The 57,671-nt window shown below is 38.8% G+C and carries 49 protein-coding genes and 1 other RNA gene (2 of these 50 cut by a window edge); 38 read left to right on the plus strand and 12 right to left on the minus strand.

All coding sequences use genetic code 11. The annotated features are described in order from the left end of the window. A protein-coding gene (locus MKY76_RS07885) for a copper amine oxidase N-terminal domain-containing protein (RefSeq protein WP_342557626.1) crosses the window boundary here: on the minus strand, nt 1–2,458 show its 5' portion. It extends 641 nt beyond the left edge of the window; only the first 2,458 of its 3,099 coding nucleotides appear in the window; the start codon lies at nt 2,456–2,458; its stop codon lies beyond the left edge, outside the window. A 371-nt stretch (nt 2,459–2,829) separates the two neighbouring features. Here MKY76_RS07885 and MKY76_RS07890 point away from each other — a divergent pair, with 371 nt between their 5' ends. Beyond that, nucleotides 2,830–3,054: a transcriptional regulator SplA domain-containing protein gene (locus MKY76_RS07890; protein ID WP_004232790.1), complete on the plus strand. Its 225-nt coding sequence runs from the start codon at nt 2,830–2,832 to the stop codon at nt 3,052–3,054. Nucleotides 3,055–3,066: 12 nt separating this feature from the next. Beyond that, on the plus strand, nt 3,067–4,095 hold the full coding sequence (gene splB, locus MKY76_RS07895; RefSeq protein WP_112117699.1) for a spore photoproduct lyase: 1,029 nt from the start codon (nt 3,067–3,069) through the stop codon (nt 4,093–4,095). A 30-nt stretch (nt 4,096–4,125) separates the two neighbouring features. Here splB and MKY76_RS07900 read toward each other — a convergent pair whose 3' ends face one another. After that, nucleotides 4,126–4,569, minus strand: a complete 444-nt coding sequence (locus MKY76_RS07900; RefSeq protein ID WP_342557627.1) for an NUDIX hydrolase — start codon at nt 4,567–4,569, stop codon at nt 4,126–4,128. 123 nt (nt 4,570–4,692) lie between these two features. Between MKY76_RS07900 and MKY76_RS07905 the strand changes: the two genes are divergently transcribed. Both MKY76_RS07905 and MKY76_RS07910 read left to right on the plus strand, forming a co-directional pair. Continuing rightward, the gene (locus MKY76_RS07905) at nt 4,693–5,628 is read left to right on the plus strand and encodes an arginine deiminase family protein (protein WP_048389934.1); all 936 of its coding nucleotides are present in this window, start codon (nt 4,693–4,695) and stop codon (nt 5,626–5,628) included. Between the two features lie 17 nt (nt 5,629–5,645). Then, the gene (locus MKY76_RS07910; protein WP_328012012.1) at nt 5,646–6,959 is read left to right on the plus strand and encodes an amino acid permease; all 1,314 of its coding nucleotides are present in this window, start codon (nt 5,646–5,648) and stop codon (nt 6,957–6,959) included. Here MKY76_RS07910 and MKY76_RS07915 read toward each other — a convergent pair. Both MKY76_RS07915 and MKY76_RS07920 read right to left on the minus strand, forming a co-directional pair. Continuing rightward, entirely contained in the window at nt 6,906–7,709 is an 804-nt protein-coding gene (locus tag MKY76_RS07915) for a YqcI/YcgG family protein (RefSeq protein ID WP_342557628.1), read from the minus strand. The two genes, MKY76_RS07910 and MKY76_RS07915, sit on opposite strands and share 54 nt — an antisense overlap. Before the next feature lie 523 nt (nt 7,710–8,232). Further along, entirely contained in the window at nt 8,233–8,670 is a 438-nt protein-coding gene (locus MKY76_RS07920; protein WP_115673420.1) for a MarR family transcriptional regulator, read from the minus strand. Nucleotides 8,671–8,791: 121 nt separating this feature from the next. On the opposite strand from MKY76_RS07920, the gene MKY76_RS07925 reads away from it, so the two are divergent. Then, nucleotides 8,792–9,379: an NAD(P)H-dependent oxidoreductase gene (locus MKY76_RS07925; protein ID WP_054550751.1), complete on the plus strand. Its 588-nt coding sequence runs from the start codon at nt 8,792–8,794 to the stop codon at nt 9,377–9,379. 24 nt (nt 9,380–9,403) lie between these two features. Here MKY76_RS07925 and MKY76_RS07930 read toward each other — a convergent pair whose 3' ends face one another. From MKY76_RS07930 to MKY76_RS07945, 4 genes are all read right to left on the minus strand, one after another. Continuing rightward, a complete protein-coding gene (locus tag MKY76_RS07930) occupies nt 9,404–10,477 on the minus strand; it encodes a HAMP domain-containing sensor histidine kinase (RefSeq protein WP_208644728.1) in 1,074 nt (357 codons plus the stop codon). Beyond that, a complete protein-coding gene (locus tag MKY76_RS07935; protein WP_257961392.1) occupies nt 10,474–11,151 on the minus strand; it encodes a response regulator transcription factor in 678 nt (225 codons plus the stop codon). The genes MKY76_RS07930 and MKY76_RS07935 overlap by 4 nt, the downstream gene beginning before the upstream one ends. A gap of 14 nt (nt 11,152–11,165) precedes the next feature. Then, on the minus strand, nt 11,166–12,923 hold the full coding sequence (locus tag MKY76_RS07940) for an ABC transporter ATP-binding protein (protein ID WP_342557629.1): 1,758 nt from the start codon (nt 12,921–12,923) through the stop codon (nt 11,166–11,168). A gap of 132 nt (nt 12,924–13,055) precedes the next feature. Further along, the gene (locus MKY76_RS07945) at nt 13,056–14,774 is read right to left on the minus strand and encodes a PucR family transcriptional regulator ligand-binding domain-containing protein (protein WP_342557630.1); all 1,719 of its coding nucleotides are present in this window, start codon (nt 14,772–14,774) and stop codon (nt 13,056–13,058) included. Nucleotides 14,775–14,988: 214 nt separating this feature from the next. Between MKY76_RS07945 and MKY76_RS07950 the strand changes: the two genes are divergently transcribed. From MKY76_RS07950 to MKY76_RS07985, 8 genes are all read left to right on the plus strand, one after another. After that, entirely contained in the window at nt 14,989–15,597 is a 609-nt protein-coding gene (locus tag MKY76_RS07950) for an ankyrin repeat domain-containing protein (protein ID WP_081011059.1), read from the plus strand. Between the two features lie 32 nt (nt 15,598–15,629). After that, nucleotides 15,630–16,505 carry a DUF2877 domain-containing protein gene (locus MKY76_RS07955; RefSeq protein WP_112117707.1) on the plus strand — a complete coding sequence of 292 codons (876 nt, stop codon included), beginning with the start codon at nt 15,630–15,632 and terminating at the stop codon, nt 16,503–16,505. Between the two features lie 2 nt (nt 16,506–16,507). Further along, complete coding sequence (fdrA, locus tag MKY76_RS07960) at nt 16,508–18,061, plus strand: acyl-CoA synthetase FdrA (protein WP_066037660.1); 1,554 nt, start codon at nt 16,508–16,510, stop codon at nt 18,059–18,061. Next, nucleotides 18,054–19,481 carry a DUF1116 domain-containing protein gene (locus MKY76_RS07965; RefSeq protein ID WP_112117709.1) on the plus strand — a complete coding sequence of 476 codons (1,428 nt, stop codon included), beginning with the start codon at nt 18,054–18,056 and terminating at the stop codon, nt 19,479–19,481. Before fdrA ends, MKY76_RS07965 begins: the two co-directional genes overlap by 8 nt. Nucleotides 19,482–19,512: 31 nt before the next feature. Continuing rightward, complete coding sequence (locus MKY76_RS07970) at nt 19,513–20,991, plus strand: cytosine permease (RefSeq protein ID WP_112117710.1); 1,479 nt, start codon at nt 19,513–19,515, stop codon at nt 20,989–20,991. A 2-nt stretch (nt 20,992–20,993) separates the two neighbouring features. Continuing rightward, nucleotides 20,994–21,944: a carbamate kinase gene (gene arcC / locus MKY76_RS07975; protein WP_048389956.1), complete on the plus strand. Its 951-nt coding sequence runs from the start codon at nt 20,994–20,996 to the stop codon at nt 21,942–21,944. A gap of 13 nt (nt 21,945–21,957) precedes the next feature. Beyond that, complete coding sequence (locus tag MKY76_RS07980; RefSeq protein ID WP_054550759.1) at nt 21,958–22,416, plus strand: nucleoside deaminase; 459 nt, start codon at nt 21,958–21,960, stop codon at nt 22,414–22,416. 169 nt (nt 22,417–22,585) lie between these two features. Next, a complete protein-coding gene (locus MKY76_RS07985) occupies nt 22,586–23,821 on the plus strand; it encodes a Zn-dependent hydrolase (protein ID WP_054550760.1) in 1,236 nt (411 codons plus the stop codon). A gap of 108 nt (nt 23,822–23,929) precedes the next feature. On the opposite strand, the gene MKY76_RS07990 is transcribed toward MKY76_RS07985, so the two are convergent. Beyond that, the gene (locus MKY76_RS07990) at nt 23,930–25,132 is read right to left on the minus strand and encodes an MFS transporter (protein WP_342557631.1); all 1,203 of its coding nucleotides are present in this window, start codon (nt 25,130–25,132) and stop codon (nt 23,930–23,932) included. A gap of 129 nt (nt 25,133–25,261) precedes the next feature. On the opposite strand from MKY76_RS07990, the gene MKY76_RS07995 reads away from it, so the two are divergent. Next, nucleotides 25,262–26,143: a LysR family transcriptional regulator gene (locus MKY76_RS07995; RefSeq protein WP_048389964.1), complete on the plus strand. Its 882-nt coding sequence runs from the start codon at nt 25,262–25,264 to the stop codon at nt 26,141–26,143. 178 nt (nt 26,144–26,321) lie between these two features. Further along, nucleotides 26,322–27,572, plus strand: coding sequence for an MFS transporter (locus MKY76_RS08000; RefSeq protein WP_054550762.1), 1,251 nt, complete (start codon nt 26,322–26,324; stop codon nt 27,570–27,572). Between the two features lie 60 nt (nt 27,573–27,632). Here the strand turns inward: MKY76_RS08000 and MKY76_RS08005 are convergent, their stop codons facing one another. Continuing rightward, nucleotides 27,633–29,480 carry a multicopper oxidase gene (locus tag MKY76_RS08005; RefSeq protein ID WP_313872308.1) on the minus strand — a complete coding sequence of 616 codons (1,848 nt, stop codon included), beginning with the start codon at nt 29,478–29,480 and terminating at the stop codon, nt 27,633–27,635. Between the two features lie 322 nt (nt 29,481–29,802). Here MKY76_RS08005 and MKY76_RS08010 point away from each other — a divergent pair, with 322 nt between their 5' ends. From MKY76_RS08010 to MKY76_RS08040, 7 genes are all read left to right on the plus strand, one after another. Beyond that, complete coding sequence (locus MKY76_RS08010) at nt 29,803–31,227, plus strand: tetratricopeptide repeat-containing diguanylate cyclase (protein WP_066037664.1); 1,425 nt, start codon at nt 29,803–29,805, stop codon at nt 31,225–31,227. Nucleotides 31,228–31,545: 318 nt separating this feature from the next. After that, nucleotides 31,546–32,028 carry a DUF5590 domain-containing protein gene (locus MKY76_RS08015; protein WP_016994292.1) on the plus strand — a complete coding sequence of 161 codons (483 nt, stop codon included), beginning with the start codon at nt 31,546–31,548 and terminating at the stop codon, nt 32,026–32,028. A gap of 16 nt (nt 32,029–32,044) precedes the next feature. After that, nucleotides 32,045–33,238, plus strand: coding sequence for a pyridoxal phosphate-dependent aminotransferase (locus MKY76_RS08020; RefSeq protein WP_048389971.1), 1,194 nt, complete (start codon nt 32,045–32,047; stop codon nt 33,236–33,238). Nucleotides 33,239–33,266: 28 nt separating this feature from the next. Beyond that, entirely contained in the window at nt 33,267–34,562 is a 1,296-nt protein-coding gene (gene asnS, locus MKY76_RS08025) for an asparagine--tRNA ligase (protein WP_004232833.1), read from the plus strand. Nucleotides 34,563–34,639: 77 nt separating this feature from the next. Then, complete coding sequence (locus tag MKY76_RS08030) at nt 34,640–35,368, plus strand: DnaD domain-containing protein (RefSeq protein ID WP_342557632.1); 729 nt, start codon at nt 34,640–34,642, stop codon at nt 35,366–35,368. A 12-nt stretch (nt 35,369–35,380) separates the two neighbouring features. Further along, complete coding sequence (gene nth, locus MKY76_RS08035) at nt 35,381–36,043, plus strand: endonuclease III (RefSeq protein WP_257961388.1); 663 nt, start codon at nt 35,381–35,383, stop codon at nt 36,041–36,043. Next, nucleotides 36,040–36,354 carry a YpoC family protein gene (locus tag MKY76_RS08040; protein WP_112117716.1) on the plus strand — a complete coding sequence of 105 codons (315 nt, stop codon included), beginning with the start codon at nt 36,040–36,042 and terminating at the stop codon, nt 36,352–36,354. Before nth ends, MKY76_RS08040 begins: the two co-directional genes overlap by 4 nt. Nucleotides 36,355–36,537: 183 nt before the next feature. Here MKY76_RS08040 and MKY76_RS08045 read toward each other — a convergent pair whose 3' ends face one another. Both MKY76_RS08045 and recU read right to left on the minus strand, forming a co-directional pair. Beyond that, complete coding sequence (locus MKY76_RS08045; protein WP_342557633.1) at nt 36,538–39,204, minus strand: PBP1A family penicillin-binding protein; 2,667 nt, start codon at nt 39,202–39,204, stop codon at nt 36,538–36,540. A gap of 2 nt (nt 39,205–39,206) precedes the next feature. Next, nucleotides 39,207–39,851: a Holliday junction resolvase RecU gene (recU, locus tag MKY76_RS08050; RefSeq protein ID WP_342557634.1), complete on the minus strand. Its 645-nt coding sequence runs from the start codon at nt 39,849–39,851 to the stop codon at nt 39,207–39,209. 380 nt (nt 39,852–40,231) lie between these two features. Between recU and MKY76_RS08055 the strand changes: the two genes are divergently transcribed. From MKY76_RS08055 to MKY76_RS08130, 16 genes are all read left to right on the plus strand, one after another. Beyond that, entirely contained in the window at nt 40,232–40,429 is a 198-nt protein-coding gene (locus MKY76_RS08055) for a hypothetical protein (RefSeq protein ID WP_004225568.1), read from the plus strand. A 207-nt stretch (nt 40,430–40,636) separates the two neighbouring features. Beyond that, on the plus strand, nt 40,637–41,020 hold the full coding sequence (locus MKY76_RS08060) for a YppE family protein (protein WP_054550767.1): 384 nt from the start codon (nt 40,637–40,639) through the stop codon (nt 41,018–41,020). After that, the gene (locus MKY76_RS08065) at nt 40,995–43,262 is read left to right on the plus strand and encodes a DEAD/DEAH box helicase (protein ID WP_257961385.1); all 2,268 of its coding nucleotides are present in this window, start codon (nt 40,995–40,997) and stop codon (nt 43,260–43,262) included. The genes MKY76_RS08060 and MKY76_RS08065 overlap by 26 nt, the downstream gene beginning before the upstream one ends. A 158-nt stretch (nt 43,263–43,420) precedes the next feature. Next, nucleotides 43,421–44,668, plus strand: a complete 1,248-nt coding sequence (locus MKY76_RS08070) for a ribonuclease H-like domain-containing protein (protein ID WP_115673410.1) — start codon at nt 43,421–43,423, stop codon at nt 44,666–44,668. A gap of 121 nt (nt 44,669–44,789) precedes the next feature. Next, nucleotides 44,790–45,086, plus strand: coding sequence for a cell division regulator GpsB (gene gpsB / locus MKY76_RS08075; protein ID WP_004269307.1), 297 nt, complete (start codon nt 44,790–44,792; stop codon nt 45,084–45,086). 60 nt (nt 45,087–45,146) lie between these two features. Next, an RNA gene (rnpB, locus tag MKY76_RS08080) (RNase P RNA component class B) lies at nt 45,147–45,527 on the plus strand. A 483-nt stretch (nt 45,528–46,010) separates the two neighbouring features. After that, nucleotides 46,011–47,756 (plus strand): GGDEF domain-containing phosphodiesterase, encoded by a 1,746-nt coding sequence (locus tag MKY76_RS08085; RefSeq protein ID WP_054550770.1) that lies wholly within the window; start codon nt 46,011–46,013, stop codon nt 47,754–47,756. 3 nt (nt 47,757–47,759) lie between these two features. Beyond that, nucleotides 47,760–48,896: a class I SAM-dependent RNA methyltransferase gene (locus MKY76_RS08090; RefSeq protein WP_048389991.1), complete on the plus strand. Its 1,137-nt coding sequence runs from the start codon at nt 47,760–47,762 to the stop codon at nt 48,894–48,896. Nucleotides 48,897–48,981: 85 nt separating this feature from the next. Then, entirely contained in the window at nt 48,982–50,889 is a 1,908-nt protein-coding gene (locus MKY76_RS08095) for an ATP-dependent DNA helicase (RefSeq protein ID WP_066037672.1), read from the plus strand. A 226-nt stretch (nt 50,890–51,115) separates the two neighbouring features. Next, nucleotides 51,116–52,576, plus strand: coding sequence for a sensor histidine kinase (locus MKY76_RS08100; RefSeq protein ID WP_257961383.1), 1,461 nt, complete (start codon nt 51,116–51,118; stop codon nt 52,574–52,576). After that, nucleotides 52,569–53,147, plus strand: a complete 579-nt coding sequence (locus tag MKY76_RS08105; RefSeq protein WP_004269312.1) for a response regulator — start codon at nt 52,569–52,571, stop codon at nt 53,145–53,147. The genes MKY76_RS08100 and MKY76_RS08105 overlap by 8 nt, the downstream gene beginning before the upstream one ends. Nucleotides 53,148–53,230: 83 nt before the next feature. Then, nucleotides 53,231–54,475: an ethanolamine utilization protein EutH gene (eutH, locus tag MKY76_RS08110; RefSeq protein ID WP_016991938.1), complete on the plus strand. Its 1,245-nt coding sequence runs from the start codon at nt 53,231–53,233 to the stop codon at nt 54,473–54,475. 26 nt (nt 54,476–54,501) lie between these two features. After that, nucleotides 54,502–54,843: a BMC domain-containing protein gene (locus MKY76_RS08115; protein WP_004269314.1), complete on the plus strand. Its 342-nt coding sequence runs from the start codon at nt 54,502–54,504 to the stop codon at nt 54,841–54,843. A 10-nt stretch (nt 54,844–54,853) separates the two neighbouring features. Continuing rightward, complete coding sequence (locus MKY76_RS08120) at nt 54,854–55,354, plus strand: EutP/PduV family microcompartment system protein (protein ID WP_048389997.1); 501 nt, start codon at nt 54,854–54,856, stop codon at nt 55,352–55,354. Nucleotides 55,355–55,371: 17 nt separating this feature from the next. Beyond that, nucleotides 55,372–56,793 (plus strand): ethanolamine ammonia-lyase reactivating factor EutA, encoded by a 1,422-nt coding sequence (locus MKY76_RS08125; RefSeq protein WP_112117723.1) that lies wholly within the window; start codon nt 55,372–55,374, stop codon nt 56,791–56,793. A gap of 5 nt (nt 56,794–56,798) precedes the next feature. Then, nucleotides 56,799–57,671, plus strand: partial view of an ethanolamine ammonia-lyase subunit EutB gene (locus MKY76_RS08130; protein WP_008176446.1) — the 5' portion only. Its footprint extends 498 nt past the window's final position; only the first 873 of its 1,371 coding nucleotides appear in the window; its start codon is at nt 56,799–56,801; its stop codon lies beyond the right edge, outside the window.

The raw sequence follows: 57,671 nt of genomic DNA on the forward strand, positions 1-57,671 counted from the left end.
TTGATGCGGGCACAACTAGAATACGGTAACTATCTATATTTGATTCATCAGAAGGTTTTGTAAACGAAATCTGTAGATCTCGACCATCTCCATAATCACCAACATCGCTAACATTAATATTGCTTACTGCCTGAACAGCTTTGCTTTTACTAATTGTAATCACAGGTGAAGGAGAGGATAGAGCGTAGGCATTTAAAGAGTTACCATTTGCAACAGTCAGTACATAGACGCGATAGCTAGTTCCTTCTGTAATAAAATTACCTCGTACATCCCTAATCCCATCCAATGTTCTATTTGCTGCTAAATTTCCACCTTTGCTTTCTGTGATGTAATAAGAGCTACTATTGGCTTGTGAAAGATTAAAGCTACTGTAATATGCAGTTGGTACCATTAAAATCCGATAATGATTAACATTCGATTCATCTGTAGGCTTCGTGAATGTTACTTGCACATCACGGCCATCCCCTTTATCATCGATATCTGCAACATTCAAATTAGTTACAGCTTGCACAGTGAAGTTCTTAGTTAGTGTAACTGTAGACGTTGCGGCAGTTAGCGCATTGTTTCCTAATGTATTTCCATTGGCAACAGTCAGTACATAGATACGGTAGTTCGTACCTTCTTTAATAGTATTTCCGCGCACATCCCGAGTATTTTCAGATAACGCTTGCTCATATGTGTATTTCCCAGATTTATTAACAGTTGTGTAATTGCTGCTGGATACGCTATTAGCATCCGTCAGACTAAAATTATTGTAATTTGCTGTTGGTACCACCATAATTCGATAGTGATTAATAGGTGCCTCATCAACAGCTTTATTGAATGACACAAAGAGGTCACGACCGTTACCATAATCGCTCACATCGCTGGCAATGATATTCGACACTGCACCCACATTGTTGCTAAGCAGCGAAATCATATTGGAGGCTGAAGAAAGCACATTATTTGCAGAGTTATTAGTTACTGCCATAATAAATACACGATAGCTAACGCCATTTTGAATGGCATAACCGTCAGTATCTTTTGCCCCTGCAGAGAGCACCTGAGTAATATTGCTGCCTGTTTTGTTCACTTGTGTGTAATAAGTGCTAGGTAAACTGTTGGCTTTTGTCAATGTAAAGTTCGTATAGTTGTTAGCTCTTACAACAAAAATTCGGTAAGAGTTAACATTAGATTCGTCAGACACTTTGTTGAAGCTAACTCTCAAATCGCGTCCATCGCCAAAATCATTAACATCATCTACTTGTGTAATAGTTGGAGTAGATACAGTAAGCGTTACTGCTAATGAAGCAGGCGAGAGTTTATTCATGCCAGAATTCGTATTACTTACAGACATAACGAACGCTGTGTAGGATTCGTTATTCTTTATAAAGTCACCTGAAGTATCTCGTGTTGAGGAAGACAGAGTTGCTATCAACGTACTGCCGTTGCTTCCTGATTTGTCCACTGTTGTATAATAATTGCTGGATAAATTATTCGCAGTGGTAAGACTAAAATTGTTAGCATCCTTGGTCTTTACTATAAACACACGGTAATTGGAAGTATTGCTATCATTTTGTGGACGAGTAAAGCTAACTGAGACATCACGTCCATCGCCAAAATCGTTAATATCGCTAATCTTCACATTTGTTACTGCGGTAACAGTAGACATGTTTGTTAGAGTAATCTTCGGAGAAGAAGTTGATAATACGCTAGAATAAGAACCTTTACCAATGGCAAGTATATAAACCACATAAGACTGATCATTTTTTATGTAGTCTCCGTCCACATCTCGCGAGTTTTGCGATAAAGTTACGGCACGATTCGCATTTGAAGTCGATACCACCGAATAATTAGAAGAGGAGACTTTAAGAGCTGATGACAAATTAAAACTTTTAGAAGCCTTCACAACCATAACCCGATAATGATCTACATATGATTCTGTAGACGATTTAGAGAAGCTAACCTCAAGATCACGCCCATCTCCCTGATCATTCACATCTCGAACTGACACATTGCTCGCTGGAGCAATACTGATATTACTTGGAGTGTCAGATTTAATAGATACTTGCTGTTTTTCCGAGTTCCAATCAACATCCTGCCCAAGTGCTTCACTGACGAAGCGTACTGGTACCATTGTTCTACCTTTTAATACCTGTGCTGGTACATCAAGCGTTACTGTCTGGTTATTAATAGTAGCTGTCTTCGATTTAATCTTGAGAACTACCGTTGTATCACCTTTTATCCCTGTGACTGTTTGAGTCTTTTGGTCCCAGTTTACGCTTGCATTCAATGCTTCAAAGATCGCTCTAAGTGGTAGCATAACACGTCCTTGAATCATCGCTGGTGGCTGATCGGTTTTTAATTGCACCCCATCCACATTAATTGTGATGGCTTTTGCCGCTTGTGCGGTTGCCGGCTGCAATACTAACGGTACAATAAGTATCACAGCAAAAAGTAAAGTCCATATTTTTTTCATAAATTCCACCCTTCTTCATGCCATTTGAATGACTTAGCATGACATCTAATTTAACGTATGAGCATCCTAAAAGTTTCACCCTTTTACCTTTTGAAGAAAATTTAACCATCATGCAGTTTTGATACTTATTCTGGCTTACTTTCCTTACAAGATGATTGAAAAGAGTAAGGGAATTTTGAGTGGATAACCTCACACTATTCGACGTAGGAGAATTGAATAAAGCAGGTTAAATTGAAGTGTTACAATTTACGGGAAGTGCAATTTTCTTAAAATAACTGCACGACTGTATGTATATTACCAACTAAATTTTTTATGACATATTTTTTGTACACTTTCACCAAACTAATGGAAAGGCAGAGGAAGGTGAAGAGATGCAACAACCATTTGATGTGGGTGATATTGTTTATATTTTTTACCGCAATCCACATATTCAAGATGTAACGAATATACAGGAAGCGGCAGTCGTTTATCATCCAGAAAAACCAGAGGAGCTAGCTCTATTTTTATTTGAAACCTATTATCCAATCACGAATGACATGGTAATTTTTGCAAGCGAGATGGCGGCTGAACAGGCCTATCACCAGTATTTTCATTAAGGGAGGACTCACATGATAAAGCCATTTACCCCTCAGCTTGTTTATTTTGAGCCAGATGCCCTCCAGTATCCATTAGGTCAGGAGCTAAAAGAGAAGTTTGAGCAGATGGGAATTGAAATTCGCTATACAACTTCCCATAATCAAGTGAGAAACCTTCCTGGAGACAATGATTTTCAAAAGTATCGGGTAGCAAAATCGACCTTAGTAGTGGGTATTCGAAAAACATTAAAGTTTGATACATCTAAGCCCTCAGCGGAATATGCCATCCCATTTGCGACTGGCTGTATGGGACATTGTCATTATTGCTATTTACAAACAACTATGGGCAGCAAACCTTATATTCGGACGTATGTCAATGTCGATGAAATCCTAGAACAGGCCGATCACTATATGGCTGAACGAGCACCTGACATCACTCGCTTTGAGGCATCCTGTACTTCTGATATTGTAGGAATTGATCATCTTACGCATACCTTAAAGCGAGCCATTGAGCATTTTGGACAAAGTGAGCTAGGTCAGTTACGATTTGTAACGAAATTCCATCATGTGGATCATTTATTAGATGCCAAGCATAATGGTCGTACAAGGTTTCGTTTTAGTGTCAATGCTGATTATGTGATTAAGCACTTTGAGCCAGGTACATCACCATTGGAAAAGCGCATTGAGGCAGCGGGGAAAGTGGCAAGAGCTGGATACCCACTCGGATTTATTGTTGCGCCAATCTATCTTCATGATGGCTGGCAGGAGGGCTATTATCATATGTTTGAGCGATTGGACGCTGAATTGCCAAAGGATGTGCGCGATGACATCACCTTTGAATTTATTCAACATCGCTTTACAAAGCCTGCAAAACGAGTGATTGAAAAAAATTATCCAATGACAAAGCTAGAACTCGACGAGACGGTAAGACGATATAAATGGGGCAAATATGGCATTGGTAAATATATTTATCAAAAAGAGGAAGAGGAAGACATTAAGGAACATTTGTATGGCTATATGCAGAAATTTTTCCCTCAAGCAAAATTAGAATATTTTACATGATAATTAGAGAGAGAACGGCTTGTTTTCTCTCTAAATTAATTGTGCGATATAAAGTTCAATATATCGACGATCTTTTAAATCGTTTGGTAAATGGTAAAGAGAGAAAAATTGCACTGTCTCTGATTCATTGTAATCAATCACTAAATTACCAAGCACATTTCTTGTATAGAAGACTGCTGTAACGGCGTATAATTCGTCCCCATTCGAAACTTTAAGGTAACAATCCGGACCAGAAAAAACACCTAGTAACTGTAAATCTGTGATGGCTAGTCCTGTCTCTTCTTGTACCTCTCTTTTGGCAGTATCCTCTAAGCTCTCTCCTAATTCCATTAAGCCTCCAGGGAGCCCCCAACCGCCATCATATCTTTTTTGTAGTAATATTTCGTTTTCAGTATTAAGAATGAGAACCACCGAACCAGGTAAAATAATTGGTTGGTGTCCTACATACTGTCTTAAAAATTTATAGTATTCCATAATGACACCTCTTTCTCTAAATAATTATAATTGGTAAATTCTTCTTAATTATGGTCTTTGTATAATCTGAAAGTCAATGGTAACGCTAACATAGATTGTTGTGAAGAAGGAGAGAATACTTGAATGGATTCATTTCAACTAAATTGTTGGTCAGAACATGGAGAACTGAAAGTAGTGATGCTTTGTGCACCTTCACTCGTAGATGTAACGGATTTAACAATAGCAGAGCAGGTTGGTTGGAGTGATACGGTCAACCATCAGAAGGCGATGGATAATTTCATGGCATTAAAGACAACATTCGAAAACGCAGGGGTACATGTACTTGATTATGCAAGAGAACTAGCCCACGATCAGCAGCTATTAAGTGAGCAGCTCCTCAATCGTTATTTTGTGCGTGACCTAGCCTGTGTCATTGGGAATCGGCTTTTACTTGGAAATGCTGGAACCTCACTTAGAAAACCAGAGTACCCTCTTGCACATTCACTATTAGAAAAATGGTTTCCACAACAATGGAAAGCTAATTTGCAGCCGCTTCATTCCTTCGAATGTGGAGATTTGTTAATTTTAAATAAAGATGCTGTACTTATTAATCTTGGAATGAGAACTTCGATAGAAGCTATCGAAAGCTTAAAGGAAGGCATTTTTCAAGAGGGGTTTTCTGAAATTGCCATAATTGATTTACCGAAAAGCAATGATACGCTGCATTTAGATATGAATTGTAATGTTGTAAATGCGAATCTGGTTGTTGCTAAAAGCTTTGTACGCCATTTTCCTATTCAGGTGTTAACAGCTCAAAGCAGTCGTTTTGATATGGTAGAGTCATTTTTAAAGCGTCATGGTTTGGATGTTTACTGGCTGAACTCGTATAAGACCATTCCAGACATCAACTTTATTAACCTGAATCCAGAAACATTGTTGATAAGCAAGCAGGCAACACAACAACAATTATTAGCGCATCCACTGCTGAAGAATAAAAACTTGCTTGAAGTTGATGTCACTGAGCTTGAAAAAGGCGGTGGTGGCATTCGATGTATGACATTGCCATTGGTAAGAACGTAACGAAGGGTTGAGAACAAATGACTTCAAAATCAGCTAAAGGAAGTATGGCCTGGTGGCAGCTTTCGCTTCTTGGTATCGGTTGTACTTTGGGCACTGGCTTTTTTCTTGGGACAAGTATGGCCATTCATAAAAGTGGGCCTGCGGTATTAATACCTTTTTTATTAGCGGCCATTTGTACGTATATCGTGTATGATGCACTTGTTAAAATGTCTGTGGAAAATCCAGATAAAGGCTCTTTTCGTACCTATGCCAAGCAAGCCTTTGGACGCTGGGCAGGATTTAGCAATGGCTGGGTGTACTTGATTTCTGAGCTATTAATCATGGGAAGCCAGTTGATGGCGCTCGGCATTTTTACGAAATTTTGGTTTCCGGCACTGCCCCTGTGGATTGCTGCATCGATTTATGCTGCTATTGGTTTAGTCGTTATTCTCACAGGCATGAAGGGCTTTGAAAATTTCCAAAATATCTTCGGTGCCTTAAAGGCAGCTGCCATCATTATGTTCATTATTGTAGCAGTGGTCATCATCATGAAAGGTACACCATCTACTACAATGGCTTCACTTCAAGCTAATTATGAAGCATTTTTTTCACAAGGACTAAAAGGTATTTGGCTCGGATTACTTTATGCCTTTTATGCCTACGGAGGAATTGAAGTGATGGGTTTAATGGTCATCGATTTGAAAAATCCAAAAGAGGCGCCAAAAGCGGGGAGAATTATGCTGATCGTGATTACCGTTATTTTTATCATGGCCATCGCCCTTGCATTAGTACTCGTTTCGTGGAAAGACTTTTCGATTGATGAAAGTCCTTTTATTACAGCGCTTCAAGGACACCATATCCCTTTTGTGGCAGATATCTTTAATGGTGTGCTAATCATTGCTGGTTTTTCAACAATGGTGGCCTCGCTTTACGCGGTGATCACCATTCTCACTACACTTGCAGAGGATCATGATGCACCGGCAGTCCTTGCAAAGAAAGGAAAAATGAAAGTTCCTTTTCCAGCCTTTTTATTTTTAACGAGTGGGCTAGTAATTACGATTGTAATTGGTTTTTTGATGCCAGAAAAAATCTTCGAATATTTGATTACAGCGGCGGGTTTAATGTTGATCTATAATTGGCTTTTTATTTTAGTAACCTACTGGAAGCTTATGGAGTTAACTAAGTGGGGGCATGTAAAGAATGCTATGGGGATGTTGCTCATTGCTGTGACGGTATCTGGAACTTTAGGTGAAAAAACAAGCAGACTCGGTTTTTATGTGAGCCTGCTCTTTATAGCCTTAATCAGTGTGGCGACCTGGATTGTTGTGAAAAGGCAAAAAAACATTACGTAATGAACCGTTTTCCTGAGACATCCTTAAAAAAGGACATTTGGATGGACTATTGTTATCATCACTTAAGAAGTACTGCTTCCATTCATAACTATCTTCTTGCCCATACCATTTTAAATCTGGATGTCCTGGAACTGTGTCGTAGTCTGCAATCCGCTGACGAATGAGCTTTTTGATTTTTCGCCCAAAGGCTGTGGTGTCGTTTATATCATCGAATATCCAACGGGGTTGAATGGCCATTAATAAAGTGGAAAAATGACGACTCTTTCGCAATTTATGGGCTGGTGTTGCACAAGAGATAAAATAGGGTTCACCATGAAAGCAAAACTCCCATTCATGGTGAGTAGGCTCCATTGGTATTCCTTCAGGCCAATTCATCTCATCCAATTTGGTTAAATTATTTAATATGGACCAAAATAACTGCTGATAATCTGCTACCTCAAAGCTATCTTGCATATCGTGAGGGGTATGAAAGAACACAGTAAGAGTTGTATACTTCCCGAAAGTTCGTGATGCTTTCGTATAGTCCTTTAAGCATTGTGCTAACATTTTAATCGATTGCTCTTCCCGTGGATCCCCGACAAAACTATAGCGCAAATGGTTTGATAAAAAGCCCATTCTTGCTGGTATACACGGAAACGTATTTGCTTCATCCGCAATCGTGGCAGCAAAATCTGTATAGGCTGACCGTTGCCATAATGGAAGTGTATCAAACTGTTCTTCAATCCACTCCCGATCAAACACTACTTCCACTTGAGACTCCTCCTTCTATTCACCTTTATACTATTAAAGAAAAGACAAAGTGGTTACGAATCTGTGGTGCGTGACACTAAAGATTTTTAATGATTCAAGTCAAATTATGGCTAACCTTTTTGCGTGTAAGATGAATAATTCCTTAAAGAAGAATGAGCAGTTTTGGTTTAGAAGTGATCACTCTGAGCAAGGAGATGAGCAATTTGAAGTAAAAGAGAGCGCTTCGAACCAAGAAAAGAACGGCTTTGCATGAAAAGAGAGTGCTTCAAGCCAATAAAAGAGCGGCTTTGAATCAGAAGCGAGCACTTTAAACCAAAGAAAGAGCGGTAGCGATTGAAAAGGGATCACTTAGAGCAAAGGAAAGAGCGGTTTTGAACAAAAAATAATCACTTCGAGCAAAGAAAAGATCGGTTTTGAAAAAATGAACACTTCAAACCAAAGCAAGAGCAATTTCAGTCAAAAAAGATCTCGCCTCCAGCTTCTCCAATAGTAGCGATCACCACACCCGAAAAGCAGCATGGTCTTAGCCGTTTTGCTGTAAAACCTTTTCCTCTAAAATGGTTAGAGCATGTTGGATGTCCTTTAGATCATCCTGTGTTGCGTGTTGAATAAGCTGTAAAAAGCGTTCTTCGATACAGGCAAATGCCTCCTCCATCATTTTTTCACCCTCTTTGGATAAACGGACATACTGCTTTCTGCGGTCGGCTGTGTCGTTAAATTTTTCGATTAGCTGCCGTTCCAGCAATTTCCGAAGTTCACGGCTTGTGTTGGGTAGGGACATATGCTGACATTCACTGATTTCTGTTGGTGTGACAGGTTGGCTTACTTTAATATATTCAAGAATTTTATATTGTAGCGGTGTAATATTCGCAGTGTTAACATTTTGTGTGAGATCATGTGTCACTTGATGGATTGTGGCTGTAAATGCTACAAACTGATGAAATAAAGCGCTTTTATTCAATGGGATCACCTCTTACTGTCAAGATAACAAATAACTTGTCCTAAAACAATTATCATTTGACAACTAAAATGAAATGAATTATTATTTTGTTATCAAATGATAAGTAACGAGGAGGCGCACAATGAAAACGTTAATTGTTTATACATATCCCAACCATAAAAGTTTAAATTATGCTTTTTTACAAGAAGTGATAAAGGGGTGTCGAGAGAATCCTACCATCGAGGAGATTCAGATACTAGATTTATATGAAGAAGAGTTCGATCCACGCTTAATTTTCCATGAACATAAACGACGTCGTGATATGTATCGGGATCCGAAAATGGAAAAATACCGCCAACAGCTCTCTTGGGCAGATCAAATTGTATTTGTTTATCCGATCTGGTGGGGGAGACCGCCAGCCATGCTGTTAGGATATATCGACCAATTATTTGCAGCAAATTTTGCTTATCGAGATACAAAGGGTTTATTTCCAGAGGGTCTTTTAAAAGGGAAATCTGTAGTCTGTGTGTCCACGATGAAGGGGCCAACCAATTATCCATTTTTATGGTTGAACAATGCACATAAAATTTTAATGAAAAGGGCGTTGTTTAAATTTGTTGGAATGAAAAAAGTGAAGTTTTTTGAGTTTGGTAATATGGAAAGTAAAAAGGGGAAGCAACAGCAAAAACTAAATAAAGTATATCGATACTTTAGTAAAGTAGCATACTAGAAAAAATAACTCATGCAGACGGGGTTAGTCGTTTGCATGAGTTGGCGTACTGTCGATGGGGACAGTAATCAAAAATCTTGTATATTCTGCTATTTTACTTTCTACAGCAATGGTTCCATGATGCATCTCAATTATTTTTTTGACAATGGCTAGCCCTAATCCGCTACCGCCATTTCCAGCAGTTCGCGATTGATCGGCCTTATAAAACCTTTCGAAAATATGCTTTTGTTGTTCTTCGGTTAAGCCTATGCCAGTATCTTGAACCTGAACGGTTATCGTGTCGAACTGCTTTTTCATAGATAATGAGATGGTTCCATTGGTAGGTGTAAACTTAATACTGTTTGTCAGCAAATTCATCCAGACTTGATTCATCAAATCCTCATCTGCAGTGATGCTCAGGTTATCAAGATCGAGATCAAAGTCAATCTGTTTGGCTAACCAATTCGGTTCTAGTGCCAGCACAACATTGCGTAGTTGTTTATCGAGTCGATAAGTTATAGGCTCAAATGGATGATGCTGCGATTCTAAGGAAGTTAGCTTGAGTAAATTGTCGCTAATTTTTGATAGACGATTACTTTCTAATTCAATTATAGCTAGATAATGCTGACGTTTTTCTTCAGGTAGGTTAATATTTTTCAAAGCCTTGGCAAAGCCATTAATAGATGTTAAAGGTGATTGAATTTCATGGGAGACATTGGAAATGAACTCCTGACGCATTCTTTCCAGTTCACCTAACTCAACAGCCATATGATTAATACCATGAATCAATTGCCCAAATTGATCCTCCTCATCTGCTCTCAAATCCAGCTGAACATCAAAATCACCTTTTGCCATGCGGCTTAATGCATCTACAATCGTATCCCAATAGTTACGTTGTCGATTTAGTCCGATTAAAAAGATAATGGCAGCTGAACAGGCAAAGAGTGCAAACACCCCAATCACTGTTGCTAGTTGTAGCCAAAATCCATGAGGCTCAGTTCCTAACCGTCCATACAGCCATGAAGTTACATGATAGGAAATAAAAGCGAAAACGGTGTTTGCAATCAGAAACAGGCAAAAGACCAGCGCTAATCTTAACAAGAATCTTCGTTTTCTCATGTGTCTAGTTCCAGGCGGTAACCAAGACCACGAATGGTGCGAATGACAAAGCCACTCGTCTCCTGTGGAAAGCGTTCTCGTATTCTTTTGATATGGACATCAACTGTTCGTTCATCTCCCTCATAGTCGTAGCCCCAGATTTCTTCGATCAACTGTTCACGGGAAAAGGTTTTGCCAACATAGCTTGCAAGTGTAAATAATAGCTCGAACTCCTTCAAACGAAGGAGAATCGTCTCGCCGTTCATTTCCACTTCATGTGTATGGCGATTTAATTTGACATTTCCAGCCTCTACAACTTGAGAAAGGGAGATACGATATCTTTTTAAAATAGACTTAACACGTACGATTAGCTCGGCAGGCTCGAATGGCTTCACAAGATAATCATCTGTCCCTAAATGAAAGCCCTTGATTTTTTGAGAGGTTTCTCCTTTAGCTGTAAGCATAAGGATTGGTAGATCTGTATTGAATGAACGTATTTCCTCACATAATGCCCAGCCATCCATATTGGGCATCATAATGTCCATCACGACCATATCGACTTTTTCAGTGTCTAATTTAGTCAGTGCATCAACACCATCGATAGCCTCTATCACCTCTAAGCCCTCATTTTGCAGAAACACTTTTACCAATTCTCGAATATGTGCATCATCATCCACGACTAATAGTTTTGTCATCTCAACAAACCCCTTTATTCAACGTCTTTAATGCGTAATTGCTGCATGGCAAACTCACGATACATAGCATGTGTTTCAAAGAGAGTTTCGTGTGTACCACAGCCTGTAATATGCCCTTTCTCGATAAACAATATTTGATCGGCATCTACCACTGTCGATAAACGGTGCGCAATGACTAGTGTTGTGCGCCCTTGCATTAAGTTGTCTAATGCCTTTTGTACATAAATTTCTGATTTACTATCTAAGCTTGATGTTGCTTCATCCAGCATTAATATTTGCGGATTACGTAAGAGCGCTCTTGCGATAGAGATACGTTGACGTTGTCCTCCTGACAGCTTGATGCCTCGTTCTCCAACTTCAGTGTCAAACTTGTCTGGAAGCTCGTTAATAAATTGATCTGCATAGGCCATTTTTGCCACTTTTTCTAGCTCATCATCTTGCACTTCACGGTCTATACCATAGCAAATATTTTCTCGAATTGTTCCTGATAGCAGGGCACTTTCCTGCGCCACATAGCCGATTTGACTGCGCCAAGAGTGGAGTGAGAATGTTTCGATTGGTGTATCTCCTAGTGTGATACTGCCGTTCGTTGGCCGATAATATCGTTCTAGCAGTGAAAATGTGGTTGTTTTACCGCCGCCGCTTGGTCCAACGATGGCTGTTACTTTGCCTGGCTCAATTGTGAAGTTAATATCGGATAAAATGGGTTCCTCACCATAAGAAAAATCAACATTTTTAAGATAAATGGGTTGATCTACTTTTTCTACTGTTAAGCCTTCTTCAATATGTTCTTCCTCGTATTCAAGCAATGCACTAATTCGTTCTGTAGCACCCATGGCTTTTTGGAGCTGGGTAAAGAACATCGTTAATTGCGTCATTGGCATAATGATTTGGATTAAATATAAAATAAATGCCACCATATCGCCAGCCGTCAGCTCTCCAGAGGAAACACGGACACCACCATAGCCAATAATAGCTACAAGCACAGACATCAGAACGAATGAAATCAGCGGGGAAATCAGTGCATGAATTTTTGCTTCTTTTAAGCCAAATGTAAAGAGATTGGTAATGCCCTTTTTTCCACGCTCATATTCAATTTGCTCAGCATTTGAAGCCTTGACTAGGCGCGTTTCAGGTAAAACTTGATTTAATACAGACGTAAATTTTGCTGTTTCATCTTGCATCCCTTTTGAAATCACAAACATGCGTCGTCCTAACAACATTAAGATCACCATAGCCAGTGGTACGGCAATCAGCATGACTAATGTCATTTTCCAATCTAAAAATAGAAGAATGATGATAGAACCTATAATGGAAATAACGCCAGATAAACAGTTTGCTAAATGCTCTGTTATAAGCTCTTTCACAACCCCTGTGTCATTCGTAACACGGCTCAATGTTTCGCCTGTATTATGTTCATCATAATAGGAGATTGGTAAATGCAACAGCTTTCGCCATAGCTGGTCGCGTAATTTTGCCACAACATGATGTCCAACTCGATTTAAATAATAGATGGATAATCCACTGGCAATAGCCTGTGCGATAAAGGCAATACCCAATACAATAATTTGCCAATAATTAAGCGATTCTAACGAAAAGCCATCCACTAATTGTTTTGTAAATAATGGAACAATAAACCCTACACCTGTTGTTGCTAAACTCATCACTAAAGCGATGACAAGTAGCCATATCGGTGGTTCGGCACGTTTTACTAACTGTATAAAACGGCGCCAATCTTTTTGTTTAGACATATCATTTGATGTTTCTTGCAAAGAAATAAGCCTCCTTCATTGTCTGAAAACAATGTATTTCGTTTCTATGGCTTTACTATAGCATGCGTTTATGAACTGAATATGAAATGAATGGTCATCAAAAAAAGGTGATGCGATCACCACCTTTTGATACTAGTCTGCAAATTCATCGTGGTATAAAGACTTACCAAGCAAGCGATAGATTCTTAAGGCTAGCTGGATTTGTAACAGCTCCTCATAGCTTTTTAAATCGGTTTTTAAAATTTCTTTAATCTTTTCAATCCGATAAATTAACGTATTGCGATGGATAAACATTTCCTTGGCTGTTTCACTTATATTCATATGATTGATAAAGTAATTTTCTAATGTAAGTAGATAGCTTGTCCCATGTAATAGATCATGCTCAAAGACAGAACCCAAGCTTTCTAAGAAAAAGTCCTTTAGCTGCACTTCATTAATATTGGAATCTAAAAAATGATAAATGGAGTGATCCGCATAATGAGCCACTGCCCCACGCTCTTCGAAGCGGTGCATAAGACGGAGAGCTTCATGTGCCTCTGCAAAGCTTTTATGGACAAAACGTATATGTTTATATTCTTTGCCAATTCCCATTAAGAAAGAGCTTTGCGTATGTTGCTGTACTAATAATTGGAGAATGTTTTCTGCGTATTGCTTTGTTTCATTGATCGTGAAATCTTGTTTGCTGTCTTGCTGTCCAACTAATATAATGATTTGATTGTTGCGATAAAGGCATGTAATTTCTCCATTAATTGTGCTAGAGTGCTCATAAATTAAATTCATACATTTTTTTGCAATATTATCAGTTTCGTATTTTCTAGAAATTAAATCATGCTGGTTTTGCAAATTTTCATGGCTAATAGAGATGACGATGCAATAATATTTATGGTTGATCTTTAAGCCGTGGAGATCGCATAGTGATTGTAGTGTTTCAAGCGAAGTGATTTTTCCAGTCAATAAATCATCAAAAAACTCTTGTTTAATCTTTAGACGTACACCCTCAATTTCTTTCTGTTTTATCCTTTCTAGTGCCACAATCGTGGAGGCTTGCTCTAAAACGATGAAATCAAACTCATTCAGATCCCGTACAGTTTGCCAAATGACAATATAGCCATAAATATAGTTGGCTACTGCAACAGGAAGAATTCTACATTTTACGGCTAGATCTTCTAATTGATAGATTCGTGTAATGGATTTTTGCATTTCATTGAGATCATTCGGAATGGTATTTATAAAATCCTTTGAAAATGTTGGACGATTCTTCTTTAAATTAATGCCATAGGCAAGGGGCACAGGATTCGTATCAAGATCTGTATAATGCAGTAAATTCCAGTCATTATCTAAAAAAATAATCGGGTTATTAATTGTTTCAGCTAACTTAGAGGAAATAGATTCGATGCCTCCTCCTTCAAGCGCCACCTTAAATAGCGTATTGTGCATGTCCAAAGATTTTCTATTTAATAGATCATAACGGCCAGATGCCTTTTCATTGATAATCGAGATGACCTTGGAAAGGGTGTAATTATAAGGTAACTCTAATAACGGCAATCCATGCTGATTGGCAATATCAATCATGTTTTGAGGCGTCTTTTGTAAATAGCGTCTCATTTTAATAACAAGGCCTGCACAATTGATTTTAGAGATTTCTTGGATAATTTTATTTTGTAAGGCTTCGTCATCTTGGAAGATGTAACCAGTCGTTAACAGTAATTCATTCGGTGTCAGCCAATCAAATGCATCGGGATTTTCGATAATGTTCACAAGTGCAATTTCATTGTGAATTCCTTGCTCTCCAGCAACAATTTTAATTCCTTCAAGTGCCTTTATCTCTAATATATCTTTAATTGTTAGCAAATGATTTCACTCCTTCGCCATAATCTTATCACAAAACATTGTACATATTGCCTAAATGATCTACATTCTTTTTGGTTTTGCTAAACAATGATATCTACGGCATAAGAGAATAAAATAAAGCTTGTAAGACGGAAATGTGAAAGTAGTAACATTCTCGCGGTTTATTTCTTTTTAGTTGAAATGAACAATAGGTCAGAGAAATGGAGGAATGAAATTGGTAGATATGAATGTGGTCTCAGAATTTTTAACTGCAGCTGAAGCAGGTGATAATAACGCTCTGAAAGGTTATTTACAACAAGGTGTGGATATTAATTCTCAAAATAAGCGCAAACGTACAGCAATTTTACTTGCTGCGATGAATGATCAATTAGAAACAGTAAAATTTTTAATTCAGGAAGGGGCAGATATTGACCTTCAAGATCAAATTTGTTTAAACCCATTTTTGTATGGATGTATAAATGGAAAGTTAGAGCTTGTGAAAATAATGCTACAAGCAAACACAGATTTAGAGCGTTTAACACGCTTTGGCGGTGTAGGGATTCATCCAGCAAGTGAGAAGGGCTTTGTTGAGGTAGTTCGTGAACTTGTAACGACTACAGACATCAATGTCAACCATACAAATATTTGTGGATGGACACCATTGATTGAAGCCATTCTCCTCAATGATGGGGGAGAAAAGCAACAAGAAATAGTTCGTCTATTAGTAGAACATGGAGCAGATACACAATTAGTGGATCAATATGGTGTGACACCATTAACAATGGCTAAAGAAAAAGGATTTACTGAAATTGAAAAAATTCTACTAGAAGCAGGAGCGAAATAGTAGTACTCCTACGACATAAAGAGGGTGTACATATGATACATGCCAAATTGGGTGATGATTATTTCCTGCAGCAAATAGTGGCGACGTTTACGGGAACGGTTCACAGCGTGTTTAAACATGCCTTAAATATACGGAGTGATGGTAATGATGAAATTTTTACACTTGCTACGAAGGCAATGGATCGGGCACCCAATACACTTGTCATTGGTCTTGATACATTGGATCACCTGGGCATTCAGCAACATGATAGGGTATCGGTTCGCCATAATCAACTATTAATAGAAGAAAAATTAATAATAGCGATCCCAACCGCCTCTCGTTGGCAATGTCAGCTACCTATTTATCCAGCAAATTGTACACGCTTAAAAATGAATATGATTCGTGTTAAACAATTCATTGATTTACATGGGAAAGGCGGCGGCATAAAACGTAATGATTCTCCCGTCAGTGAATTTGAAGCGGAGACATCGAGATTATTACAGCAGCGCACAACTTTACTTTATGAAGAAATATTGAATCAACGTTTGGATCGTTTTCAGGCATATGCAGCTGATTTAGTAGGCTTGGGGCCAGGGCTAACACCATCAGGGGATGATTTTTTAGTAGGCTTATTTGCTATCATTCACTTACAAAATAGCCCGTGTTCTATGTATAAACCTTTGTGTGAAAGCGTCATCAAAGTGATTCAGCCTTTGACCAATGAGATTAGCTTTACAACATTGAAGAAGGCAGCATATGGACAAGTAAGGGAGTCCATATGTTCATTCATACACGCCATTTTATATGGCACAGAAGTGGAATCCATTGAGGCTCTGAGAAAGGTGCTTGCTATTGGCTCCTCCTCAGGAACAGATATTGCCTTAGGGCTGATAAGTGGCTTAGAAGCCAATATAAAATTAGGAGGATAATGATGAGTATTAAAGTCGTAATTAAGCGCAACACATATTTTGATTCAGTGTCATTGATGTCACTATCTACAAAAGCGAATCAAATTGAAGGCGTCGAGCAAGCAATTATTGGTATGGGTACGGAGATGAACAAAGGAGTCATTCGTAACGTTGGTTTGATGACGCCAGAAGTGGAGGAAGCAACAGCAGGGGACTTAATGATTATTGTTAAAACTGCTAATGCGGATCAAACAGAAAGCGCTTACCTAGCAGTGGAAGAATTACTAACAAATAAAGATAAAGCACAAGCAAAAAGTGATATTAAATATGCAACGATTGATTCGGCTGCACAAGGAATTCCTGATGCAAACTTTGCGGTCATTTCTGTCAATGGGGCATTTGCCGTTCGCGAAGCACGCAAAGCACTTGAAAATGATCTACACGTGATGCTGTTCAGTGATAATGTGAGCGTTGAAGACGAAGTAGAATTAAAAACTTTAGCACATGAAAAAGGCTTATTAATGATGGGACCAGACTGTGGTACCGCTATTATTGGTAATACAGGACTTTGCTTTGCAAACGCTGTAAGAAAAGGCAATATCGGTATCGTAGCGGCATCTGGTACAGGTAGCCAAGAAGTAAGTGTTCGCATTCATGACTTCGGTGGTGGTATCACACAACTGATCGGTACTGGCGGAAGAGATTTAAGTAAAGAAGTGGGCGGTATGATGATGCTTGATGGTATCAAAGCACTAGATGCCGATGAAGCCACTAAAGTGATTGTACTTGTATCGAAGCCACCTGAAGCAAGTGTTGAGAAAAAAGTACTCGCACAAATTAAAGAATGCAGCAAACCGGTAGTGGTTTATTTTATAGGTGGTAATGAAGAGGCTGTAGTGGCAGCTGGTGGACAATTTGCTAAAACATCGAAAGAAGCAGCCTTAAAGGCAGTCTTACTAGCAGGTATTGATGAAGCTGGTATTAACAAACGTGCGCTTAACATTCCATTAGTTGAAGAGGTTCGTGCAAAATTAGCGCCAGAGCAAAAATACATTCGTGGGTTATTCTGTGGCGGTACGCTTTGTGATGAATCTATGTATCTAGCTATGGAAAAATTAGATAATATTTACAGTAACATCCAAAAGAATCCTGATTTCTTATTGAAAGATATCAATGTGAGTCAGGAACATACATTCATTGACTTCGGTGATGATGATTTTACAAATGGTAAACCACATCCAATGATCGATCCGTCTTCTCGCATTGAGCGCTTCTTACAAGAAGCAAAAGATCCGACAGTTGGTGTCATTGTGATGGACTTCGTATTAGGCTTTGGCTCTCACGAAGACCCAGTGGGTGTTATGCTTCCAGCCATCATTGAAGCTAAACAATTTGCTGAAAAAGAAGGTAGACATTTAGAGATCATTGGGTATGTCCTTGGAACAGACTTAGATACGCCAAACATAGATGAGCAAGTGGAAAAATTAGTCGATGCAGGTGTTACACATGCAAGCAGTAGTACAAATGCAGGATTACTTGCTAGAGAAATGGTGTTGAAAGGAGAAAATCATGAGTAAGATCAATGAACTTTTCACAAGTAAAATTAACGTAATTAACGTAGGTATTGAACTTTTTAAGGATGATATATTAGCACAAAATGCAAGTGCTACACACCTAGAGTGGTCACCACCGGGTGGAGGTAAGCCAGAAATTATTGCAGCACTAAACAAAATCGATAAAGCAGAACTTGCTGAAAAAATCGAAGCAGCAAATCGTCTTGCAGTGGAAAAAATTGTGAACTCTCAACCCGTGTTGATTGGTTTCGATCAAGCCATCAATGTTGTACCTGGCATGACGAAAAAAACAATTTTACACGCAGGACCACCCATTACTTGGGAAGATATGAATGGCCCAATGAAGGGCGCTGTGATGGGTGCTCTTGTATTCGAAGGATTAGCGAAAGATTTGGAAGAAGCAGCAAAGGTAGCGGCTTCTGGAGATATTACATTCTCACCTTGCCATGAGCATAATGCAGTTGGTTCAATGGCTGGGGTAACATCTGCTTCGATGTTTATGCACATCGTTGAAAATAAAACGTATGGCAATATCGCCTATACAAATTTAAGTGAGCAAATGGCAAAAATCTTACGTATGGGTGCCAACGATGACAGCGTTGTCGAGCGATTAATATGGATGCGTGATGTGTTAGGGCCAATTTTACGTGATGCAATGAAATTAAATAAAGACGGCATCGATCTACGATTGATGCTTGCACAAGCGCTCCACATGGGTGACGAATGTCATAACCGTAATAATGCAGGTACAAGCTTATTAATTCAAGCATTGACACCATATATCTTAGAAACAGATTATCCTGTTGAACAGAAGCGAGCAGTATTTGATTTCGTGGCAAGTAGTGATTATTTCTCAGGTCCTACATGGATGGCATGCTGTAAATGTGCATTAGATGCTGCACATGGAATCGAATATAGTACTGTCGTGACAACAATGGCACGTAACGGTGTAGAATTTGGTGTTCGTATTAGTGGCATGCCAGGTAATACATGGTTTACTGGCCCAGCACAAAAAGTAATCGGACCGATGTTTGCTGGCTACAAACCAGAGGATTCAGGTCTTGATATAGGGGATAGTGCTATTACAGAAACTTACGGTATTGGTGGTTTCGCAATGGCTACTGCACCAGCAATCGTTGCTTTAGTAGGTGGAACAGTGGATGAAGCAATTGGTTATTCTCGTAAAATGAAAGAAATTACGACGACAGAAAACCAAAATATTACCATTCCATTATTAAACTTCATGGGAATTCCTACTGGTATTGATATTCGCAAAGTCATCCAATCAGGTATTCTTCCAATTATTAATACAGCTATCGCACATAAAGAGGCTGGAATCGGTATGATTGGTGCTGGTATTACAAATCCTCCAATGGAAGCTTTTGAAAAAGCATTAATTACAATTAGTGAGAAGTGGGCTTAAGCCCACTTCCTATAAGTAGGAGGAGCTTTCTATGGAACACGCAAAAATTGAACAGTCCAATCAAGATTATAGAGCACTTGGCTATTCGGAAGAACTTTTACCAAAAGGACCTCAGGAAAGAGACTGGGGAATCTTTAACTACATTACCGTGTGGATGGGCGCAGTTCACAATATTATGTCTTATATGACGGTTGCAGGGTTTTTTGTCTTAGGATTATCAGTTAATCAAGTTTTCTTAGCCATTATGCTTTCAGCAGTAATCGTCTCAGCAGGCTATTGCTTAAATGGATATTCCGCCTCTAAATATGGCATTCCGTTTGCTATATTACTAAGAGATTCATTTGGAGTAAAAGGCTCTATTATTCCGGCGTTATGTCGAGGGTTGATTGCTGGGGTTGTATTCTTTGGTACGACGACCGTTGTGGGCGCTCAATCCCTTAATGTATTATTTGCAAGATTCATTCCGAACTATATGTCTATTGGTGGAGACTTCACTATTTTTGGCTTAGATGTTCCGACTATGATTTCTTATATTATTTTATGGGTAATTACAGTTTTACTTTTTTTAGGTGGCATGGATATGCTAACAGTCTTCGGTAAATACTCATCACCGATTGTTTATATTTTCATTATTGGCGCAGCGATTTGGGCAATTAATATTGCTGGAGGAATTGGACCAATTTTAGAATATAAGCCTTCTACAACGATGGAAAGTCCATTGGTCTTTATTGCATGTGTTAGCGCATTGGTGTCTAACTGGGCTGGTCCAATTGTAAATATTGCAGATTTTACGCAAAGAGCTAAATCGCCAAAAGCAATGATCTATGGCTTATCCATCGGTATGATCGGCTCGTATCTATTATTTGCGATTACTTGTATTAGTTTAATAGCAGGGACAGAAATTGCTTTTGGGCAACCAATTTTTAATATTGTAGATGCTATTGATAAAATTCAAAATCCCTTTTCAGTAATTGTATTAATTTTAGCTTTAAATGTAGGCGCAACAGCTTTTGTAGTTTTTGGTAATTTATTACCATCTGGATTGCAAATGACAACTTTATTCCCTAAAGTATTTACGGTCAAAACAGCAGGTATTTTAACAGCGATTATTGGCACAGTCATTTTGCCTTGGAAACTAGTATCGAGTACAGAAACGTTATTTTTCTTTTATAGTTTTATAGGCTCTATGTTTGGACCGATTGCAGGTATTATGTTGTCTAGCTTCTTTATCGAGCGTAAAAGGCGTTTAGATTTATCTATGATTTATGTGGAAGAAGGTCATAATGGAGCTTATAAATCTGGCTATAACATCGTAGCATGTATCGTTCTATTAATAAGCTTCCTCTTACCAATGTCAGGTGCTTTCCTGAAAAGTGTGCCGTTTTTAGTACAGCTAAATAACTTTGCTTTCTTTAGCGGACTGATCGTGTCATTCATTTTATATACGCTGTTATATAAATTTAATCAGCAAAATGTTCAAAATAGTGTAGAAAAAGAAGTAGGGGTGTAGTTGTGAATAAATTAGTAATTGTAGCAATCGGCGGTAACTCGTTGGTAAAAGATAGTGGAAGTGAATCTATTCAAAGTCAGCAAGAGGCAGTTGCTCAAACTGTCGAGCATATCGCGGATATGATTCAGGAAGGTTATAAAGTGGTTGTCACACACGGCAATGGTCCACAAGTTGGTTTCACTTTACAAAGAAGTGAAATTGCTAATGAAGTATCAGGCATGCCAGCAATTCCGTTAGTAAACTGTGTGGCTGACACACAAGGTGGAATTGGCTATTTAATTCAACAAGCATTAATTAACGAACTGACTAAACGTCAAATTAATAAAAAGGTAGTCAGTGTGATTACACAAGTTGAAATCAATGAACATGATCCCAACTTTATTAACCCTACAAAGCCAGTTGGTTCATTCTTTACAAAGGAGCAAGCGGAGGCGATGCTAGTAGAGCATCCAGATTGGAAAATGGTAGAGGATTCTGGCCGTGGCTACCGTCGCGTTGTGCCTTCACCAAAACCAATCGATATCGTGGAAAAAGAGGCGATTAAATCATTAATTGATAATGATTATGTCGTGATCGCTGTAGGCGGTGGTGGAATTCCAGTTGTGAAAAAAGAAAACAATGTCTATGAGGGTGTAGATGCAGTCATTGACAAAGACTTTGCAACAAGTCTATTAGCGGCACAAGTAAATGCGGATTCATTAATTATTACAACGGGTGTTCCGCGTGTGTTTATTAACTTTGGAAAACCTGAACAACAAGCACTTGAAGAAATTACTGTTGAGGAAACAAAGCAGCATGTTCAAGATAATCAGTTCCCGCCAGGAAGTATGCTACCAAAAATCGAAGCAAGCTTAAGCTTCTTAGAAAATGGTGGTCATCGAGTAATTATTACAAACCCTGAAAGTCTGAAAGAAGCGATCAATAATCAGGCTGGTACTCATATTATTAACTAGGAGGAATCACGGTATGGATTATATTCAACTAGCTGTTGACAAAACAAAAGAAGGCATCGATCAAAATATTGGTGGACCATTTGGTGCAACCATTGTAAGAGGTGATGAAATCATCGCTGTTGTTGGCAATACAATGATGCGTGATACAGACATCACTGCACATGCAGAAATAGTAGCCATTCGTGAAGCCTCTAAAAAGCTTGGCACAATGGATTTATCCGATTGCGTCATCTACGCTACTTGCGAACCATGTCCAATGTGTGTGGGCGCTATTATTTGGTCGGGTATTAAAGAAGTTCATTATTGTAATACAGCAGAAGATGCTCATGTACATGGCTTCTCTGATATGCATCTACGTGATTACTTAACGGGTAAAGATAAAAGTGTCCTGAACATGCAAAAAATTGAAACGACTGAAGAATGTGATGCTTTGTTCCATCATTTCAATGACAAAATGGCTAATAGTAAATAGATTAGAGCAGTCATATACTGCTTAAGTCTTTCCAGTGAATTAGAGTAGGGATCTCGTTATGGAGAATCCCTTTTCTAATTTTCAACCAAAAAGGTGTAAAATAGATACTATACAAGCGTACATTTGGTCTGATTTTCATCTTCGTAATTCTTCAAAAGGAGCTGTTTACATGATCTATAAAGAACGTTATCAACAATTACTAGATAAAATGAATCAATATAATTCAGGCGAAAAAGGGATTACGAGAGTTGCCTATACGAATGAAGAACAGGCTTGTTTACATGCCTTTATTCGTTTATGTAAAGATGAAAATCTTCAAATTCATATTGACCATTGTGGAAATCTTATTGCTCGAAGAGAAGGCAGTGTGCCAGGATTGCAGCCTGTTGTCATGGGATCCCATTTAGATACTGTCTATCAAGGCGGTAAATATGATGGCGTTGTAGGGGTAACCGCTGCCCTAGAGGTCATCAAGCGATTAAACGAGCGATCTATTGTGACAGAGCATCCAATTGAAATTATCGCCTTTGCCTGTGAGGAGTCTTCAAGATTTGGTGTGTCAACAGTAGGCAGTAAAGCAATGGCAGGATTAATTGATAAAGAAAAATATCGCCATTTAGTCGATCGAGATGGTATTACGATGGAGCAGGCTTTTGCTCATTGTGGACTTGATTTTAGTAGTGTTGATCAAGCGACAAGAGTAAAGGAAGGATTCCATGCCTTTTTCGAATTGCATATTGAACAGGGACCACTGCTAATTAACTATGAAAAGAAAATTGGTATTGTCACAGGGGTAGCAGCACCAGTTCGCTTATTAATGAAGTTAAATGGAAAAGCGTCCCATTCAGGCACGACTCCAATGAATATGAGAAAGGACGCTCTTTTAGGAGCATCCGAATTGGCATTAGAATTAGAAAAAGCGGCGATAGCAGAGCAGGAGTTTGGCACTGTGGCAACTGTTGGAATACTAGAGGTTGTGGCAGGCTCGATGAACGTAGTTCCAGGTGAAGTGGAGTTAACTGTAGATATCCGATCATCCTCTGTGGAATCGAGAGAACGTGTGCTTCAGCATTTTTATACGGTTATTGCAAACGTTCAACAAAAGAGGCAGCTTGCGATTGAATACAATGTCATTAGCTCAGAGGATCCTGTCCTGCTTTCTCCAAAGCTAATGCAAGATTTAGAAACAATTTGTGTAGAGAAGAAACTATCCTATCAATATATGCAAAGTGGAGCAGGTCACGATTCTATGAATATGACAAGGCTCGGACCAGTTGGCCTTATTTTTATTCCTTCAGTGGATGGTTTAAGTCACCATCCAGATGAACATACGGAGCTTGAAGATATATTAATAGGAATCGATGTTTTAGAGGCAGTTGTGCTAAGATATGCTTCAGTCAGCTAATTAGCAATCATCAGTTGAAGACGCTACATGTATGGCCAGTGTCATCCCGTGAAGGCAATACAACAAAGGCACAAAATCGATTCCATCATTAAAAGACGACCTTCCTTGTTAGAAAGTCGTCTTTTTCATGTGAATATGATGCATTTGCGGTTGCTTTTGGTTTCCAATTTTTAGTTGAATCAGAATCATCACAAGGACGATGATGATCATGCCAATAATAGCAGTTGTAAAATTGCCTGTGAAATCTCGAACAAGACCGACAAAGAAGGGGCCCAATGCAGCAAATACAAAGCCAACTGATTGTGTCATAGCAGCTAAGAAGCTAGCCTCGTGAATATCTTTGGCCTCATCAATTGGTAATGTTAGCCCTAATGAGAAAAGCCCACCTGCACCAAGGCCAATCAGAATACTGCTCAGCCAAGGATTATAAGAAAACAGTAGCATCAATAAACCAATTAACTCTAATGATGAACTACCTACTAGCCATACGGCTCGATGCTGAAAACGGTTATTTAATATAGGCACTAAAAATGTAGCTGGCATTTGGGCAATTGTTAATAGTGTCAGCATCATTCCAGCGTCGTGTTTGCTATAGCCTAAATTTTCTGCGATGGGAGGTAACCAAGCCATGATGGTATAAAACATGAAGGCCATTAAACCAAAAAAGCCTGTTAAAAGCCAAGCCTTTTGATTCATTAACATTTGCTTCACACTGTTGCTCTTACTAGGTGAATTTGTGACTGATGCAGTAACTGCTTTTTGTTCAATTGGCTTCCACCAAAAGAATAAAGCGATTAAAGCAAGAATAGCCCAGGAGGCAGAAGAAACTTGCCATGAATGAAAAAAATTGCTTAGTGGAATAGAAAGCCCAGAGCCAAGTGCAGCTCCTACTACAAGTGCTAGCGAGTAAATCCCCACTACACGGGAAGGGTTCGCAAATTTCTCCTTAATATAGCCCGATAACAGTGGACCTACGATGGCAATGCCAATGCCTGATAACAAGGCTGTTACTAGCATGACCCAGGCAGTATTAGCAAAATATCTGGTAGCTGTTGCTAGTCCAATAAGAATAAGAGCGTAAGCGATAGTTCGCTCGATGCTCCAACGATTAGCTAGTTTGATTGCGAAAGGTGCAAAAAAGCCCATACATAGCACAGCTAAAGAAGTTAGCAAACTAGCAGTAGCTGCGCTCATATGTAAAGTCTGGCGAATAGTTCCTAATAAGGGGGACACCGAAGTAATGACAGGCCGTAAATTAAAAGAAGCTAAAATGATGGCAATAATTGGTATAATTTTGTGTTTTATATTCATTGTCTTTCCTCTCCGTCCTATCAAATAAATAGTAAGCCTAAATTGAAGTCTATCTGAATTAGAATGATTGAACAATACTATTATTACTATTACAATGATAGTTAGAAACTATGATAGGGCGTGGTCTATGTGGAAATACGGCATCTGCATTATTTTATGGCAGTCTATGAGGAGCTACATTTTACAAAAGCTGCTGAGAAACTTGGCATCTCTCAGCCAACGTTAAGCCAGCAAATACGTGTGCTGGAGGATGAGCTAGGAATGCCATTGTTCGATCGTATTGGCAAAAAAATTGTTGTGACTGAGGCAGGCTCTCTTTTGTTTAGCTATACAACAGAGGTATTTAATACATTACAAAATGTCAAAGATTCGATTAAAGATTTACAGGGGCTACAAGGGGGACAAATAAGTATTGGCATCATGCCATCTGATCTTGATTATCGGATTACACAGCTTGTTATTGATTTCCATCAAAAATTTCCAAAGGTAAAATTAAAGATACTTGCTTCCATCGATATTATGCGGCAGGTTCTCGAAAATGAAGTGGATATCGGTATTGGGACGAATGTAGAATCAGATGATCGATTGGTCATTATTCCTTTATGTAGAGAGGAATATGTACTGACCGTTTCAAAGGAGCATCCATTGGCACAGCAAACAGTGATCCCAATTGCTGAATTAGAAGGACTTCCTATGGTGATGTATCCAGAAGGTTTTCTTGGTAGAGAGATAGTTGAAGAGGCTGTAAAAAAGCATGGTTTTCACATTCATTCTATTCTTGAAACAAGCTCTGTCACGTCCATTATGAATCTCGTTCGAGCCAATATTGGTGTAACGGTGCAACCCTATCCTTTGCTCCAACAAATGAATGATCCTAGTTTGTGTAGTATACGAATTTCAAATGGTGCTCCAAGCCGAAGCCTATCCATTATTTTCCGCGTAGATCGCTATGTTAGTCAGGCAACTACTGCTATGATTGAGCAAATTAAACATTACTTTAAAAGCAAATAGGGTTAACAAAAAGGAAGATATAAAAATATGTTCCTTTTTTTGGAGAGTTCACATATACTATTTATAAACCGACAGTCAGTCTAATTTGTAGGGCAAGTCCTAGAAGCTTGTGCCTACAATTTTTTAACATATTAAATGACCGACTGTCGGTCTAAAAATAATAAGGGGTGTTTTTTATATGGAAATGCTAGTCAAAGAAAAAGGCTTTTCGAAAGATTTTATCATTATGGTAGCTGGGCAGATTATTTCTATTTTAGGCTCTGCGCTTTTAAGATTTGCTCTTTCACTTTTTGTTTTAGATATAACAGGACGGGCAGATCTTTTTGCTGTGCTTTTCGCTATTTCAAGCCTTCCTGTTTTACTTACACCATTTGGTGGCGCTATAGCAGATCGTTTTAATCGGCGAAATTTAATGGTCCTATTTGATTTTATCAGTAGTGGCATTGTATTGATTTTTTTTATTGTATTACTAACAGACAATCATTCTGTGCTATGGATTGGGTTGGTTATGGTGCTTCTTTCATTCATTAGTGCAATGTACACGCCAGCTGTAATGGCTAGTATTCCGCTATTAGTTAGCGAACAAAAGCTTGAGCAGGCTAATGGAATCGTCAATGGGGTCCAGGCATTAGCAGGAGTGACAGCACCTGTGCTAGGGGGGATACTATATGGAATGCTTGGCCTCAAACTTCTCGTCATAGTAAGTGGTTTATTATTTTTCTTTACGGCTATTGTAGAAATGTTTATGACAATCCCATTTGTGAAACGTAGCTATGATGGTCATTTGATGCCGACCTTAATCAAAGACATGAAAGAAGGCTTTACTTATGTGGTGAAGCAAACTTTTATTTTAAAATGTACGCTACTTGCTGCTTTATTGAATTTACTATTGACTCCACTTTTTATCGTTGGTGTGCCTATTATTCTTCGTGTCACGATGAAAAGTAGTGATACATTGTATGGAATAGGAATGGGGATTATTGATTTTGCGACGATTTTAGGCGCGTTAACGATGGGGTACTTTGCAAAAAAGCTGCGTATTCACACCCTCTATATTTGGGTATTGATGTCAGCCTTTTTGGTAATTCCCATGGCTATGTCTGTGCTCCCTCGCGCCCTTCAAATTGGCTATTATCCATCGTATAGCTTATTTATTGGTTGTGCTCTTATCATTGCGATGATGATGACGATTATCTCCATTTACGTAATGACCCTTGTGCAAAAAGAAACACCAAATGAACAATTAGGGAAAGTCATGGCAATTATGATGGCTGTATCACAGTGTATGGCACCACTTGGGCAGATGGGGTATGGGTTGCTATTTGAGTTCTTTCAAGCCAACATCTATATACCAGTCTTTATAATCTCTGTGTGTGTATTATTATTAGCTTTCGTAACGAAAAGAATATGGCGATTGGAGGTCAAATAAATTGCTAGAACAAAGAAAACCACCTTTTCATTGGTAGTTTTCTTTGTAAAGCGTACTTTGCTAAAATCTTCGGGTTCTTTGACGAGGCCTATGCCTGCTCGTAGGAGTATTGGTAGGATGGGTTGGAAACAGTAGCGTTGGCATATGTTGTGTATTATCTCCTATATGAATAGTAATGGATTCTTCTTCTTGAGGTGAGACTACCTTTTCTTCCTCAAGTTGTGAGTGTTCTACCTCATTTAATAGTGGTGCTGAAGATTCACTATGATGGGTAGTACTTGTAGGATTTGAAGGATTTGTGGGAGCTGTTGATTCTTGATGTGTTACAGGATGTTCTACTGCTGCATGAGGCTGCTGAACAGCATGGACGTCTTTCATAACGAGAATGGGTCGCATCATATCATGATCCTCATGCTCAAGGAAATGACAATGCCACATATAATTCCCGACATGATCTTTCCAATGCATAATAATTTTTGTCACCTTTCCAGCGTCAGCCTTCACAGTGTCTTTCCAACCTCGCTCATAGTCTCTTGGTTCTTCAGGCGGCCCTGTAAATTGTACGATGCCTTCATTTTGATAGATTTCTAAATCAAACGGCCTTCGTTCCAGAATTTTAAATTGAATGAGGTGCAGGTGAATAGGATGGATAAAGGGTGTAGCATTAATAAAGCTCCAGATTTCCACACTATCTAAAGAAGGTTTTTCCGTTGCTGGATCATGGTACATACGATCATTTAACAGCAACATAGGTCGACCAAACTCATCGGTAGTCGCCGTCAATGGTAGCTGTCTTTCAATATGGGCATGGTGTGGATGTAGATCCATAGAAACGGCAAGTCTTTCTGGAATCTCACTTGTATCTTCACATTTCAAAGGTAAAGTTACTCGAAACTGCATAATCACGTTTGTATGTTCATCACTGAAATCGGTATCAGTATTAAGTAAGGTAATCTCCTGTCCAGCACAGCTTGAAAAATCGATAATGACATCCGTGCGTTCAGCTGGCAGCAACTCGACAGATTGGATAAGTTGTGGTGCTGATAAGAAACCGCCATCTGTACCAATTTGAAACATTGGTTGATCATTGGAAAGACTGATGACATAGCCTCGTCGATTAGAGCCATTTAGTAAACGAAATCTATATTTACGTGGCTCAACATCTAAAAAAGGCCATAGTTTTCCGTTAACCACTATCGTATTACCAACAAAGCCTGGTGTGATAGAGGGATGAACAGGCACGGGAAAGGGTGGTTCGTCAGGATAAAACAATGAGCCATCCTCATTAAACGTTTTATCTTGAATTAAAATCGGATATTCATAGTCTCCACATGGTAAATTAGAGCGTTCCTCAAGGGCATCCCTCAGTAAATAAAAGCCTGCTAATCCTGCATATACATTTAAACGTGTTAAAGCCATGGCATGGTCATGATACCACATGGTAGTGCCAGGTTGATGATTCGTATATTCATGTATTTCCTTATTAAATTTTGGACCAGTATGCCGATAGTCTCTTGTGTACCATGCTTCAGGATGGCCATCACTCTGCCAATCCACATTGGCACCATGTAAGTGAGTAACTGTTCTTACTTCTTGTGAATCGTTTGCAGCATGAAGCGTAAAATCTACTGGTAAAAAGTGCTGTAAGGGCAGCTGGTTTTTGTATTTCACATAGATAGTTTTATCTTTAGAAGCTTCTATGGTTGGCCCTGGGTAAAGCCCATTGTAGCCCCAAATTAATGAGTTTGGAAAATGCTTATGAAAACGATGCTGGCCCTCCATCATGACCAATTCGTAATAATCATTCTTCTGTTGCCCTCTGCTGTATTTTGGTTTAGCAATCATTGGTTTTGGAAGTTCATCTACAAATTTTGGAATCGTTGCTGGATCAGAAGGGTTAATTTGCATACTCACAACATCACGTCCCTTTTCGATACTAAAAAAGCTAATTAACTCATCATATGGGTAAAAACAACAGGTAACGAGGACAAAAATGGAGAAAAATGTGTAAAGACATAAAAAAATTACCTACATATTATGATGAGATAAGATGATTCACTTTCAAGCAAACAGATGTAAGATTTTAAAACAATCATCAAAAAAGATTTTTGCGTTGTAGGTAATAGTTGGTATCATACGAAAAATGCGGACTAAGTGAATACATATGTCTTATAATTGAGAAAGCACAAAGTAAACTGGATGATATGGGGTATGGAGAAGTGGTGAAACGGTGGAATTAACATTAGAAGAATTAAATAAAACGATAATGGAGATGCGCACAAAGGGGTATTTAACGAAAGCACTAAAGCTTGCTGATCAAGGTCTTTTAGTCGCATTAGAGAGTAATAACTATCCATATGTCATGGATTTGTACTATCAAAAAATATTAGTTCATCATTCTTTAGGTGACACATTAAGCATGGTTAATCTTATTCATGATTATGAGGCCATTTGCCAAAATTATGGTACGACAAAAGATTTAATGCATTATCATTTAGTAATGTCATTAATCTATGATTTAGTTGGCATCCGTGAAAAAACGGTGGAGATGACGAAAAAATCTATCGCCTATGCGCAGGAGCTACAAGATCCTGTCATGCTTGTTCGCTGTCATAATAATCTGTGCTATTTAGAGGTAGAGAAGGGCTGTACAAAGGAAGCACTTCAAGCAGGGCTATTAGCTAGAGAATATAATAAATCTCTTGCTAGAACAATGCCTGATCTAGCAAAATTACATGATATTCGTATTAATAATAATTTAGCAGATGTGTATATTTTAGAAGGGGATTTTAAAAAGGGGAAGGCATTGCTGGACAGTACGTTATCCTCTACTATTATTCATCATCATAAACGAGAAAAAGTAGCGGCATTGTTTGGCTACGGTTTTTTATTTGAAAAACAGCAAAAGCTTGAAGAAGCTGTATTTTATTATAAACAAGCTATAGATCTTGCCCGATCTTATGGAGATAAGCCAATTACAAAAAAAGTGATGCGCTTACTGTTAAATGTATTGTATCAATTAGATTGGCGAGATGAAATTTTTGATGTACAGCGTGAATATATTGATCTCTCGGAAAAAATGAGTGTTGCAAATTTATTACAACAAGTAATGAACTTAGAATTTAAGCGTCAAAAGGAAAAGCTTGAGAAAAAAGCACATTATGATCCATTAACAGGCGTTTTAAATCGACATTTTTTAGACTATGAGCTACAGGAATGGCTCAATGCAGCCGAAATAACGCAATCCTATGTATGTATTACGGTTTTGGATGTCGATTATTTTAAACTATTTAACGACACGCATGGTCATTTATTTGGAGATATGATTTTACAGCTTTTAGCTAACAGCTTGAAGGATTTTTTACAGGATGAAGATGTGGAAATTATTCGTTATGGCGGAGATGAATTCATCCTTTGTTTGAGGCATTCTCAGAAGGACTATATCAAAACATTGGTCCATAACACACATGCCTATTTGCTCTCACTAAAGCTCGAACAGGAACAGCAAAGTTATCCCTTAAGGGTCAGTATGGGTGCTTGTGTGAATAATCAGAAAAACTACCAATACAAGGAGCTATTTGAGCAAGCAGATAGCTGTTTATACCAAGCAAAGGCGAATGGCCGTGCTAGCTGTGTGCTATACGAATTATCATAATGACAGGTTCCTATTTACATAGTTAAATAGGAATTTTTCTTGTGATAGGACCATGTTTTTTATGCCCAAAACGAGGCTTCTATGAGGTGAAATGAAATTTACTGTAGTCATCATTTGAAAACGTTGTTCTAGCAACGTACAATATATGAAATTAAGAAACACGACAGCACAAAATTGTTGTATAATGTTGTGGTATGAGGAAAGAAAGCAGGTTGACAAAATGGAAAGCAAAATGAATGGTTACACAGTTATAGACACACACATGCATCAGCTATGTGTTATGCCAAAACAGCTCGATGTGAAACATAAGGTGAATAGATGAAAAACTGGTTAATTTTCATTTCTGTCTTTATTGTTTCGTTGTCACTTGTCATTAGTATTTTAGTACTCTGGAAAGCCGAGGCTCCGTTCCGTTCAATTGAAGAGCAGGCTGAACAGTTGGCACTCGATGCCAAAGCCCTCGCAATTGTATCGGAGTCCTACACATATAATGGCAAACATTCGTATGTTACTGTGTTCGGGGTAGACGAATACGGTGATAAAAAAGCTGTCTTTGTTCCGACGAATCTAGACGAGGATTCCATTCAGGAAGTGTTATTAGAAGATGGTATTACGGAAAAGCAAGCATTATCGGTTTTTAAAAATGAAGGAAATGTACAAAAAGTCCTCCACATGAAATTAGGCTATGAGGAGCCTGGCGCAGTTTGGGAAATTACATATCTGAACGACCACGACCAGCTCAACTATGTCTATATTCTGTTTAAGGATGGCGACTGGTGGAAGCGCATTACGAATTTATAAGAGGAGTAGATCCCGAATGAAAAATTTATTAGCAACACGTGTAAAAACTTTAACACCATCTTCAACATTAGCGATTACTGCAAAAGCAAAAGCATTGAAAGAGCAAGGTATTGATGTGATTGGTCTTGGAGCTGGTGAACCAGACTTTAATACACCTCAGAATATTTTAAATGCTGCCATTGATTCAATGGAGAAAGGGTATACAAAATATACACCTGCTGGCGGACTTCCAGTTCTGAAAAAAGCCATTATTGATAAGCTTCAACGCGACAATAACCTTACGTATCAGCCAAATGAAATCATTGTTGGTGTAGGAGCAAAGCATATTTTATACACGCTATTCCAAGTGATTTTAAATGAAGGCGACGAGGTTATTATTCCAATCCCTTATTGGGTGTCTTATCCAGAACAAGTGAAATTAGCTGGCGGCGTACCAGTATATGTTGAAGGTACACGTGAACAAAGCTATAAAATTACAGCGGATCAACTGAGAGCAGCTGTGACAGACAAGACAAAAGCAGTGATTATCAATTCTCCTAGCAACCCATCAGGCATGATTTATTCTCGTGAAGAGCTAGCAGAACTTGCTGCTGTTGCAGAAGAAAAAGATATTTTAATCGTGTCAGATGAAATTTATGAGAAGCTTGTATACAATGGTATTGAGCATTTTTCAATTGCACAACTTTCTGATGCAGTGAAAGCACGTACAATCGTCGTTAATGGTGTGGCAAAATCTCACTCTATGACAGGCTGGCGTATTGGATATGCTGCAGGTGACACAGACATTATTAAAGCAATGACTGACCTTGCATCACACTCAACATCTAATGCGACAACAACAGCACAATATGCAACTGTGGAGGCGTATAATGGCTCTCAGGATGCGGTAGAGGAAATGCGTCAGGCATTTGAATCTCGTCTTGAAAAAATTTACCCACAGTTAAGTGCTATTCCTGGCTTCCATGTATTAAAGCCACAGGGTGCATTCTACCTATTACCAGACGTAGCAGAAGCTATGGCTCACACTGGCTATGATTCAGTAGATGCATTTGCTGCGGATATTTTAACAGAAGCAAACGTAGCAGTGATTCCAGGCTCTGGCTTCGGTACACCAACTACTATGCGATTATCTTATGCTACATCTTTAGACTTATTAGAAGAGGCAGTCCGTCGTATTGATACATTCGTAAAATCAAAATGGCAAGACTAATCCTTCTAGTCAACTTTGGAGGATTTCTATGAAAAAAATTATGATTAAAGATATGCCACAGCATATCGGTGAAACAGTCAAAATTGGCGCTTGGTTAGCCAATAAACGTTCAAGCGGAAAAATCGCGTTCTTACAGCTACGTGATGGCTCTGGCTTTGTACAGGGCGTTGTAGTGAAAGAAGAAGTAGGCGAAGAAATTTTTGCTACGGCAAAAGGGATGACGCAAGAAACTTCTATGTATGTGATTGGTGAGGTGAAAGCTGACGAACGTTCAAGCTTTGGCTGTGAGCTTGCTATCACTGGTATCGAGGTACTACATGCAGCAACAGATTTCCCAATCACACCAAAAGAACATGGTCCAGAATTTTTAATGGATAACCGTCATTTATGGCTGCGCTCTCGTAAACAACATGCCATTATGAAAATTCGTAATGAAATTATTCGCGCTACATACGAATTTTTCAACAACAACGGTTTTACAAAAATGGACCCACCAATTTTAACAGGTTCTGCGCCTGAAGGTACTTCAGAGCTGTTCCATACAAAATATTTCGATGAAGATGCTTATCTATCTCAATCTGGTCAGCTTTACATGGAAGCTGCTGCGATGGCTTTAGGAAAAGTATTCTCATTCGGTCCAACTTTCCGTGCTGAAAAATCTAAGACTCGTCGTCATTTAATCGAGTTTTGGATGATTGAGCCTGAAATGGCATTCGTAGAATTTGAAGAAAATTTAGAAGTACAAGAGCAATATGTAGCGCACATCGTACAATCTGTACTTGCAAACTGCAAATTAGATCTTGAGCGACTTGGCCGTGATACATCAACACTTGAAAACATTAAAGCGCCATTCCCTCGCATTTCTTATGATGATGCGATTAAGCTTTTACACGAACAAGGCTTCGACGATATTGAGTGGGGCGATGATTTTGGTGCGCCACATGAAACAGCGATTGCGAATTCATTTGACAAACCAGTATTTATTACTTGTTACCCAGTAGGCATTAAACCGTTCTATATGCAACCACACCCAGATCGTGATGATGTTGTATTATGTGCAGATTTAATTGCACCAGAGGGTTACGGAGAAATTATTGGTGGTTCAGAGCGAATCCATGACTACGATTTATTAAAATCACGTCTGGAAGAGCATAACCTATCATTAGATGCCTATGCTTGGTATTTAGAGCTTCGTAAACATGGCTCTGTCCCACATTCAGGTTTTGGTCTAGGGTTAGAGCGAACTGTAGCATGGATTTCAGGCACAGAGCATATCCGTGAAACAATTCCATTCCCACGTTTACTAAACCGCTTATATCCATAAGCTAATCAATTTAAAAGTCGCGTAGTGAACTATCTACGCGGCTTTTCTACTTACTTAAAGAAGGAGTCTGGAGAATAATGAACGTAAATAATCATCGACTCCGTACATGGACTGAGCAGAGAATGATTCCCATTCCACAGCTTTTTTTTCAGTTTTATAAGGAGTTAAACATGGAGGATGAAGAAGCACTGATTGTCATGCACTTATTGGCCTTTCATATGGAGGAGAATGACTTCCCAACACCTAATGATCTAAAAAATCGTCTCACAATGTCTGATAATGACATCACATCCCGTTTACAGCGATTAATGCAGAAGGGTTTTCTTGAAATTACACGAGATGTCGACGCGGGTGGCAAGCTATATGAAAAGTATTCCGTATACCCGCTATGGGAGCGCATTTTACAGATGATTGATATGAAAGAGCAGCAACAAACGGCAGTGACACTTCAGCAAGAAGAAGGGGAGATATTCCGTCTTTTTGAAGAGGAAATGGGGCGTCTTTTATCTCCTTTAGAACTTGAAAAAATTGGATGCTGGCTTGATGAGGACAAGCATAGTCCTGCACTCATCAAAGAGGCGCTAAAGGAGGCTGTCTTTGCTGGGAAATTGAGTATTCGCTATATTGATCGCATTTTATTAGAATGGAAAAAGAAAAATATTACGACACCACAAGCCGCACAAAAGCAAAGTGAACAGTTCCGTGAGAAACAGACATTTAACAGAGCACCAGTTCGAACAGTTCAACAAGAAACGCAGTCAACGGGTAGAGTTCCTTTTTATAATTGGTTGGAAGAAAGAGAATAGGGGGCATCCAGTTTGTTAACGAAAAAACAGTGGGAGCATTGTCTAGAAGAAATGGATCGAATGTTTCCCGACGCACATTGTGAGCTCGTCCATGACAATGCTTTTGAGCTAACGATTGCTACATTATTATCTGCACAATGTACAGATGTACTAGTCAATAAAGTAACGAAAACCTTATTTCAAAAATATAAAACACCAGAAGATTATTTAGCTGTTTCTATAGAGGAATTGCAACAGGATATTCGCTCTATTGGCCTTTATCGCAATAAGGCGAAAAACATTCAGGCTCTATGTCAACGTTTACTAGATGAGTACGGTGGCGAAATCCCTGCAACACGTGAAGCATTGGTGACATTACCAGGTGTAGGACGAAAAACGGCCAATGTTGTGCTTTCAGTAGCCTTCGATATTCCAGCACTTGCAGTGGATACCCATGTGGAGCGAGTATCCAAACGCCTAGGGCTCTGTCGATGGAAAGATTCGGTGCTTGAAGTGGAAGAGACGATTATGAAGAAAACGCCAATGGACAAATGGTCAAAAACGCATCACCAATTAATTTTCTTTGGACGTTATCATTGTAAGGCCCAAAATCCTGGATGCAGTACTTGCCCTTTACTCGACGATTGTCGTGAAGGGCAAAAGCGTTTAAAGAAAGGCATGGTGAAGGAAGCATGAATAGCGAAGCCATTGCAAAAGAAAAAGTAGATGCATGGTTTGCCCAATGGACTTCACTACAAGCCGCTATCCATACAGCACATGATGCAAGAAATGGACTGGCAAAAGGGCTAATGGAAGATGCCATCGAGCTATTTGAACAACTTGTGCAAGCTGCAGGAGATGAAGTGCTACCGATTAATGGGATTGAGCGATTAGCCTTTATTAAAGCTAAGCCAGGTCAATATGCATGCTATCGTCAACTAGATGAGCTATTTAAAGAAACGAAAAAGCGCACAGCACGACTGCGGATTCAAGCTAGTAAAAGTTAGAGTGGATGGATAGAGTATAAAAAGTGGATAGGACAGGTAAAGTGAAGGATAGGACGCGAAAAGTGGCGGATAGACCTTGTAGAGTGAAGGATAGACCGTCAAAACTGACGGATAGCCTCCTCAGAGCCTTCGTCAATAAAAAAACCGAGAAGCAGTGAATGAACTGCTTCTCGGTTTTTTTCTTTATTCTGAGCTTTGGTCTTCTTCATTTGGGTTGGTAGGCTCGGTAGGAGGTGTTGGCTGCTGATTTCCATCATTATTGCCATTGTTTCCACCATTGCCATTGCCGTTATTTCCATGCCCGTTATTACCATTATTATTGTTGTTATTACCGTTGTCGCCATTACCATTATTGTTATTACCTTGATCATTATCCTCTTGACCAGGATCAATCGGTAAATCAATATCTGGTTCATCTGGATCTTCCGTTTCCAAATCTTCCTCAGGGGTAGTTGTGATCTGGAAGGTAGTTGTCCCAGGCTCACTTCGTGTGCCATCTACAATGGCTACGACAGAGATTGTATAGTTACCATCTTCAAGCGTGTTAGCAACAGTTAAGCCTTTCGTGTCTGCTGTGCCAAGGACAACCGTTTCTCCACCTTCACGTGTGGCAGAAACTTCAAATGAAGTTGGTAATGGTTCATCGGTTTCTGGATTTAGGATGGCATCATGTTCCCAAGAAATATTGATCGACTGTGCTCCTAAATCTAAGTTTGCTGAAACATTATAAGGTGTAGATAGCTCTGGCGCCTCATAGACCTCAGAAACCTCTGTTGGTTCAGTCCCGCGAACGAATAACTCTGTTTGACGTAGTTCGCTAGGTGTATAGTCACTTGCCAATCTTAAAGGATTAGAGCCTACTTCCACCGTTGCTTCTACAACAGTACTTGGCTTTTTAAAGCTAGCTGTCTCAACATTCGCTGAAATTTCTTGCATAATCGTCTTAAATAAGTTTTGTGGTAATCGACGTTCTTCCCACGTTGTAATTGGATCAAAGTGTTTTTCATAGCCACTCCATATAGCGATGGAATAGTTAGTTGTGTAACCAGCAAACCATGAATCTGGCACACTTGTATTCGGTAAATTATATTTGTTAAAGTCTTCTGCTGAATAGTTAGTTGTACCTGTTTTACCTGCGATATCTAAGCCAGGCACATTGGCTGCAGTTCCTGAGGCATCAGGCTTATTGCCGACTACATCACGTAGCATGTCTGTTACCATGTAAGCCGTATAATCATTCATAGCCACTTTAGACTCAGGTGTATAGTTTTTAGACGTTTTACCATCACGATAAACAATTTTTGTAATCGAATGTGGATCTGTATAGACCCCGTTATTACCGAAAGCAGCATAGGAAGCTGCCATTTGAATAGGAGAGATAGTAATAGCACCACCGCCAATTGCATCGGACTCATAGAGGTTTTCTGTTTCAATTCCTAAACGTCCAACAAATTCCTTGGCTTTTTCTGTGCCAACCTCCTGTAATGCTTTGACAGCTGGAACGTTCCGTGAAGCATATAATGCTTTACGTGCAGTCATGGCACCCATATATCTGCCATCCCAGTTTGTGATTGTTTGCTTTGTACCTGTATAGTTCATTGGTTCGTCGACAAGTGTTTGACCTGTAGACCATTTTAAATATTCAATTGCTGGCCCATAGTCGACTAACGGTTTCATTGTGGAACCTGGTTGATTATTTGTTAAGTCCTCGGCATAATTCCAGCCACGTTCTGCACCATATTTACGACCGCCACCAACGGCTTGAATGGCACCTGTTTTTGTATCAACGACCGCCACACCTGACTGAATATCTTCAGTTGGGAAATTACTATCATCATTCATCACATTTTCTACAACTTGTTGAGCATTTGGATCAAGCGTCGTATAGACTTTGATTCCTTCTGCCATTGCCGAACCGTCACCATTATTTTCTAATTCATTAATAACAATATCCAGGAAGGCATCATATTTGGAACCTGCAAATGATTGACGTGTTGCATCATCCGCTAAACCTGATTGAACTTCTGCTTTTTTGGCTTCTTCCATTTCGGCTTTAGAAATTTTTCCGTGTTGATACATTAATCCTAAAACGGTATTACGTCGTTTTTTTGCAAGCTCAGGGTTTTTTAATGGATTATACGCATTTGGTCGTTGCACTAACCCTGCTAATAGTGCTTCTTCATCTAATGTTAAATCTTTTAATTCTTTACCATAGAAGTATTGTGCGGCTGTGCCGAAGCCATAGATACGACCTGACATAAGCATTTTGTTGAAATACATTTCAAAAATTTCTTCTTTTGTATACTTACGTTCTAATTGGAAGGCAAGCCATGCTTCCTGTGCTTTACGCTTTAATTTCTTCTCGTTTTGTAAAAATGAGTTTTTGACTACTTGCTGTGTTAAAGTCGATGCACCTTGCGCACCAAAGCCATCACGGAAGTTTGCAAGGATTGCCCCGCCTAGACGATAAAAATCCATACCATGATGCTCAAAAAAGCGTACATCTTCTGTAGCCAGAATAGCATTGATCATATCTTCAGGTATATCTTCATATTTTATATATTTACGGTTTTCAGCACCGATTGTTGCAAATAATTCACCGTTTTTATCGTAGAACTCTGAAGAAACAGGATCTTTCAGTAATTCTTCATCGAGCTCTGGAGCCGTGCTTGCATAGAAGGCAAATAATGCACCTCCTCCAATTAAGCCTGCTACACCGATTGCTAAGACTGTTAAGAAAATGCGTTTAAACCATGTCTTAGCGGATGAGGCTGGTTTCGTTTTTTTCTTTTTATTTTTTTCAGCGAGAGCTTTTTGATGCTCTCCACGTGTTCGACGACGTTCAGTCATTCTTATTTCTCCTCACTTTCAGACCCGTAGCATTTTGCATCAATCAATTGTTGGATGATGGGTAAATAATCGATACGCGGATAATAGCTCGTGGGAATTTCATATGCCTCTTCTTCGATGATCGAAAAGGGTATCGATTTACGATTGCCATTTTCCATTGCTTGCCAGGCCTTTTGTAAAACTTTGTATGGCACAATAAAATATCGTTCAAAAGCAGAAAAACGAACGATAATAAAAGCCACACCATTTTGTTCCGTCACTTGCTGCATATGTGTCATTTGATGCTCATGAATATTTTTTAAGGGGAAACTTGTTTTGGAAGCCGTTTCCTTTGCATCAAAATCTATATAATGCCCATTCCAAACACCATTGTAGTCGGTTGTAGAGGGTGTTCGAAAATAAGCTTCACGAATGACAGCAGCACTTCGTGAAGGGTACTCTACTTTGACGATTTGCACAGGAACAGGTTTCTTATGAATGATAGCAAGTCGCCTTTTTATATAATAGTCGTTTGCTTCATTAATTTCATCTTCTAGCGTCTTCCCGCGATTACTAAAAGATAAATCTTTGCTCTTGCTCTTTTTTTCTGTTTTCTGTACAGAAGTATTTGGGGTATACAATTTCCCGTTTGGATAACGAATTGTCATTAAACTCACCCTTTACCTTACTGCTTTTCTATCCACTAGTTTACCATGTTTTAATAGTTGTTCTCTACCTCCATCATTCATGAAATTGTTACTAGAATAGTAGAAAACAAATGGTACGTATGAATAATTTGCGTCGAAAAATCGCCAGCTTTATTATTACTAGAATCGTCAAAATAACTGATAAATTTAAATAGGTCATTGGGATGAAAATATACTCACACAGCAACCTTTCATTCATGACGATTTTTTTGGTCAGAGGTTCACTATTAAAATTTTATCGAAAATCTTCTTCTTTCAGCTAACTTACGCTTATTTTGTCACGCATGAAGGTAATTCTATACATACGAGGAATACTAAAGTAAAGCAAAGGAGGCGTTATTTTGAACAAGTTAGAACAATTAGTTGCGCAGTTAGATCTGGTCAATCAATTACTTTTCACGAGAGTGTCATTGGAAAACAATGCTCATAGTTTGCATTTTTTTATGCAACTTAAAGCGGTTAGCCAGAAAGTAAGCTTAGCAGAAAAGAACTGGCAAGTAAAGAATGCTTGTTCGCCTATTAGTAGTGAAAAATCATAGACTTTGGTACACTTATCTTATAAGCAATTGAACTAACGCAATAGCATGAAGATTGATACATTATTTTCCATAAAGGTGTGGTAAATAGGTGTCATAAACAGTGATATTTCCATAGCTGACGAGCTGAACAAAACATACTCACCATGTATATGCCGTCACTCCGAAATATATTTGCTATGTATAATTGTTGAGAGATGAGGTGCAAAATTGTTAGTTATCCAGCAAACATCCAAATTAATAGATGAATGTGATCAGTGCGTTTCACGTTTTTGGCAAATGCGTGAGGAAGATCGAACACCTGATTTTTTTCAAGAGGTAAAGCCACATGCAGATGAAATTCATCAACTTTTAAAGGTATGGCAGCAAGAAGCTAATAAATGGATTCAAAAAAACCGACCAAAATATATGCATACGCAACAAATTGCTTCAGTCGTTGAATCGATGGAGCAATTTGTTGTGCAATCTTTTTATAAAGAAACAAGTAAAAAACGTTTTTTAGATGCCATACATTCTACTTCCTATACTTTGAAAATATTTGAACGATTAGTTAAGGAGGGAGAAAAGGATGCTATCGAAGAAACGAACGATTAGCGAGCTTTTACATGAGTGGAGATATGATGAAGAACTTAAAGAGCGTATCCTGCATTGGCAAACATTAGAAGGGCGTCCAGCGAACTATGCACCATTTCCTAGGAATTTACATCCTTCTTTAGTGAAAGCCTTACAGACAAGAGGGATTGAGCAGCTTTATACACATCAGCGAGAGGCATTTGATTTGGCACAGAGTGGTACATCTTTTACAGCGGTTACGCCAACTGCTTCAGGTAAATCCTATTGCTATCATCTGCCAGTGCTACAAAAAATAATGGAGGATAAAAATGCACGTGCCATTTATTTATTTCCAACAAAGGCACTGGCACAGGACCAGAAAAATGATTTGAATGAGCTCATTGAGCAAAGCGGTGAGGAGATTTTAAGCTATACCTATGATGGAGATACGGCTCCAGGCATTCGCCAAAAGGTTCGTAAGGCAGGGCATATCGTGATGACGAATCCTGATATGCTTCATTCGGGGATTTTGCCGCATCATACAAAATGGGTTTCACTTTTTGAGAATCTACAATATATTGTGATTGATGAATTGCATACATACAAAGGTGTGTTTGGTTCCCATGTGGCGCATGTTATTCGGAGATTAAAAAGAATTTGTGAATTTTATGGGAGTAAACCAGTGTTTATTTGTACATCGGCTACCATAAAAAATCCTAAAGAGCTTGCTGAGCTGCTAACGAATGAATCACACATGCTCATTGCCGATTCGGGTGCTCCAGTTGGTAAGAAAACCTTTCTTTTTTACAATCCGCCGATTATTCATAAAACATTTGGCGTGCGTAGAAGTGCTGTATTAGAGGTAAGTGATTTAGCTAAGAGGTTGTACACGGCTGGCATTCAATCCATTATTTTTGCCAAAAGTAGGGTACGAGTAGAAATGATTGTAACCTATTTAAAGGAACTTACACGTAATAAGCTGCTCGATGAATCTGTACGTGGCTATCGAGGTGGGTATCTGCCATCTGAACGACGTGTCATCGAAAAAGGCTTACGTGATGGAACAATCCAAACAGTAGTTAGCACCAATGCATTAGAATTAGGTGTCGATATCGGTCAATTACAAGCATGTATTATGACAGGTTACCCAGGAAATATTGCGAGTGCTTGGCAGCAAGCAGGACGTGCAGGGAGACGTCAGGATGAGGCATTGATTATTTATGTTGCGCAATCTTCCGCATTGGACCAGTATGTAGTCAATCATCCACTATTTTTACTAGGCAGTACACCAGAGGAAGCACGTATTTATCCAGAAAATATGCTGATTTTAATGGATCATTTGAAGTGTGCTGCCTTCGAGCTACCTTTTTCAACAGGCGATACGTATGGAGAATATGACATACAAGAATTGCTGGAGTATTTAGCAGAAGAAGGGGTAGTTTTTAAGACGAGTGATAAATGGCATTGGATGAGTGATCGTTTCCCGGCGCATGATATTAGCTTACGTTCAGCGTCACAAGAAAATGTAGTCATTATTGATCTTACCATTCCTGCACAGACAAAGGTTATTGGTGAAATGGATCGTCATAGTGCCATGACACTCTTGCATGAAGAAGCCATTTACTTGCACCAAGGCATTCAGTTCCAAGTAGAGAAGCTTGACTGGGAAGAAAAGAAAGCCTACGTACGTGAAGTAGATGTTGATTACTATACAGATGCCAATCTAGCAGTTGAAATGAAAGTTTTAGAGGAAGATCGTAACCGTTCATATGCAGGTGGAACAATCTGCTTTGGCGATGTTGGCTTAGTTGCACAAGCAACGATTTTCAAGAAAATACGCTTCGGCACACATGACAATATTGGCTCAGGACCTATACATTTACCACCAGATGAAATGCATACCAGTGCTTCGTGGCTATCGTTTACAGCACCAGATAAATGGACAGAGGAAGAGCTAACAGATGCTATGACTGGGGTAGCCTACGCGATGAATGCCTTCATTCCTTTGTTTATTCAATGTGATAGTAGTGATGTAGCCGTTGTACCACAGGTGAAGGCCACACATAATGAGCGGCCAACGTTTTTTGTCTATGATAAGTATCCTGGTGGCATCGGTTTAAGTGAAAAGGTATATGAACTATGGGAAGAGCTAATCATGAAAACATATGAGCATGTTACAAATTGTGCATGTGAATCGGGCTGTCCTTCCTGTATTGGGGCACAAGAATCATTGCTTCAATCAAAAGGAAAGGTAGCTAAATTACTGCAACAATTAATGGCATAGTAAACAGAGGGTGAGGAACGCCAATATGTTCTTTCACCCTCTTGTTTGTATTCATGGTAAATCGATTTTCCTCGAAGAATATTTTGAATGAGGTTAACAATCATGTTACTCTTGCAAGAGAGATGTCTTATACAATAAGCAGAAAATGAGTGAAATTCATGTCTTACGAAAATAAAATATTACAAATGAAAAAAATGCTGGGAAAAAAACCGATGTCCGCCAAAAAGGTTGAAGAACCAGCGTTCCAAAAGCCTGCTAGGCCAAGCTATACAGAGCAATGGAAACAGGCGGGACTAACGGTTGTTGAAAATGATTTCGGCATCGTATTTAAGCGTCAAGTAAGCTATCCGTTTAGCTATCAGCATGGACATTATCAACTGCAATCATTCTTTGAAGCCCTGAAAAAATGGCAAGATGCTGAGTTTGATCATCCTTATGCGCTAGATATGGAAGAATCCGTCTTATTTTTTGACACGGAAACAACAGGTTTAAAGGGTGTTGGGACCCATATTTTTTTGCTTGGATTTTTAGAAGTAGCTGAAGAATCCTTTATCCTCACACAATATATTATGGCAGATCCTGCACATGAAGCAGCCTTCTTATTTGAATCCAAGCTTTGGCAAAAGTCAGCTACTGTGATTACCTATAATGGGAAAAGCTTTGATTGGCCACAGCTTGAAACACGATGGACATTGCATCAAAAAACCTTACCAAAATTACGCTCTCAGCGACAGATCGATTTGTTGCATAGTTCGAAGCGTTTATGGAAAAATGATATGGAGCGCTTAAAATTAAAATCTGTCGAGGAAGAAAAGCTTGGTTTTTCGCGTAAAGGGGATATTCCAGGCCATCTCGCACCTATTATTTATTTGGATGCAGTAAAAAGTGGCATTCCAGATGCTCTTATAAAGGTTTTGCATCATAATGAGTGGGATTTACTATCACTTATCACACTGTATAGTCATTCTACGTATTTATTGTTCGAGCAGGACCATGAAGAATCGGCAAAAACTTTCACCAACATTGGGAAATGGTATGGTGATTTAAGAGAAAGCACACAAAGTGTGAGGATTTTAGAAAAGGTGACATCAAAATTTGATGCGCTAGAAGCGGGCCATGCTCAATATTATTTAGCTTTACAGCACAAGAAGAATAAACGCTATAGTGAAGCTATTGACTCATTCGTGGCCTCCCTTCATTTTGTTGAAGCAAGAACAAAGTTACATGCCCTTGAGCAGCTAGCCATACTTTATGAGCACAAAATGAAGGATTATGAGCAGGCCCTTTATTATACGCAAGAAGGCATACGTCTCATTCGAAATAATGGGCAATGGAGAGCAGAACAAAAACAAAAATGGGAAATTTCTTGGGAAAAGAGACTACACAGATTAGGAAATAAGAAATAAATTCGTGGGTAAGCGCGTGAAACGACAAGTTTAGCCTTACAATTAGTATTTTCAGACGATATAATGTGATGAAGTATGCTATAATGTATTCGTGTATGTAGTGTGAGGAAGGGCGATGTGAATGGACATTAAATTAACGTCAAAAATGATCCTTGAAAAGGAATTTAAAAAGAACTTTAAAGGCTACAATGTAGAAGAAGTAGATTCTTTTCTTGATGAAATTATTCAAGACTATGAAACGTTTGAAAAAGTGGTGGCCCAACTACGTGAAGAAAATAGACAGTTAAAAGAAGAAATTGAAAGCACACCTAAGAGACAACCGGTTGCTTCAGCGGCAGCTGGTACAACGAATTTTGATATTTTAAAACGTCTTTCTAATTTAGAAAAACATGTATTTGGTAGCAAGCTGTACGAATAAATTTAGTCAATTATATTGTATTTAACATAAAACTCTAGTATAATCTTTCGTATCATCACGAAATTCTGGTAATCGCTGCGGCGCTAGACGTCGTAGAGGAAAGTCCATGCTCGCACGGTTCTGAGATGACCGTAGTGTTCGTGCTTACTGAAAAAATAAGGTAAGGCAGCTATTAAGGCTGACGGCGGAAGGAAAACCTAAGTCCTCTGGATATGGTTGACACTTCCTGAAAGTGCCACAGTGACGAAGCTTGCTTGGAAACTTGCAAGGTGGAACGAGGTAAACCCCACGAGTGAGAAACCCAAATTATGGTAGGGGCACTCTCTAGAAGGAATTGAACGGATAGAGGGACAGAGTTTGCTCTGTAGATAGATGATTACCACCTGATCGTACGAGGCGCAAGCTGTTTGAGTACTCGGGAACAAAACATGGCTTATGGAATTTTTTGATGCTTATCTACGAAATAACAAGCGCTCTCCAATTCGGTGGAGAGCTTTTATTTTGAATTCATGAGGAAAAAGTAACCTTGTTAATCAAGTCTTGGTATGCGCTATACGTTTGAGAAGTATCGCTACCGCTTCTAAGTCACAACATCTGAAAACGGTTATAGCATCAATGTGATGTATTGATCTTGACTGCTCACATACTTGTATTGTAAGCAAACGCCAGGTATAACAACCACCTCTATAAATGGTTTATCAGTTTAGGTGTATGGTTACCTGTTTATCAAGAGAATGCCTTCGGCGATTGTCATAGATTTACTTGAGGCGCTTTTCGAGCAAATTCGAAAAATCTGGACGCATTCATTGCACGAAAGAGAAGCGTCAGTGACAATTACACCGAGCGTAATAGATTACATAGTGGTTGGCCTGACGTAAATGCCCTTCTGAGAGGGAGTATAGAGAGATAGGATGGAGCGGAAACATGAACGGAGTAAACAATTGGGAAAGTACGGATAAACTGAAACTGATATCTAAATATCCGACTTCCTTAATACTTAAAATCTTCGAAAATGTATCTGAAGGTATCATGATTACTGATGAATACAAAAAAATAGTAATGGTTAATCCTGCCTTTGAATTTGTGACAGGCTATACATGTGATGATGTGGTTGGAAAAACGCCAGCCGTTTTACAATCTGGTGTACATGAATTGCCGTTCTATTTAGAGATGTGGGAGCAGATACGACAAGAAGGCATTTGGCAAGGTGAGATATGGAATCGTCGTAAAACTGGAGACGTATATCCTGAATGGTTAACAATTGTTTGTGTAACCAACGATGAGGGTGAGGTTACAAATTACTGTGGTATTTTCACAGATTTGTCTGAAAGAAAAATAGTAGAAAATGAATTAGAAAAGCGTTTGCTCACGGATTCATTAACAGATGTATCCAATCGTTTTGCCTATATCGAAAGAATGGATAATCTCTTGGAATCGACTTCTGCTATTTCTCATTCAGTGCAGCATGCGATCTATTTCTTAGATTTGGATCGATTTAAGCAAATTAATGATACATTAGGCCATGCTGTTGGAGATTCAATTTTAATAGAAGTAGCAAATCGACTAAAAAAATTACTGAAAAATAAAGATATTATTGCAAGATATGGCGGAGATGAATTCGTCATTACATTAACCAATGTGAAAAATGTGAAAGAGGCTGCAAAATTTGCTGAACAAATTATTAGTAGTATTGAACAGCCAATGATGATAAATGATCAGGAAGTTTTTATTTCTACAAGTATTGGTATTAGCGTTTATCCAGTTGATAGTAAAAACACAGAAGAACTGATCAATTGTGCAGATAGAGCGATGACTTATTCAAAAAAGAATGAATTAAACGGCTATTCCTTCTATTTTGATGAACTGCAAACCGACGCACAACGAGTGCTATTGCTAGATTCTGAGTTAAGAAGAGCAATAGAAAACCGTGAATTTGAGCTACATTTTCAGCCAAAGATTTCTATGGAAAATGAGCAGATTCAAGGTTTAGAAGCACTAGTCCGCTGGAATAGCGAGAGGCTAGGCTTTGTTTCGCCTGCTGAGTTTATCACTTATGCAGAGGATACAGGTCTAATCATTCCATTAAGTGAGCTTATTATCGAAAAAGCATGTGAGGCAGTCATTCAAATGCAACAATATGGTTGGAAAACACCTGTCGCCATTAATATCTCGAGCATTCACTTTAAACAGCAGAATTTTTTGGAGTCGATACAAACAATATTAGAGCGCTATAATATGCCAGCTAACAATTTTGAAATAGAAGTGACAGAGCGAACGGTGATGAACAGTGCCAATGAGACAGTTAGTAAATTGGTTCGTTTAAAACAATTAGGCTTTAAAATCTCAATCGATGATTTTGGGACTGGCTATTCATCCTTAAGCTATTTGGTTCGCTTCCCATTAGATTGTTTAAAAATTGATCGTAGCTTTATCCAGCATATTGGATCACTCGATGAAAAACAGGCAGTTGTAGATGCGATTATTCAAATGTCCCATCGCTTAAAAATGAAAGTTGTTGCTGAAGGTGTAGAACAAGCACAACAAGTGGATATACTACGTAAAATGAACTGTGATATTATCCAAGGCTATTATTACAGCAAACCACTCCCGTTAAACGAATTGATGGAGTTTATGGAGTATTGGGAAATTGAGCATCAAGGAAGGAAATAATCTATGGCAAACTATCAATTAGTAGCTACGTCAGCAATGGGCTTAGAAGCTATTGTGGCACAAGAAGTAAAAGCACTTGGCTATGAAACAACCGTTGACAATGGCAAAGTATATTTTGAAGGCGATGAAACGGCGATTGCGCGTACCAATCTATGGCTACGTGTAGCGGATCGTGTAAAGATTGTTGTTGGGCAATTCCCAGCAAAATCGTTCGAACAATTATTTGAAAGTGTAAAGGCACTCCCTTGGGAGAAGTATTTACCAGTGGACGCTGCTTTTCCTGTTTCAGGAAAGTCCGTAAAATCGAAATTATTTAGTGTACCTGATTGTCAAGCCATTACCAAAAAAGCAATCGTTGAGCGAATGAAACAGCATTATAAGCGACTTGGTTTTTTAGATGAATCTGGAGCGACTTACAAAATTGAGGTTTCAATTTTAAAAGATGTGGCGACACTAACGATTGATACATCTGGAGCTGGCCTACATAAGCGTGGCTATCGTCAGGCTCAAGGTGAGGCACCATTAAAAGAAACATTAGCAGCTGCACTTGTACAAATTTCAAAATGGAATCCAAATCGTCCGTTTGTTGACCCATTCTGTGGCTCTGGTACTATTGCATTGGAAGCGGCGATGTTTGGACAAAATATAGCTCCAGGCTATAACCGAGAATTTATTTCTGAGGAATGGCCATGGATGAAAGCTGCAATCTGGGATACGGTTCGTGATGAAGCAGATAGTTTAGCGAACTATGATCAGCCTTTAGAAATTATTGGTTCCGATATTGATCACCGTATGGTCAGCATTGCGCAAGAAAACGCAATGGAAGCAGGCTTTGGAGAGTTAATCACGTTTAAGCAAATGCAAGCACGTGATTTTACAACACAGTTAACGGATGGTGTCATGATTGGGAACCCGCCGTACGGAGAGCGTATTGGTGATGTGGAAGTCGTGGAACAGGTGATTCGCGATGTTGGGAAGGTCATGAAAAACTATCCAACTTGGTCTGTATATATGCTATCCTCCATGAAGAATTTTGAAGAATTATATGGACGCCAAGCGACGAAAAAACGTAAATTATTTAATGGTTTTATTGAAACAAATTATTATCAGTTCTGGGGTCAAAAGTCTAAAAGAGATTAACGAATAGTAACGGAAGATAAGATTTTTTCTTATCTTCCGTTTCGTCGCGTATAATAGCACCAGATAGTTAGAGGGGGAACATTAATTGCGTAAATCTTTACCATTTGCATTATCAAAGGACCGTTCATTTTTCGATTCATTAGGTGACTGGATGGGCGATGTTCTTTATGATGAATTACCAGAAAAGGGCTTTGAATGCCGTGATGAGCAAATCTTTATGGCTTATCAAATAGAACAAGCACTAAAAGAAAAAAATGTTCTCTTTGCAGAGGCAGGAGTGGGAACTGGCAAAACGATCGCTTATTTGCTTCCAGCTATTTCCTACGCACGTTACACAGGGAAACCTGCGTTGATTGCTTGTGCAGATGAAACATTAATCGACCAACTTGTAAAAGAGGGGGGCGATATTTATAAACTCCAAAAAACGTTAGGACTTGATATTGATGTTCGTCTAGCAAAATCGAGAGATCAGTATTTATGCTTAAAACGCTTTGAGGAAGCAGAGAAAGTGGAGTCGGATGAATGGATTGATGATATTTCCTTTTCTATCCCTGATGGTGTTTATGCACAAGGTTCGATGATTGCTGTTCATCCATATGGGGAACGCAGTGATTATCCAACAGTCAGTGATGAGGATTGGCAAAAGGTTAATTACAATTCGATTATGCAATGTTCGGTTTGTGACCTTCGTAATCGCTGTGGGCAAACATTGCATCGCTCTCATTATCGAAAATCAACCGATCTTGTTATTTGTTCACAAGATTTTCTAATGGAGCATTTGGCTACAAAGGAATCTCGTGAGCGTGAAGGTCAGTTAGCATTACTGCCTGAGGTATCAATGATGGTGCTGGATGAAGGACATTTATTGGAGTATGCTGCGCAAAAAGCGATGACCTATAAAGTACAGGCGACGACTATCGTGCAATTACTGGAGCGCTTGATGGTAGATGGTGTACGCGAGCGCACACTGTATGCAATGGAGAAATTACAGGATGATCATGAACTATTTTTTGATCAGCTTCGTGATGATATCGTTGCTTCTAATGAAGATCGCAAACGCATAAACAAATCAAAAACATTGCTTGCTTATGGGAAGCAATTAATAGATGATGTAGAAACATTGATGGAAGAATTCGTTTTTGAATCAGAAATGTACATGATTCCTGAATATGAGCTAAATATGGCGGAAGAATATTTAGAACAATATGAGGCTTCGTTGCGTATTTTCATCGCACAGGGAGATGCAGTAGATTGGTTAGAGGAAACAGATGGTGAAGAAACGCTCGTCATTATGCCTCGTTTAATCACAGAAGTTTTAGCAGAAAAATTATTCTCTAAAAAGCTTCCAATCGTCTTTTCTTCTGCCACTCTATCGGTCAATAAAGACTTTTCTTATATTGCCTATAGTTTAGGAATTCGAGATTACCAATCATTTTCTGTACCATCCCCATTCGACTATGAAGAGGTTATGAAAATCTATTTACATGAGCTTACACAACGAGACAAAACAGCGCGTGTTCAGCAGTTGCTGCGTGATGATGAGCAAACGTTGATTCTGTTTAAATCGAAGCAAGCCATGCTAAACTTCAAGGCAGAATTACCGCTAATGGAACGTATGTATGTAGCATTTGAGGGAGATCGAGAGCTATCAGCCATTGTTCGAGACTTCCAGCAAGGAACAGTTAAAACATTATGTTCATATCATTTATGGGAGGGGTTAGATTTGCCTGAGGAAGCATTAACACGTGTGATTATTTATGATTTACCATTTCCTCCACAGGACCCATTATTTGATGCGAAACGTACATTTGCCGAAAACCCATTTGAGGAAGTGGAATTACCTTTCATGCAATTACGCTTGCAGCAAGGGATGGGGCGCTTAATTCGTACATCGAATGACCATGGTGATATTCACATTTTATTAAATGAAGATGAACAAAAGCAGCGCGCAGCCTTTGAAAATATAGTAGCAGTTGTACCAGAAATAAAATAGAAAGAAGCGAGTTTACCCAAACGGTAAGCTCGTTTTTTGTTATATCGAAATAACATTATGTGTGTAGTTAAATTATGGATCTTTAAAAAACTGTTGAATATTTCTCTTTTAAGCTATATAGTTCTTTGTAATGCAACGAAATCTTGTGAAAGAATATATTTTTTATATTGAAAATAATTTCACAAAAGGTTTATAATAATGACAAAGATTTTTAAGAATAGTCAAATTGCTTGCTGACTATTCCTTGATAGGGGGCTTAAACCTGTCGAACATTCAATCATTGTGTAGAAAATATACAAATCTATCGGCAACGGATATTGACAAGTTAATAGAAATAGAGGCTACGCTAACGTATTATGCTGAGTTGACTGATTGTTACATGTTCATAGATTGCCTGTTGGAGAATTTACCGCATGCAATTGTTGTGGCAGAGGCATTCCCGAAGAAAGAGATTGGTTTATACGAAAAATCAGTTATCGGAAAATTCGTATTTGAAAGTTTTGAACCAGCCGTATTTGCTGCGTTTAAACATAAAGAAAAATCATCCATTTCCAGAGCAATTACGCAGGAAGGCATAACGGTGGAGCAAAATGTCATTCCCATTTTTAATGAGCAGCAGCAAGTAATTGCTGTGTTGATTCAGGAAAAAATGGTGAAGATGCAAACGACACCGAAGGATGATTTTCAAAATATGCCGTTTGCATTAATTGAGCATATTGTCGAACCTAATTCTCAACCAATTCCAGTTGTTTCTGATTTACTCGTAGAGTCGATTATTCTCACAAATCACGAAAATAAAGTGATTTATAGTAATCCAGCAGGCTATCATTTTATTTCGGAGCTATCTGGATTAGAAAATTTTGACAATATAGCGTTGGATAAAATCTTACCTTTTTTACAGGAGGTCTATGATAAAGGCGACGATGTCTTTTTCCTAGAAATTACGATTGATCGTAAGTCCTTTATTGTGAAGAAGATTCCTATTCGCAGTCATAACGAGAAAGTCACGCTACTCATTATTCATGATCTAACAGAGCTTAAGCTGAAAGAAAATGAGCTAATGATGAAAACATTTGCGATACGAGAAATTCACCACCGCGTGAAAAACAATCTTCAGACAGTGACAAGTCTATTACGTTTACAAATGCGAAATGATCTGTCTGCTTCAAATGCAAGTGCGTTTCAAGAGGCATTAAATCGAATCTATAGTATTTCATCGGTGTATGAGCTGATTTTAGAAAATGAAGATAACGCTGAAGAAAGAGTAGACGTTATCGCATTAGCTAAAAAAATTGGTCATAAAATGATTGGTACGTCTAATACAGCAACTATTCAACTAGCCTTTCATCATGAAAATTTGCAGCTGTTCTGCCATTCAAAAAAGGCAGTCTCTTTAGCACTCATTATTTGTGAGCTACTGCAAAATGCATTAAAGTATGCGTTTATCGGACGTGATGAAGGAATCATCGATATTCAATTCATTCAGGAAGATTCTACAATTTCGCTTCATATTTCTGACAACGGCGTTGGAATGCAAGAGGTGAAGGCATCTTTTGGTATGGAGATTATCACAAGGCTTGTAGAATATGATTTAGCTGGCTCATTTTCAATTATCCCTAGTAATGAAGGTACACATACTCAAATTCAGTTCCCTGTAAGTGAGGAGGTATTTATCGTAAATGACTAGGAAAGTTATGATTGTCGAAGATGAATCACTGATTGCGATTGATTTGAAGTTTATGTTAGAAGATAACGGCTACGAAGTTGTAGCTCAAGCGAACAATGGGGAAACAGCCATTGAATTAGCCTTTTTACATAAACCACAGTTAATCTTAATGGACATTAAAATGCCTAAACTTGACGGTTTAAAGGCAAGTAAAATTATTGAACAACAGCTTGGTATACCCGTTCTTTTCATCTCGGCCTATAGTGAAAAAGAATTGTTGCTATACATGAAGCAGGATAATATATTAGGATATGTAATGAAACCGTTTTCTGAAAAAAATGTGTTGCCTGTGCTTGAGGTTGCTTTTCATCAAATTGATAAATTCAACCGTCTCAATGGGGAGATCTTACATAAGCAAACACAATTAGATAAGCGAAAAGTCATTGAACGAGCGAAGGGCTTGCTGATGCAGGCTGAAAATATAAGCGAGGACGAGGCTTACCGTAAGATTCGCAATGAAAGCATGCAAACACAACAGGAAATGGTGCATATTGCACAGCAAATTATTAACAACTTACAAGTCAATAGTTGAAGCAAAGGCGCTTTAAAGAGATTTCTTCTTTAAAGTGCCTTTTTTTATATAAATTTATAAATAAAAAAGGGGTGATGAGTAAGATGGCAATGATAGGAACGGTTATCGTTTATATTATTATGATTTGTGCTGTTTTAGGGGCAATCGGAGCTATCCGAGATGCTGAGTATGGAATTGGGAAAGAATTTATGAATGGGATCCATACGGTTGGTCATATTTTTGTCCCAGCAGCAGGGATCATGGCAGCTATACCTTACTTAACATGGTTTATTAGTCATTTTATTAGTCCGATTTTTGAGTTAATTGGTGCAGATCCTGCGATTGCAGCGACTACGATTTTAGCCTCGGACATGGGTGGTTATCAATTAGCCAATGCATTAAAGGAGTCTTATGAGGGATGGGTAATGGCTCTTGTTGTTGGTTTTATGTCAGGTGCTACTATCGTATTCTCAATTCCAATGGGCCTTGCGATGTTGGATAAGCGTGATCATAAATACATGGCGCTAGGAATTATGGCTGGCGTTTTAACAATTCCGATTGGTGCATTTATTTCTTCTATCATGATTGTGCTATTCAACACAGAAGTACGTGAAGTCATTAGTACAACAGAGGCTCCTACATATGTATTTGCCATTTCTGTTTTACAAATATTAATTAACTTACTACCTTTATTCATTTTCGTTATCTTAATCGCACTAGGCTTAAAGCTTATTCCAAACGGCATGATTACTGGCTTCATGGTATTCGGTCGTGTAATGGATGCGGGAATTAAATTGGTGTTAGTGTTCTCTATTGTTGAGATTTTTACAGGTATTTTTACAAAGATTTTTGGCGCGTGGGGCTTCGATCCAATCATGGCTGATGAAATCGATCAGTTCCGAGCATTAGAAACAGCCGGTTATATCGGGATTATGCTAGCGGGTGCCTTCCCAATGGTGTATCTAATTCGAAAGTATGCTTCCAAGCCACTTGAAGCAGCTGGTAAAAAATTAGGCTTATCCTCTGTAGGAAGTGCTGGGATTTTAGCAACGATTGCGAATATTTTAGCGATGTTTACACTAATTCGCCATATGCCACCAAAAGACAAAGTAATTAACATTGCATTTGGTGTATGTTCCGCCTTTTTATTAGGTGATCACTTATCATTCACGGCGAACTTCCAGCCAACCATTATTTTACCTGTTATTGCAGGGAAGTTTTTAGCGGGTGTTATTGCGATTATTTTAGCCTATAAGCTTTCAGTACCAACTGCATTAAGGTTGGAAATTGAAGATCGCAAGGCTGGCATTATCAAAGAAGGCGAGTATTTAACAGATCAAAAATCTTAATTGATTAAAAAGTGAGGTGATGACGTGTGAGTGAAGAGAAAAAACGATTTATTCAGGAGTTTGTGCCGGGTAAACAGCTAACATTGAGTCACCTTATTGCCAATCCTGATCCAGAAATGTTTCAAAAGCTAGGTATTCAAGAAGCAGGTGCCCTTGGCATTATGACTTGTACGCCAAGTGAAACGGTAATTATTGCAGGAGACTTAGCAACAAAGGCTGCCAATGTCAAACTAGGATTTTTAGATCGTTTTACAGGTAGTCTCGTTATTGTTGGTAGTGTGTCAGAGGTAGAAATGGCGATGTTAGAAATCAATCGTTTTTTATCCGAGGTATTAGGTTATACACCATCAAAAATAACAAAATCATAGGATGTGTCATATGAAAAATCGAGTAATGATAATAGGCGGTGTGCAAGCAGGAAAGTCAACATTGATGAATACATTGTTGGGCAAAGAAAGCAGTGCCAACAAAACACAAGCACTCGTTTATGATGACTGGATTGTTGATACACCAGGTGAATATGTTGAAAATCCAATGTATTACAGAAATATTATGGCAACATCTTTGGAAGTAACCCATGTGATTTACTTGCAGGATGCCACATCAGCAAGGAGTGTATTCCCTCCGCAATTCAGCTTAGGGATTCCCAAAATACAAATAGGGGTTATTACCAAGATTGATGCCCCTGATGCAGATGTAGAAAGGGCTACCGCCTTATTAAAAAATGTTATGACGCAGGGCCCTATCGTGAAAACCTCTTCATGGCAAAAGCTTGGCATTGAATTGATTGAACCATTGATTCAACTCAAGACAAATGAAGAAATTCAACAATTTGTTAAGGAAAGCGATAGTCCGTATCTCATGTATTGCTCACAGTAGCGAGAGGGAGGTGTAGGGTGAAAACTGAAAAAATATTTAGTGCAGGCATTGATATTGGGACAAGTACCACAAAAATGGTTGTCAGTAGTTTTCTGTTAAAGAATGTGGCTGGCGTAACACATGTGCCAAGGATTGAAATTATTGAGAAAACGGTGTTGCATCAAAGTCCAATTATTAGAACCCCTTTTATCAATAAAGACATCATTGATATGAAAAAGATAGAGGAATTTATTTCTCAACAGTATCAATTGGCACAAATTGCTCCATCTGATATTGCAACAGGGGCCATCATCATTACTGGTGAATCAGCCACGAAGGAAAATGCAAGTGAGGTTGTCCATACCATTGCAGATGGCGCAGGTCATTTTTTAGTTGCTACCGCAGGTCCTGATTTAGAGGGCATCATTGCTGCCAAAGGGGCAGGTACTTTACAGCAATCAAAGAATTCATCCAAAGTCATCGCCAATATCGATATTGGTGGAGGGACAGCGAATATTGCTGTTATGCAGTTTGGAGAGGTCATTGGTACATGTACCTTACATGTTGGTGGTAGATTGATTGAGTTTAAGGATGGCAAGATTCAATCAATTTCTCCGCCACTCATGCGATTGATGGAACGATGGGCTAATCCGTTAGCGGTCGGTGATGCGGCCGAAGATATTCGAGTGACACATTGTCTTGAAGAAATGGTGCAAACACTTGCCATGATTCTTCATGGGCAATGCAGAGATGAAAAGCATCCATTATTACTAGGGCATTTACCAAACTGGCATAAACCTGTGGATGCCATCGTTTTTACGGGTGGTGTGGCCTCTTGTATTTATGAAAATGAATGTACCCAGCGTCAATATGATGATATTGGTGAAAAATTAGCGAAAATGCTAATTCAGCATGAACAGCTACAATCATTTTTATGGTTACGACCAGAGGAAACAGCACGTGCAACAGTGACTGGTGCTGGTACACAAACCACTGAAATCAGTGGGGCAACCATTCAGGTGGATGCACAGGTATTACCACTAAAAAATGTACCTGTCTTCAATTGTCATATAGATCCTTCAACAGACTTCAACTCGACGGTGAAGACAGCAGTAGAGAGAGCAAATGATCTATTTTCTATACAGGACAATCGTTCGCCATTTGCCCTCTATTTTAGTGAATTGCCCTATTTAAGCTTTCAGGATGTACATGCATTGTGTCAGGCCATTTTGCTACATTTGGCGACAAGATGCTCTAAGGACATACCAATTATCATAGTCATTCAATCAGATTATGCAAAGATTATTGGACAGACCATACAAGCCATAAATGCGACAGTACCAATTATTTGCATTGATCAAATTAAAGTGGAAACGGGCGATTACATCGACATTGGAGAGGTTCTGCCATCTGGCGTCGTTCCTGTTGTGGTGAAGACCCTTGCCTTCCATTCAAAGTAAGGAGGATGAATGTGAACTTATCGGTGATATTTGGTGGAGAAAAATATAATTTTAAATCATTAAAAGATGTTATGGCTAAGGCCAATGAAGAAAAATCAGGCGATCAGCTAGCAGGTATTGCCGCTGAGACGGTTCAACAACGGATCGCAGCAAAGGCAGTATTAAGTGAGCTTTTAGTTAAAGATATCCGCGAAAACCCATTAGTGCCACAAGAAAATGATGAGGTTTCACGCATTATTGAGGGCGATATTAATGAGCAAATATATGGAGAAATCAAAAACTGGAGCATCGAGCAGCTGCGTGAATACATTTTATCAAATGACACGGGTGATCGTGAATTAAAGCGTTTAAGTAAAGGGATGAATTCTGAGATTATTGCCGCTGTTACAAAACTAATGTCCAATTTAGATCTTGTACATGCAGCCAATAAAGTTGAAATACTTTCAACGTGTAATATTACGATTGGTCAAAAAGGGACGCTGTCGTCTCGTCTACAGCCAAATCATCCGACAGATAATATTGATGGCATCATCGCCTCTCTAAAAGAAGGACTGTCCTATGGTATTGGGGATGCTGTTATCGGCATTAATCCTGTAGATGATTCAGTTGAAAGTGTCAAAAAAGTGCTTACGGCTACAAAGGAATTCATCAATGATTGGTCCATTCCTACGCAAAACTGTGTATTAGCTCATATTACAACACAGATGAAGGCAATTAAACAAGGCGCCCCAGCAGATATGATTTTCCAAAGTATCGCAGGCACAGAAATTGCTAACCGTTCGTTCGGTATTTCTGCTGATTTAATAAGAGAAGCAGAGGAGCTCATTAAAAAACAAGGAACAGGTACTGGTCCAAATTTATTCTACTTTGAAACAGGT

It is taken from the genome of Lysinibacillus sp. FSL P4-0201, assembly GCF_038593425.1.
In the GTDB taxonomy this organism is placed as follows: Bacteria; Bacillota; Bacilli; order Bacillales_A; family Planococcaceae; genus Lysinibacillus; species Lysinibacillus capsici.

Coding starts and splice junctions, on each gene's coding strand:
- MKY76_RS07965 (WP_112117709.1), top strand. CDS start 18,054: ATGAGTAAGATCAATGAACTTTTCACAAGTAAAATTAACGTAATTAAC.
- MKY76_RS07970 (WP_112117710.1), top strand. CDS start 19,513: ATGGAACACGCAAAAATTGAACAGTCCAATCAAGATTATAGAGCACTT.
- splB (WP_112117699.1), top strand. CDS start 3,067: ATGATAAAGCCATTTACCCCTCAGCTTGTTTATTTTGAGCCAGATGCC.
- MKY76_RS07990 (WP_342557631.1), bottom strand. CDS start 25,132: ATGAATATAAAACACAAAATTATACCAATTATTGCCATCATTTTAGCT.
- MKY76_RS08070 (WP_115673410.1), top strand. CDS start 43,421: ATGTCTTACGAAAATAAAATATTACAAATGAAAAAAATGCTGGGAAAA.
- MKY76_RS07905 (WP_048389934.1), top strand. CDS start 4,693: ATGGATTCATTTCAACTAAATTGTTGGTCAGAACATGGAGAACTGAAA.
- MKY76_RS08090 (WP_048389991.1), top strand. CDS start 47,760: ATGGCAAACTATCAATTAGTAGCTACGTCAGCAATGGGCTTAGAAGCT.
- MKY76_RS08000 (WP_054550762.1), top strand. CDS start 26,322: ATGGAAATGCTAGTCAAAGAAAAAGGCTTTTCGAAAGATTTTATCATT.
- fdrA (WP_066037660.1), top strand. CDS start 16,508: ATGAGTATTAAAGTCGTAATTAAGCGCAACACATATTTTGATTCAGTG.
- MKY76_RS07985 (WP_054550760.1), top strand. CDS start 22,586: ATGATCTATAAAGAACGTTATCAACAATTACTAGATAAAATGAATCAA.
- MKY76_RS07980 (WP_054550759.1), top strand. CDS start 21,958: ATGGATTATATTCAACTAGCTGTTGACAAAACAAAAGAAGGCATCGAT.
- recU (WP_342557634.1), bottom strand. CDS start 39,851: ATGACAATTCGTTATCCAAACGGGAAATTGTATACCCCAAATACTTCT.
- MKY76_RS08065 (WP_257961385.1), top strand. CDS start 40,995: ATGCTATCGAAGAAACGAACGATTAGCGAGCTTTTACATGAGTGGAGA.
- MKY76_RS07930 (WP_208644728.1), bottom strand. CDS start 10,477: ATGAGAAAACGAAGATTCTTGTTAAGATTAGCGCTGGTCTTTTGCCTG.
- eutH (WP_016991938.1), top strand. CDS start 53,231: ATGGCAATGATAGGAACGGTTATCGTTTATATTATTATGATTTGTGCT.
- MKY76_RS07900 (WP_342557627.1), bottom strand. CDS start 4,569: ATGGAATACTATAAATTTTTAAGACAGTATGTAGGACACCAACCAATT.
- MKY76_RS08045 (WP_342557633.1), bottom strand. CDS start 39,204: ATGACTGAACGTCGTCGAACACGTGGAGAGCATCAAAAAGCTCTCGCT.
- MKY76_RS07925 (WP_054550751.1), top strand. CDS start 8,792: ATGAAAACGTTAATTGTTTATACATATCCCAACCATAAAAGTTTAAAT.
- MKY76_RS08040 (WP_112117716.1), top strand. CDS start 36,040: ATGAATAGCGAAGCCATTGCAAAAGAAAAAGTAGATGCATGGTTTGCC.
- MKY76_RS07890 (WP_004232790.1), top strand. CDS start 2,830: ATGCAACAACCATTTGATGTGGGTGATATTGTTTATATTTTTTACCGC.
- MKY76_RS07955 (WP_112117707.1), top strand. CDS start 15,630: ATGATACATGCCAAATTGGGTGATGATTATTTCCTGCAGCAAATAGTG.
- MKY76_RS07935 (WP_257961392.1), bottom strand. CDS start 11,151: ATGACAAAACTATTAGTCGTGGATGATGATGCACATATTCGAGAATTG.
- MKY76_RS08005 (WP_313872308.1), bottom strand. CDS start 29,480: ATGCAAATTAACCCTTCTGATCCAGCAACGATTCCAAAATTTGTAGAT.
- MKY76_RS07910 (WP_328012012.1), top strand. CDS start 5,646: ATGACTTCAAAATCAGCTAAAGGAAGTATGGCCTGGTGGCAGCTTTCG.
- MKY76_RS08030 (WP_342557632.1), top strand. CDS start 34,640: ATGAACGTAAATAATCATCGACTCCGTACATGGACTGAGCAGAGAATG.
- gpsB (WP_004269307.1), top strand. CDS start 44,790: ATGGACATTAAATTAACGTCAAAAATGATCCTTGAAAAGGAATTTAAA.
- MKY76_RS08085 (WP_054550770.1), top strand. CDS start 46,011: ATGAACGGAGTAAACAATTGGGAAAGTACGGATAAACTGAAACTGATA.
- MKY76_RS08120 (WP_048389997.1), top strand. CDS start 54,854: ATGAAAAATCGAGTAATGATAATAGGCGGTGTGCAAGCAGGAAAGTCA.
- MKY76_RS08105 (WP_004269312.1), top strand. CDS start 52,569: ATGACTAGGAAAGTTATGATTGTCGAAGATGAATCACTGATTGCGATT.
- asnS (WP_004232833.1), top strand. CDS start 33,267: ATGAAAAAAATTATGATTAAAGATATGCCACAGCATATCGGTGAAACA.
- MKY76_RS08015 (WP_016994292.1), top strand. CDS start 31,546: ATGAAAAACTGGTTAATTTTCATTTCTGTCTTTATTGTTTCGTTGTCA.
- MKY76_RS08020 (WP_048389971.1), top strand. CDS start 32,045: ATGAAAAATTTATTAGCAACACGTGTAAAAACTTTAACACCATCTTCA.